35 protein-coding genes are annotated in these 45,699 nt (G+C 65.0%); 20 read left to right on the top strand and 15 right to left on the bottom strand.

Translation table 11 applies throughout. The annotated features are described in order from the left end of the window. Positions 1 to 397 precede the first annotated feature (397 nt). Both U873_RS0106760 and U873_RS0106755 read left to right on the top strand, forming a co-directional pair. A complete protein-coding gene (locus tag U873_RS0106760; protein ID WP_025127524.1) occupies positions 398 to 1,375 on the top strand; it encodes a LysR family transcriptional regulator in 978 nt (325 codons plus the stop codon). Positions 1,376 to 1,644: 269 nt separating this feature from the next. After that, the gene (locus U873_RS0106755; protein ID WP_025127523.1) at positions 1,645 to 2,163 is read left to right on the top strand and encodes a GNAT family N-acetyltransferase; all 519 of its coding nucleotides are present in this window, start codon (positions 1,645 to 1,647) and stop codon (positions 2,161 to 2,163) included. Positions 2,164 to 2,294: 131 nt separating this feature from the next. Here the strand turns inward: U873_RS0106755 and U873_RS0106750 are convergent, their stop codons facing one another. After that, positions 2,295 to 3,029: an aspartate/glutamate racemase family protein gene (locus U873_RS0106750; protein WP_025127522.1), complete on the bottom strand. Its 735-nt coding sequence runs from the start codon at positions 3,027 to 3,029 to the stop codon at positions 2,295 to 2,297. Positions 3,030 to 3,107: 78 nt separating this feature from the next. On the opposite strand from U873_RS0106750, the gene U873_RS0106745 reads away from it, so the two are divergent. Continuing rightward, the gene (locus U873_RS0106745; protein ID WP_025127521.1) at positions 3,108 to 3,896 is read left to right on the top strand and encodes a helix-turn-helix domain-containing protein; all 789 of its coding nucleotides are present in this window, start codon (positions 3,108 to 3,110) and stop codon (positions 3,894 to 3,896) included. A 183-nt stretch (positions 3,897 to 4,079) separates the two neighbouring features. Beyond that, positions 4,080 to 4,571, top strand: a complete 492-nt coding sequence (locus tag U873_RS0106740) for a hypothetical protein (protein ID WP_025127520.1) — start codon at positions 4,080 to 4,082, stop codon at positions 4,569 to 4,571. Between the two features lie 103 nt (positions 4,572 to 4,674). Here U873_RS0106740 and U873_RS0106735 read toward each other — a convergent pair whose 3' ends face one another. Then, positions 4,675 to 4,893 carry a hypothetical protein gene (locus U873_RS0106735; RefSeq protein ID WP_029978206.1) on the bottom strand — a complete coding sequence of 73 codons (219 nt, stop codon included), beginning with the start codon at positions 4,891 to 4,893 and terminating at the stop codon, positions 4,675 to 4,677. A gap of 59 nt (positions 4,894 to 4,952) precedes the next feature. Next, positions 4,953 to 6,380: a cytochrome-c oxidase, cbb3-type subunit I gene (gene ccoN / locus U873_RS0106730; RefSeq protein WP_025127518.1), complete on the bottom strand. Its 1,428-nt coding sequence runs from the start codon at positions 6,378 to 6,380 to the stop codon at positions 4,953 to 4,955. Positions 6,381 to 6,647: 267 nt separating this feature from the next. Here ccoN and U873_RS0106725 point away from each other — a divergent pair, with 267 nt between their 5' ends. The 3 genes from U873_RS0106725 to U873_RS0106715 all read left to right on the top strand — a co-directional run bounded on the left by U873_RS0106725 (position 6,648) and on the right by U873_RS0106715 (position 9,721). Beyond that, entirely contained in the window at positions 6,648 to 8,321 is a 1,674-nt protein-coding gene (locus U873_RS0106725; RefSeq protein ID WP_025127517.1) for a nitrite/sulfite reductase, read from the top strand. Then, positions 8,318 to 8,812 (top strand): DUF934 domain-containing protein, encoded by a 495-nt coding sequence (locus U873_RS0106720; protein WP_025127516.1) that lies wholly within the window; start codon positions 8,318 to 8,320, stop codon positions 8,810 to 8,812. The genes U873_RS0106725 and U873_RS0106720 overlap by 4 nt, the downstream gene beginning before the upstream one ends. Before the next feature lie 237 nt (positions 8,813 to 9,049). Then, entirely contained in the window at positions 9,050 to 9,721 is a 672-nt protein-coding gene (locus tag U873_RS0106715) for a DUF3313 domain-containing protein (RefSeq protein WP_025127515.1), read from the top strand. Positions 9,722 to 9,763: 42 nt separating this feature from the next. On the opposite strand, the gene U873_RS0106710 is transcribed toward U873_RS0106715, so the two are convergent. After that, positions 9,764 to 10,744 carry a DUF3829 domain-containing protein gene (locus U873_RS0106710; protein WP_025127514.1) on the bottom strand — a complete coding sequence of 327 codons (981 nt, stop codon included), beginning with the start codon at positions 10,742 to 10,744 and terminating at the stop codon, positions 9,764 to 9,766. Then, positions 10,741 to 12,357 carry a J domain-containing protein gene (locus tag U873_RS0106705; RefSeq protein WP_025127513.1) on the bottom strand — a complete coding sequence of 539 codons (1,617 nt, stop codon included), beginning with the start codon at positions 12,355 to 12,357 and terminating at the stop codon, positions 10,741 to 10,743. Before U873_RS0106705 ends, U873_RS0106710 begins: the two co-directional genes overlap by 4 nt. Positions 12,358 to 12,713: 356 nt before the next feature. Between U873_RS0106705 and U873_RS0106700 the strand changes: the two genes are divergently transcribed. From U873_RS0106700 to U873_RS0106660, 9 genes are all read left to right on the top strand, one after another. Next, positions 12,714 to 13,157 (top strand): SRPBCC family protein, encoded by a 444-nt coding sequence (locus U873_RS0106700; RefSeq protein WP_025127512.1) that lies wholly within the window; start codon positions 12,714 to 12,716, stop codon positions 13,155 to 13,157. A gap of 49 nt (positions 13,158 to 13,206) precedes the next feature. Further along, the gene (locus U873_RS0106695; protein ID WP_025127511.1) at positions 13,207 to 13,890 is read left to right on the top strand and encodes a type 1 glutamine amidotransferase domain-containing protein; all 684 of its coding nucleotides are present in this window, start codon (positions 13,207 to 13,209) and stop codon (positions 13,888 to 13,890) included. 456 nt (positions 13,891 to 14,346) lie between these two features. Beyond that, entirely contained in the window at positions 14,347 to 14,847 is a 501-nt protein-coding gene (tpx, locus tag U873_RS0106690; RefSeq protein ID WP_025127510.1) for a thiol peroxidase, read from the top strand. A 177-nt stretch (positions 14,848 to 15,024) separates the two neighbouring features. Next, on the top strand, positions 15,025 to 16,356 hold the full coding sequence (locus tag U873_RS0106685) for an MdtA/MuxA family multidrug efflux RND transporter periplasmic adaptor subunit (RefSeq protein ID WP_025127509.1): 1,332 nt from the start codon (positions 15,025 to 15,027) through the stop codon (positions 16,354 to 16,356). After that, entirely contained in the window at positions 16,353 to 19,445 is a 3,093-nt protein-coding gene (locus U873_RS0106680) for an MdtB/MuxB family multidrug efflux RND transporter permease subunit (protein ID WP_025127508.1), read from the top strand. The genes U873_RS0106685 and U873_RS0106680 overlap by 4 nt, the downstream gene beginning before the upstream one ends. Positions 19,446 to 19,566: 121 nt before the next feature. Beyond that, positions 19,567 to 22,674: an efflux RND transporter permease subunit gene (locus tag U873_RS0106675; RefSeq protein ID WP_025127507.1), complete on the top strand. Its 3,108-nt coding sequence runs from the start codon at positions 19,567 to 19,569 to the stop codon at positions 22,672 to 22,674. Continuing rightward, a complete protein-coding gene (locus U873_RS0106670; protein WP_025127506.1) occupies positions 22,671 to 24,164 on the top strand; it encodes an efflux transporter outer membrane subunit in 1,494 nt (497 codons plus the stop codon). The genes U873_RS0106675 and U873_RS0106670 overlap by 4 nt, the downstream gene beginning before the upstream one ends. 351 nt (positions 24,165 to 24,515) lie before the next feature. Further along, positions 24,516 to 26,591, top strand: coding sequence for a bifunctional diguanylate cyclase/phosphodiesterase (locus U873_RS0106665; RefSeq protein WP_025127505.1), 2,076 nt, complete (start codon positions 24,516 to 24,518; stop codon positions 26,589 to 26,591). A gap of 103 nt (positions 26,592 to 26,694) precedes the next feature. Further along, the gene (locus tag U873_RS0106660) at positions 26,695 to 27,441 is read left to right on the top strand and encodes an SDR family oxidoreductase (protein ID WP_025127504.1); all 747 of its coding nucleotides are present in this window, start codon (positions 26,695 to 26,697) and stop codon (positions 27,439 to 27,441) included. Between the two features lie 99 nt (positions 27,442 to 27,540). On the opposite strand, the gene U873_RS0106655 is transcribed toward U873_RS0106660, so the two are convergent. From U873_RS0106655 to U873_RS0106630, 6 genes are all read right to left on the bottom strand, one after another. Next, positions 27,541 to 28,107: a hypothetical protein gene (locus U873_RS0106655; RefSeq protein WP_025127503.1), complete on the bottom strand. Its 567-nt coding sequence runs from the start codon at positions 28,105 to 28,107 to the stop codon at positions 27,541 to 27,543. Positions 28,108 to 28,149: 42 nt separating this feature from the next. Beyond that, positions 28,150 to 28,947 carry a PoNe immunity protein domain-containing protein gene (locus U873_RS0106650; RefSeq protein ID WP_025127502.1) on the bottom strand — a complete coding sequence of 266 codons (798 nt, stop codon included), beginning with the start codon at positions 28,945 to 28,947 and terminating at the stop codon, positions 28,150 to 28,152. 14 nt (positions 28,948 to 28,961) lie between these two features. Continuing rightward, positions 28,962 to 30,017 (bottom strand): hypothetical protein, encoded by a 1,056-nt coding sequence (locus U873_RS0106645; protein WP_025127501.1) that lies wholly within the window; start codon positions 30,015 to 30,017, stop codon positions 28,962 to 28,964. Positions 30,018 to 30,618: 601 nt separating this feature from the next. Then, positions 30,619 to 32,028 (bottom strand): GntR family transcriptional regulator MpaR, encoded by a 1,410-nt coding sequence (mapR, locus tag U873_RS0106640; RefSeq protein WP_025127500.1) that lies wholly within the window; start codon positions 32,026 to 32,028, stop codon positions 30,619 to 30,621. A gap of 156 nt (positions 32,029 to 32,184) precedes the next feature. Next, positions 32,185 to 33,600, bottom strand: a complete 1,416-nt coding sequence (gene ccoG, locus U873_RS0106635; protein WP_025127499.1) for a cytochrome c oxidase accessory protein CcoG — start codon at positions 33,598 to 33,600, stop codon at positions 32,185 to 32,187. Positions 33,601 to 33,807: 207 nt separating this feature from the next. After that, positions 33,808 to 34,041: a DUF3203 family protein gene (locus U873_RS0106630; RefSeq protein ID WP_025127498.1), complete on the bottom strand. Its 234-nt coding sequence runs from the start codon at positions 34,039 to 34,041 to the stop codon at positions 33,808 to 33,810. A gap of 293 nt (positions 34,042 to 34,334) precedes the next feature. Between U873_RS0106630 and U873_RS0106625 the strand changes: the two genes are divergently transcribed. After that, positions 34,335 to 34,829: an MgtC/SapB family protein gene (locus U873_RS0106625; RefSeq protein ID WP_025127497.1), complete on the top strand. Its 495-nt coding sequence runs from the start codon at positions 34,335 to 34,337 to the stop codon at positions 34,827 to 34,829. 36 nt (positions 34,830 to 34,865) lie between these two features. Here the strand turns inward: U873_RS0106625 and U873_RS0106620 are convergent, their stop codons facing one another. Continuing rightward, complete coding sequence (locus tag U873_RS0106620; protein ID WP_025127496.1) at positions 34,866 to 35,048, bottom strand: hypothetical protein; 183 nt, start codon at positions 35,046 to 35,048, stop codon at positions 34,866 to 34,868. A 205-nt stretch (positions 35,049 to 35,253) separates the two neighbouring features. Here U873_RS0106620 and U873_RS0106615 point away from each other — a divergent pair, with 205 nt between their 5' ends. The 3 genes from U873_RS0106615 (at position 35,254) to glgB (ending at position 42,931) form a co-directional block, all read left to right on the top strand. Next, positions 35,254 to 37,242: an alpha-1,4-glucan--maltose-1-phosphate maltosyltransferase gene (locus U873_RS0106615; RefSeq protein WP_025127495.1), complete on the top strand. Its 1,989-nt coding sequence runs from the start codon at positions 35,254 to 35,256 to the stop codon at positions 37,240 to 37,242. Positions 37,243 to 37,358: 116 nt separating this feature from the next. Continuing rightward, on the top strand, positions 37,359 to 40,703 hold the full coding sequence (treS, locus tag U873_RS0106610) for a maltose alpha-D-glucosyltransferase (RefSeq protein WP_025127494.1): 3,345 nt from the start codon (positions 37,359 to 37,361) through the stop codon (positions 40,701 to 40,703). Then, positions 40,700 to 42,931, top strand: coding sequence for a 1,4-alpha-glucan branching protein GlgB (gene glgB, locus U873_RS0106605; protein WP_025127493.1), 2,232 nt, complete (start codon positions 40,700 to 40,702; stop codon positions 42,929 to 42,931). The genes treS and glgB overlap by 4 nt, the downstream gene beginning before the upstream one ends. 108 nt (positions 42,932 to 43,039) lie before the next feature. On the opposite strand, the gene U873_RS0106600 is transcribed toward glgB, so the two are convergent. From U873_RS0106600 to U873_RS0106590, 3 genes are all read right to left on the bottom strand, one after another. Continuing rightward, positions 43,040 to 43,729: an alpha/beta hydrolase gene (locus U873_RS0106600; protein WP_025127492.1), complete on the bottom strand. Its 690-nt coding sequence runs from the start codon at positions 43,727 to 43,729 to the stop codon at positions 43,040 to 43,042. Positions 43,730 to 43,835: 106 nt separating this feature from the next. Then, a complete protein-coding gene (locus tag U873_RS0106595; RefSeq protein ID WP_025127491.1) occupies positions 43,836 to 44,642 on the bottom strand; it encodes an endonuclease/exonuclease/phosphatase family protein in 807 nt (268 codons plus the stop codon). An 81-nt stretch (positions 44,643 to 44,723) separates the two neighbouring features. Next, the gene (locus U873_RS0106590; RefSeq protein ID WP_025127490.1) at positions 44,724 to 45,482 is read right to left on the bottom strand and encodes a PIG-L deacetylase family protein; all 759 of its coding nucleotides are present in this window, start codon (positions 45,480 to 45,482) and stop codon (positions 44,724 to 44,726) included. Positions 45,483 to 45,699 lie beyond the last annotated feature (217 nt).

The raw sequence follows: 45,699 nt of genomic DNA, 5'->3' as shown, positions 1-45,699 counted from the left end.
GCCGGCTCCTACGAGGGCAACACGCAGCACCGACAACCGTAGGAGCTGGCTTGCCAGCGAAGGCGATCTCACAGCCCCCTTCGCCGGCAAGCCGGCTCCCACGGGGGCAACACACAGCACCGACAACTGTAGGAGCTGGCTTGCCAGCGAAGGCGAACTCACAGCCCCCTTCGCCGGCAAGCCGGCTCCCACGAGGCAACACGCAGCACCGGCAACTGTAGGAGCTGGCTTGCCAGCGAAGGCGATCTCACAGCCCCCTTCGCCGGCAAGCCGGCTCCCACGAGGGCAACACGCAGCACCGACAACTGCAGGAGCTGGCTTGCCAGCGAAGGCGATCTCACGGTCCCCTTCGCCCGCCCGCCAAGGAAGCAACATTCAACAAGACAGGGAGTCAACGATGTCATTTCTAGAGCCTGTTCCACTCCAGGGGTTTGCGCCCTATATCGCCCCCAGCGAACCCCGGGAAGCCTGGCTGGCCCTGGCAGCGGGGATCGACCCGGAGGTGGCGCAGTATTTTCTGGTGAGCGCCCGCTGCGGCTGCTTCATGCAGGCGGCCCGCAGCCTGAATATCAAGGCCACGCTGTTGCGCAAGCAACTGGCGCTGCTGGAAGAGCATTTGCGCCGTTCACTGTTCTGTTATCAGGGGAATGCCTTGAGCCTGAGTCGCGAAGGCCTGCAGTTGCAGGCGCAGTTGATCGCCCTGGCCCACCAGCGGCGGCTGCCGGTGATCGAGCAGCCGCTGATCCGCGTGGCGGTGGCCGAAAGCATCCTTCATGACATTCTCGGGCGCGACCTGATCGCCTTGCTGCGGCGCAACGCCAGTGCGCGCCTGGAGATCATCGCCATCGACAGCGACTTGTCACTGCAGGCCCTGAGTGCCGACCTGGTGCTGTGGCTGGCAGCCGAGGATTCACCCTTGCCTGGCCCCAGCTTCGCCACCCGCGAACCCCAGCCCCTGGCCCGCATCGACTACCTGCCGCACATTGCCAAGCGCTATTCGCGGGTGGCGGTGCGCCCGGACAGCCTCGACGACCTGGCGGACTACATGCTGGTGCAGTGGCAGCACGATCGCCAGGTGGAGCATTTCCGGCCCTGGAACAGCCTGGTGGAGCAGCGCCTGGCCGGAGTGGTGCACGTGCATTCCTACGAACTGATGCTGGAGATGATCCGCTGCAGCGCCTGCATCGGCCTGCTGCCCAGCTATATCAGCAGCTACGATCGCGGCCTGATCGCCTTGCCCGGGCTGTTCAACGAAGGCATGCAGCGCCGGGCCTGGCTGGCGATCAATGCCCAGGTGCAGCACGAAACCCAAGTGCAGCAACTGGCGGACCTGATCCTCAACACCTTCAGCGAGCGCCAGGAGTGGTTTGCCTGAACTGGCTCGCCCGGACATTCACCCCAGCGCCCACGAGCGGGCAGCCACCGCGACTCCGTGTAGGAGCCGGCTTGCCGGCGAAAGGGCCCGCAAACCCTGCGCTGCCTTCGAAAACGCCTTCGCTGGCAAGCGGAGCGCCGCCCGGCCAGCTCCTGCGGGGAGGGCTGCGCGGTGATTCCTTGCCGGCGGACGAGCTCCATGCCCCTCGTCATCCAGAGGCGCATGCACGTACACTCGATGGCCACTTCGACTTCAAGGATGACCTCGCCATGCCCAACGCCCATCCCACCATCGTCATCGAGCGGTGCGCCGAAGCCCATATCGACGGCCTGACGGTGCTGTACAGCGAACCCAGCGTGGCGGCCCAGACCCTGCAAATGCCTTATCAGTCGCGCGAGCTGTGGCGCCAGCGCCTGGCCCAGCGGGCGGACAATGAGCGCCTGGTGTCCCTGGTGGCCGTGCACCAGGGCACGGTGATCGGCAGTTGCAGCCTTGAGCAGTTTTCCCGGGTGCGCCGGTCCCATTGCGCAGGCATCGGCATGGGCGTGGCGTCGGCCTGGCAGCGCCAGGGCATTGGCAGCCGCCTGCTGGCCGCGGTGCTGGAGGTGGCGGATAACTGGATGAACCTGCGCCGGGTCGAACTGACGGTCTATGCCGACAACCTGCCCGCCATCGGCCTGTACCAGAAGTTCGGTTTCGAAACCGAAGGCCAACTGCGCGATTACGCCATTCGCGATGGCCGTTACCTTGACGTACTGAGCATGGCGCGCCTGCGCACCATGCCCTGACGAGGCCGGCGTCGACTTTGCCGCTGAGTGGGGCGCCTTGCTGTTCCGGCAGCCGGTGGCGCTCGACCGCAGCGCCGCCTTGCCCCGGGACTCCGTGAGGCCCGGGCCCGGATGGGCAGTCGCTGGCGCTTTCAGGGGGCGGTCAATGGCTCGTCACGCCCGGGCTCTTTGGCTTCATCCGTGAGGGCGAAAGCCACTGCCGCCCGGGCGTGCAGCTCGGTGGTGTCGAGCAGGGGCAGGGGGCTGTGCTCGGGCTTGAGCAGCAGGCCGATCTCCGTGCAGCCGAGGATCACCGCCTGGGCGCCACGGGCCTGCAGGGACTCGATCACCCGCTGGTACACCTGGCGCGATTGCGCACTGATGATGCCCACGCACAGCTCTTCGTAGATGATCCGGTGCACCGCCTGGCGCTCCTGTTCATCGGGCACCAGCACCTGCAGGCCTTGCTGCTCCAGGCGTCCCTTGAGGAAATCCTGCTCCATGGTGAAGGCGGTGCCCAGCAGGCCCACACTCAGGGTGCCGGCCTCCAGCGCCGCTTGTGCGGTGGGATCGGCGATGTGCAGGAACGGCAGGCTGGTTGCGGCCTGAATCTGGCCGGCCAGCTTGTGCATGGTGTTGGTGCAGAGCACCAGGCAATCGGCGCCGCCGGCCGCCAGGCGCCGGGCGGCGTCTACCAGGATCGCTGCCGCCAGGTCCCAGCGTCCGGCATGCTGGGCCTGTTCGACAGGCCCGAAGTCGACGCTGTACATTAGCAACCGCGCCGAGCGCAGCGGCCCCAGTCGATCACGGACCTGCTGATTGATCAGGCGATAGTATTCGGCGCTGGATTCCCAGCTCATGCCGCCGATCAGGCCGATGGTACGCATGGGCAACTCCTCTGTGGTGCGGTTGGGTAAGCCTCAGTTTCACGCCGCCCCGGGTGGCGATCTATCAGGAAATTTCACATGCCCCAGGTGCTCGAACATCGCCTGCTGGACGGCCGCCTGCTGCTGCAACTGCTGCCGGCCGCGGCCTACAGCGCCCGCGATCCGGCCCAGTGGCAGACCCTGGGCGTGACCCTGGAACGTCAGCGCGGGGTGCATGCCATCGACTCCGACCGCCGCGAGGATTTCGACACCTGGCCCGGCACCCTGGCCCTGACGCCCGCAGGCATTGAAGTGTTTTCCGAATCCGCCATGGGTGGCGAGTACCTGCTGTTGCGCTGGCAGGGCGCGGCGCCGCTGGTTCCTGGCCAGCGCCGGATGCAGAGCCCGGGGCATGCCCGCGCCCTGGCCCTGGGGCGCGAAGCCCGGCGCCTGCTGCTGGCGCCCGAGGCCGATGAGCTGGCCCTGGAGCAATGCGCGCTGGCGTTTCTGGGGCTGGCCCAGCCCGGTCGGGCAACGCCGGCCCCGGCGCCGGATCTGGGGCAGGTGCTGCAACAGATGGCCGATGAATACGCCCGGCCCCTGTCACTGGCGCAACTGGCCCTGACCTACGGCCACAACGAACTGCGCCTGCTGCGCGACTTTCGTCGTGCTGTAGGCATCACGCCCCATGCCTGGATCACCGAGGTGCGTCTGCAAGCGGCCCGGCGTCTGCTGGAGCACACCGACCTGCCCCTGGCGGCGCTTGCCCAGGACTGTGGTTTTGCCCATCAGTCCCACCTGGGCAGCGCCTTGCGCCAGGCCACCGGCCTGACGCCGCGTCAGTACCGGCTGCAGTTTCAGCGCCGAGCGGCGGATACCGCGCCGTAGCTTTTGCCTGGTAATGCTCCGCCGCTGATCGCCGCCAGCGTCCCGCAGGATCATCATCGCTGGTCGCAGCTACAGGGATCGGCGAGCCGGCGGGCAAACAACTCAACGCCCGACACCGGCATCTGCCATGCTCAGGGCCGGCGACCTGCTGTTCTCAAAGGTCGAAGCCAGGGACACAGCGCAATGGACGATATCCAGCAACTGGGCGAGATGCTGCGCCACTACGCGGCCAGTGAAGCCCACAAGAAGCAGCTGTTCGACAGCCAGTCGGTGGTCTGGGCGCGTCGCATTCATCAATTGTTCGGGCAGATCGAAGACTGGCTGGCGCCGGTATTGCTGCCGGACCTGCTGGCGTTGCAGCGCGAGCCTTATGTGGCCTTCAGCCCCGCGGTGCCGCTGGAGGTCTCGACCTTCAAGAGCGAGAAGCTGACCATCCACATCGCCGGCAAACCGGTGGAGTTCGTGCCGGATGTGATGGGTCCCCAAGGGCAGATTTCCCTGGCGGTGATCGGCCTGACTGCGGCGCGCCTGGGCAGCGTGTCCCTGGTGGGCGAGGCTTCGGGCGACTGGCAATGGCGCAAGACCAACGGCCTGAAGGACCCTGACGTCTTTGCCTTTGACGGCAATTTCCTCGCCGCTCAGTTGCAGAGCCTGATCCCCCGCGAGCGCGCCTGACCGCCACCCACTGCAGGAGCTGGCTGGCCAGCGAAGGCGCTCGCCGGCCATGTGCAGGTCTTGCGGGCCTCTTCGCCGGCCAGCCGGCTCCTACGGGAGGGGGCTACATGTCGAGGTTGATCCAGCCCGGCTTGGCTTCCTCCGGGGCCACGGCGTTGATCTTCTTGCCGGTGGCCAGTTCGACCCGGCGCGCCACGTCCGGATCATCAGCGAAAGGAATCAGGCTGGCCTCGTCCAGGCTCTTGGCGCTCTGGTGGCGCAGGCAGTACTCGATGCAGAGGTAGAGGAACGCCACCCCCAGCAGGTTGAAGAGAATGTCCATCAGCATTTGGCTTCCTGAAATGCCGGCGCCGGTCGCGATGACCGGCGTGGCAAGAGTGGTCAGGCGATCTGGGCGTCGTTCAGGGCGAGTTTTTCATCGGCCACGCGGACGGTGCGCCAGGTGTTGTAGGCCATCAGCAGCATGCCGCTGAGGAAGAACACGCCACCGGCGAAGCGCACGATAAAGCCCGGATGACTGGCCACCAGCGCCTCGACAAAGGAGTAGGTGAGGGTGCCGTCCTCGTTGACCGCGCGCCACATCAGGCCCTGGGTGATGCCGTTGACCCACATCGAGGCGATGTACAGCACGGTGCCGATGGTCGCCAGCCAGAAGTGCAGGTTGATCAGCGGCACGCTGTACATCTGCTCGCGGCCGAAGACCTTGGGCACCATGTGGTAGATGGCGCCGAAGGTGATCATCGCCACCCAGCCCAGGGCCCCGGCATGCACGTGGCCGATGGTCCAGTCGGTGTAGTGGGACAGGGCGTTGACGGTCTTGATCGCCATCATCGGGCCTTCGAAGGTCGACATGCCGTAGAACGCCAGGGACAGCACCAGAAAGCGCAGGATCGGGTCGGTGCGCAGCTTATGCCAGGCGCCCGACAGGGTCATCATGCCGTTGATCATGCCGCCCCAGCTCGGGGCCAGGAGGATCAGCGACATGGCCATGCCCAGGGACTGGGCCCAGTCCGGCAGGGCGGTGTAGTGCAGGTGGTGGGGGCCGGCCCAGATGTACAGGGTGATCAGCGCCCAGAAGTGCACGATGGACAGGCGATAGGAGTACACCGGGCGCCCTACTTGCTTGGGCACGAAGTAATACATCATCCCCAGGAAACCGGTGGTCAGGAAGAAGCCCACGGCGTTGTGGCCGTACCACCACTGGACCATGGCGTCAGTGGCGCCGGAGTACACCGGGTAGGACTTGAACCAGTCCACCGGGATCGACAGGTGGTTGACCACGTGGAGCATGGCGATCACCAGGATGAAGGCGCCGAAGAACCAGTTGCCGACGTAGATGTGCTGACACTTGCGCCGCACCACGGTGGTGAAGAACACGATGGCGTAGGCCACCCAGACCACCGCCATCCACACCGCGCCGGCAAATTCGATCTCGGCGTATTCCTTGGTGGTGGTGTAGCCCAGGGGCAGGGTGACCAGCATGATCACGATCACCGATTGCCAGCCCCAGAAAGTGAAGGCGGCGAGGCTGTCGGAGTACAGCCGCACCTGGCAGGTGCGCTGTACCGCGTAGTAGCTGGCGGCGAACTGGGCGCTGCCGGCGAAGCCGAAGATCACCAGGCTGGTGTGCAGCGGCCGCAGGCGGCCGAAGCTGGTCCAGGGCAGGTCGAGGTTCATTTCCGGCCACACCAGTTGCGAGGCGATCCACACCCCCATGGCCATGCCGATCACGCCCCATACCACTGTTGCGACGACGAATTGGCGAACCACCTTGTAGTTGTAGGCCTGTCCGATTGTTGCTGAGTTCATGGTCAATGCTTCCACGGTTGCAAAGTCTTGCCAGGCCACCCGGTCTGGCACGGGGTGCACTGTAGGAATCAGCGGGGAAACAAAACAGGCTCAGAAAAACCACATTAATACGGATCAGATTTTCCTCATGTTCACGGTGTTGTGGCGCTGGCTGATATGGTTTTTTAGTTTTTACCTGAATCTGTAACGTTCTGCGCCGTACGCGCATAGTCGCCTCCTCACACCACGCGCCGTTTAGAGCACGATCAGCTTCGATGAGGTAGGGACATGTATCAGTACGACGACTATGACCGGGCCCTGGTCTTTGAGCGGGTGGCGCAGTTTCGCGACCAGGTCGAGCGCTTCATGGGCGGCCAACTGAGCGAGGAGGAGTTTCTGCCCCTGCGCCTGCAGAACGGCCTGTATATGCAGAAGCACGCCTACATGCTGCGGGTGGCGATTCCCTACGGCACCCTCAGCGCCCGGCAGATGCGCACCCTGGCCAGCATCGCCCGGGACTTCGACCGCGGCTACGGCCACTTCACCACCCGGCAGAACCTGCAGTTCAACTGGATCGAGCTGGCCCAGGTGCCGGACATCCTGCAGCGCCTGGCCGAAGTGGAGATGCACGCCATCCAGACTTCCGGCAACTGTGTGCGCAACATCACCACCGAAGCCTTTGCCGGCGTGGCCGGCGATGAATACCTGGACCCGCGCCCCCTGGCGGAGATCCTGCGCCAGTGGTCCACCATCAACCCGGAATTCCTGTTCCTGCCGCGCAAGTTCAAGATCGCCATCTGCTCGGCCAAGCAAGACCGCGCGGCGATCATGATGCACGACATCGGCCTCTATCTTTACCGCGCCCGCAGCGGCGAGATGCTCCTGCGGGTGATAGTCGGCGGCGGCCTGGGGCGCACGCCGATCCTCGGCCTGCAGATCCGCGACGGGCTGCCCTGGCAGCACTTGCTGTCCTATGTCGAAGCGGTGTTGCGGGTCTACAACCGCTACGGTCGGCGCGACAACAAGTACAAGGCGCGGATCAAGATCCTGGTCAAGGCCCTGGGCATCGAGGCCTTCGCCAGGGAAGTGGAGGAGGAGTGGCAGCACCTCAGGGACGGCCCGGCGCAGCTCACCGAGGACGAATACCAGCGGGTGGCCAGCGCCTTTGTGCCGCCGATCTACGAGCGCCTGGCGGACACCGACCTGGAGTACGGCAGCCACCTGGCCGAGTCCCCGGCCTTCGCCCGCTGGGTGGCGCGCAACGTGCACCCGCACAAGGTGCCGGGCTACACCTGCGTGGTGCTGTCGACCAAACCGGGCCCGGCTTCGCCACCGGGGGACGTCACCGGCCAGCAGATGGACGCGGTGGCCGAATGGTCCGAGGACTACGGCTTTGGCGAGATCCGCATTGCCCACGAACAGAACATCGTCCTGCCGGATGTACCCAAGTCGCGCCTGTTCGAGCTGTGGCAGCGGGCCTGCGAGCACGGCCTGGGCACCGCCAACGCCGGGTTGCTGACCGATATCATCGCCTGCCCGGGCGGTGACTTCTGCGCCTTGGCCAACGCCCGCTCGATCCCCATTACCCTGGCCATCCAGCAGCGCTTCGACGACCTGGACTACCTCCACGACCTGGGGGACATCAGCCTGAACATTTCCGGCTGCATGAACGCCTGTGGCCACCACCACATCGGCAATATCGGCATCCTCGGCGTCGACAAGAACGGCAGCGAGTGGTTCCAGGTCACCCTGGGCGGGGCCAAGGGCCGTGACAGCGCCCTGGGCAAGGTGATCGGCCCGTCCTTCAGCGCCGAGGAAATCCCCGAGGTGATCGAACGCATCATCGCCACCTTCGTACGCTACCGGGAAAGCGACGAACCCTTCGTCGAGACCCTGCAGCGCATCGGCCTGGAGCCGTTCAAGGAGCGGGTCTACCCCAAGGCCCTGGAGGCGCTGGCATGAACAACCTGCTGCGTTTGCACGAAGGCGAGGCCCAACTGGTGGAAGACGATGCCTGGAGCCTGGTGCGCGGGGTCGACGACGCCTTGCCAGGCGGGCCGCTGATTCTGCCCCTGGCCCTGTGGCTGATGCGCCGCATCGAGCATCACCCGGCCCGGGACGGGGTGTGGATCGGCCCGGACGACGAGGTGGAAAGCCTCAAGCCCTGGCTCAAGCTGATCCCGCTGATCGCCGTGGACTTCCCGAGCTTTCGCGATGGCCGTGGCTACAGCCAGGCCTACCTGCTGCGCACTCGCCTGGGCTGGATGGGCGAACTGCGAGCGATTGGCGATGTACTGCGTGACCAGTTGAGCCATATGCGCCAATGCGGTTTCGACAGTTTTGCCGTGCGTGAAGACAAGTGCGCGCTGGACGCACTCAAAGGGTTGGCAGGGATGAGCGTGCTGTATGGGCGCTCGGTGATCGAGCCGCGGCCGCTGTTCCGTCGGCGTTAAGCGCCGTCAGAGGTCCTGTTGGCGCTCGGGGCCATAGGCTCGCTGGCTGGCTCTCTCTGTGGCTGAGTAGGCTCCTGCCGGGGCTGCTCCGGTCCGAGATTTCGTTGTTCGGCGTTAGGCCCATGGGGAGTAAGGGCCGAAAACCCGGAATGACTCTGGCGCGCAAAATGGCGGCTGTTAGCTATACCTGTAACTCCCCTAGCCAGATTCTGGCTGCTGCACCCACAGGAGTTGTCCATGAAGCTTGCACTGACCCTCAGCGCGCTATGTCTCGCTACCTTCGGGATGGCGGGTTGCTCCAGTACCGTGACCCAACCAGACGAGTACTCGGGCTTTCTCCAGGATTACAGTCGACTCAAGCAGGCCAAGTCGCCTTCGGGGGCGGACGTGATGCGCTGGATCGATCCGAAGGTCAATGCCCGGGAGTATTCAAGCATCTATATAGAGCCGACGCAGTTTTACCCGCAGCCCCAGGCCACGGCGAAGATTCCCCAGAGCACCCTCAATGGCATCACCAGCTACTTTGACCAGGCGCTCAAGCGTGAAGCGGTCAAGAGCCTGCCCCTGGCCAACGGTCCTGGCCCGGGAGTGGTGGTGGTGCGCGCGGCAATCACCGCCGTCAGCAGCAAGACCGAAAGCCTGCATGCCTATGAAGTGATACCGGTGGCTCTGGTGGCCGCGGCGGTGAGTACCGCGACCGGGATTCGTGATCAGGAAACCACCCTGGGCACCGAGGCGGTGTTTCTCGACGGCAGCAGTGGCAAAGTGATTGCCCAAGTGGTGCGCAAGGGCATCGGCAAGCCGTTGGAAAATGACACTCAGGTGATGAAAGCCACTGACGTGAAGAATGTCATCGACGGTTGGGCGGCGGATTTCCATCAGTCGTTCGCCAAGCTGAAAGCTCGCTAGTCCCTCGCACGCTTGCGGTGGGCCCTCCAGCCCACTGCGCCTTCAATAGTCCATCCGGGCTTGCATGTTGTAGTAGCTGAGCAGCGAGTCATAGGCTCGGGTCACGGCGTGGTAGTCCTCGCTGAGGCGCTGCGGCGCGGCCTGTTGCAACCAGTCCTGGTGCAGTGTGCTCAGGGTTTCCTGATAGTGCTGCGCCGGTCTTTCAATCCGTCTCCAGAGCTCGCTTGCGGTCCGGCTGTGGCTGTCATGGGGACTGTCGCGCAGGGGGTGTCCTGCGTCCCAGGCCCGTTGCAGGTCGGCGCTGGTGGCGGCCAGCCGTTCGGGGCTCAGGGTTTTCTCCTGCATCTGTCGGCTGATCTGTTCGACGGTGTCCCGGGCCTGGATCATGTAGCCCAGCAAATGCCAGTGGATGTCCCGCCCCAGGCGGTTTTCCAGAAGACCTTGCTGTTGGCGGCGAGCGCCGATATCCGTGGCTTCCAGTGCCTGGCGCAGGGCGGTGGAGGCCTGCAGGTAGCGGTCGAAGTGGGGCTGGAGCCGGGCAACTTCGGTGGGCTCTTCGGTGGCCGGCATATAGGCGCCGGGAATCCTGTTCGACTGCGCCCGGCGTGCGGTATTGGCCTGGTGCAAGGCGTCAATATAGGTCTGGGCCACCTCAAGCAGCGGCGCATCCGGCTCCAGGTGACGCAGGCGATAGAGCATGCGCGGTTCACAGTCGCGGGTCGGCAGGGTGTCCATGTCGGTTCGGGCCCCGTCGGCGAAATCCTTGGCGTTGCTCAGCAACTCGGCGAAGGTGCTGCGCCAGACAGCGTGGGTGCCATAGGTGTAATAGCCCAGGCGCCATTGCACATCGTACTGGTTGGCGCATTCGATCAGTGGGGCCAGGGCTGCCGCCTGGGCGCTTTCGGCGCTGTCCAGGGCCGCCAGCCATAGCTGCGCCCGGGCGATCGGGCCGCTGGCGCCGACGAGGGCGAACAGGGCAAAAGTCAGCCCGCTACCGAAGATCAGCAGTTGGCGCTGGTTCATGGCTGCCTCCCCTTGGGGTACCACTGTGCTTCGGTGGCTGGGGCGCCGCACTGCGCGGCGTCGACCGGCATGCGGGCGCACAGGCGTTCGGTCCAGGGTTGCAGGCCCTGGTCACGGCCGGCGCTGTGCCGGCCATCTAGCCACTTGAGGGCGCCGAGCCCGGCACAGGTCAGAACCAGTGCAGCGCCTAACAGCAACCGTCGGGGCCAGGGGTTGATTCGTTGCCAGGCGTGTAGCGGGTCGATCTGGCGCTGGCGGGCCAGGGCCACTAGCCCTCGCACCCCGGCATAGGTGGCACCGGCCACCGGCCCGGCGATCCAGGCCAGCAGGGCGCCGAGCAGGGCTATCGGCAGCAGGTCGCGGAGCACTAGCCAGGAATGATAGGGCGTCTCGCGCCAGGGGGCGCCTTGGCTGAGGTGCTCATCCCAGGGCAGCAGGCGCTGGCTCAGCGGCCGCCAGAGTCGCTGCAGGCCTTCGCCGGCCGCCGAGAAACACAGGCTCCAGAACAGCGCCACGCCGATGATTTCCCATGGGCTGCTGCCGTCCTGTCCATAGCGCACCGTGGCGCCCGCCAGGCAAGCCAGGGCAACGCCCAAATGCAGGGGCCAAGTGTCGATTGCTTGCTGCCAATCACGCCAGAAGAACGGGTTGCCGGCAGGCATGTTCGCCGCGGCTTCGGGGTGATTCGCAGCAATGCTGGCGGCCAGCGTCTGGCACGCCGCCCAATCCCGAGAGGTCAGGTGCCGGGCCCAGGTACGCCGCTGGCTGTAACTCAGGGGCGCAAGCAGCAGGCGGGCGGCGCGATGCTCGGGCGAGATGGGTGCCTGGCCGGCCAATTGACGCTGTCGGGCCAGGAACAGCGGCGCCTGATGGCGTTTGAGCAGCCGCGGCCAGCAAGCGGGTGGGCAGCTATTGCTTGCTGTCGTGCTCCAGCCCTGGCCTGCACAAACGGCCTGGAATACTTCGACCGACCAGTACGGGCTGTTGATCAGCAATTGTGCCAGCCACTGGTTGAATTCTTCACGGTGTTGCAGATGTTGCAGCCAGGGATGTTCCGAGCGCCGGGCATAGGCCAGGGTGAAGGCCGATGCGTCTCGTGCCAAAAGGGCGTGCTCCAGCGGTTGGCGCAGTTGCTGATGCAACTGCTGTTGCAGGCCTTCCACGAGGTACTCGGGCAAGTCCAGGCGTTGCCAGGCACTCATCCAGCGCAGGTGTTCGAAGCACCAGTTCAGCACCGGGGTGGCGCTGGCAGGGTGTTCTACGCAGTGGCGCAGTAGCGCCAGTTCGAACTCGTAGGCGCAATCTTCGTCCTGGGCCTGCTGGTAGCGTTGATCGAGCAGATCGACGCGCAGGCCCTTGAGCAGGCTGGCCACCCGTTGCGCAGGGGGCTGTTCGAGCCGGGCGGGCTGGGCGCCAGGCCAGGCTGGGGCAAAGGCGGGCGGCTCTTGCTCCTGTTGCTTGGCATGCAGCGCCGCTTCATAAGCATCGCGCAGGCGCTGGAAACCCTCAGGGTCCTCATCCGGGCGGGTCTGTTTCAGCAGCCGGGCGTAATGGCGCTTGAGGGTGCGGATATCGGCCGAGGCCGGCAGGCCAAGCAAGGTCCAGCAACTCATTGGGCGTGACAACTCCATGGCAAGCGACAGCCGCTGTAAACCCGAATGGCAGCCTTGGGGGAAAGTGCGCACCCTAACTGTTTTCCCGCTAAAAGTCGTCGCTACACATGCGTCTATCAACGAGGCAGAGAAGTCGGTAAAAGGTTTTTTCAATGGCGGATGCGCACGAGCTGAAGGGGGGAGGCGGAGTCATGAGCGAGATGTCTGTTAATGTGAATTATCACTATAACCATAACAAAGGAGTGGTTATGGTGATTTTGAGTCTAGAATAAAAAAATGAATAAAAACAATAAATTAGAAATTAATATTAATGTTATTTATTGGTTTTAGGCTGTTGAGCAAGGAGCCATGCAGGCATGCCCGTGATTGAACGTACGACCTTTATTGCTGGCTGTAGCCCGGCTCAAGTGCTGGACTTCTGCCTTGAGGGCGCCAACTTCCCGAAGATCTTTCCCGAGCCTGTCACGCCCTTGGGGGGCGTCGACATCAACGATCTGCGCATCAGTGCCGGGCGCCAGTTCAGTTTTCTGCACTGGATGTTCGGTGTCATACCGGCGAAATGGACAGTGGTTATACGTGAGGTCAGTGATCGGCATTTTGTCGACGAGATGCTCAAGGGGCCGTTGCGTGCCTTTCGTCATGAACACCGGGTCGAGGCCGCCGAAGGGGGCACGCTGTACACCGACCGGGTGACCTATCGGGCCATCGGCGGTGCACCTTTTGAGTGGTTGATGGTCAACGCCTACATGGCGCGGATTTTCGACGCCCGGCACCGCAACATGTTGCGCCTGCTGAGTTGATGGGCGCCGCCGTGGTTTTTCCTCTTTTGCGACGACAAGGAGCATGCCCGTGAGCAAGAAGATATTGGTGGTCCTGACCAGCGTGGCCAAATACCCGAACCTGAACCGCGCCACCGGCCTGTGGCTGGGGGAGGCGGTGCATTTTGTGAAGAAGGTCGAAGCCGCCGGTTTCCAGGTCGACTACGTCAGCCCCAAGGGCGGCTATGTGCCGATTGATCCCCACAGCCTGGCCATGGCCGACGAAACCGATTGGCAGTGGTACCAGGACAGCGCCTTCATGAGCCGCCTGGGCGCGACCCTGAAGCCTGCGCAGGTCAAGGCTCGGGATTATGTAGCGATCTATTACGCCGGTGGCCACGGCGTGGTCTGGGATTTTCCCGATAACCCCGAGCTGCAGGCCCTGAGCCGCGAGATCTACGAGCAGGGCGGCTACGTCAGTTCGGTGTGCCACGGCGCCGTGGGCTTGCTGAACATCAAGCTGGGGGACGGTTCGCTGTTGATCGCCGGCAAACAGGTCACGGGGTTCTCCAATGAAGAAGAGAAACTCGCCGAACTGGACCAGTACGTGCCCTACCTGACGGAAACCGAGCTGGTCAAGCGTGGTGCCCTGTACCAGAAGGCCGCCGCGCCCTGGGCGCCGTTCGCAGTGGAAGACCAGCGGGTGATCACCGGGCAGAACCCGGCGTCCGGCGGCCCGGTGGCCGATCTGCTGCTGGCGCACCTCAACAAATAACCGTAGGAGCCGGCTTGCCGGCGAAGGCGGCCTTGAGGCTTGCGCAAGGTTTGAAAGCGCCTTCGCTGGCAAGCCAGCTCCTACAGCAGTCAGATAGACCGTGCGGCTCCCTGTAGGAGCCGGCTTGCCGGCGAAGAGGGCCTTAAGTCTTGTATCGCCTGGATGGACGCCTTCGCTGGCAAGCCAGCTCCTACAGCAGTCAGATAGACCGTGCGGCTCCCCGTAGGAGCCGGCTTGCCGGCGAAGAGGTCGTTAAGGCTTGCGCAAGGCTTGAAAGCGCTTTCGCTGGCAAGCCGGCTCCTACACCGAAACATCCAAGTTCGCCCCATGTAGGAGCGGGTTGTTGGACAATTTGCCCGTGGGCATAGGTGCCCGGGCCGTTTCATGCTTAACTTTCGCCTCTCAAGAATTTCTCATTGCTGTTCCATCATCACTGTTCAATAAAGGACTCCGTTCATGGCTCAAGTCACTCTCAAAGGCAACCCGGTCCAGGTCAACGGCCAACTGCCGCAAGTCGGCTCCAAGGCCCCTGCGTTCTCCCTGGTGGGCGCCGGTCTGGCCGATGTTTCCCTGAGCAGCCTTGCTGGCAAGCGCAAGGTGCTGAACATCTTCCCAAGCGTCGACACCCCGACCTGCGCCACGTCGGTGCGCAAGTTCAACGCCGAGGCCAATGGCCTGGCCAACACCGTGGTGCTGTGCATCTCCGCCGACCTGCCGTTCGCCCAGGCGCGCTTCTGCGGCGCCGAAGGCCTGGAAAACGTACAGAACCTGTCGACCCTGCGTGGCCGCGAGTTCATCGAGAACTACGGCGTGGCGATTGCCGACGGCCCTCTGGCTGGCCTGACTGCCCGCGCCGTGGTGGTGCTGGATGAAAACGACAAGGTGCTGCACAGCGAGCTGGTCAAGGAAATCGCTGAAGAGCCGAACTACGCCGCCGCCTTGGCCGTGCTCAAGTAACAGGTTTTACAATTATTCACGGCCTGGCACTGTCCAGGCCGTTTTTATTTGTGCTTCAGTGGCTTAGCGCCGCACCTTGAAACGTCAGGCAAAGGTAAATTGCCGGTAAAGGCGCTTTGCTAAAACAGCTCCAGTGCTTATCTTTCAGCCTTCTCAAAAGAAGCTCCCTCGCGCCCAATGGTTGATCACTCCATGCAATCCTCTGCTCCCCGCAACTCCCGTCGCTGGCTGTTCGGCCTGTTTGTCCTGCTGCTGGTTGGCGGCCTGTGCTGGAAGTTCTGGCCAGCCGGCAGCACTCACCAGGAGGCCGCAGGGCAAAAGGCCGCCACCGGGCATACCGGGCGCAGCGGCAGCATGCGCCCCGGTTTTGGCGGTGCCAGCGGGCCGATCCCGGTGCGCGTGGCGCCGGTGACCCAGGGGGATTTCGCCGTGTACTACAAGGCCCTGGGCACGGTGACGGCGCTGAACACCATCAATGTGCGCAGCCGGGTGGCGGGGGAACTGGTCAAGGTCAACTTCGAGGAAGGGCAGACGGTCAAGGCCGGTGACCTGCTGGCGCAGATCGACCCGCGTCCCTACCAGAACGCTTTGCTCCAGGCTGAAGGCACCTTGCTGCAGAACCAGGCCCAGTTGAAGAACGCCCAGGTCGACCTGGAGCGCTACCGCGGCCTGTACGCCCAGGACAGCATCGCCAAGCAGACCCTGGACACCGCCGCGGCGCTGGTGGGCCAGTACCAGGGCACGGTCAAGACCAACCAGGCGGCGGTCAACGACGCCAAGCTCAACCTCGAATTCACCCAGATCCGCGCGCCGATTGCCGGGCGCCTGGGCCTGCGCCAGCTGGACGTGGGCAACCTGGTGGCGGCCAACGACACCACGGCGCTGGTGATCATCACCCAGACCCAACCGATCAGCGTGGCCTTCACCTTGCCGGAAAACAGCCTGGAAACCGTGCTCGGCCGCTACCACAGCGGCGCCAAGCTGCCGGTGGAAGCCTGGGATCGTGGTGATGTGAAACTGCAGGCCAGCGGCGTGCTGCAGAGCCTGGACAACCAGATCGACACCACCACCGGCACCCTGAAGTTCAAGGCGCGCTTCGATAACCGCGACCAGAGCCTGTTCCCCAATCAGTTCGTCAACGTGCGGCTGCTGGCCGACACCCTGAAGAATGTAGTGATGGCGCCCTCGGCGGCGATTCAGTTCGGCACCAACGGCACCTTCGTCTACGCCCTGGACGGCGACAACAAGGTCAAGATCCGCACCCTGCAGGTCGGCGCCAGCAACGGCGACGCAACCGTGATCAAGGATGGCCTCAAGGCCGGCGACCGGGTGGTGATGGAAGGCACCGACCGCCTCAAGGACGGCAGCGAGGTCGAAGTGGTCAACGACAGCATCGACGTTCCCACCACCCCGACCGAGCACCTGCAGGGCCAGCCCGCCGGCTCGGCCGGTGCACCGGCAGCCAATGGCCAGCCGGCTGAAGGCAAGGCGCAAAAGGTCGGCGCATGAATTTCTCGCGGCTGTTCATCCTCCGTCCGGTAGCCACCACCCTGAGTATGCTGGCCATTGTCCTGGCCGGCCTGATCGCCTATCGGTTGCTGCCGGTCTCGGCCTTGCCCCAGGTCGACTACCCGACCATCCGGGTCATGACCCTGTACCCAGGCGCCAGCCCGGACGTGATGACCAGCGCGGTCACCGCGCCCCTGGAGCGCCAGTTCGGGCAGATGCCCGGCCTGACCCAGATGGCTTCCACCAGCTCCGGCGGCGCCTCGGTGCTGACCCTGCGCTTCAGCCTCGATATCAACATGGACGTGGCCGAGCAGCAGGTGCAGGCAGCGATCAACGCCGCTACCAACCTGTTGCCCAAGGACCTGCCGGCGCCACCGGTGTACAACAAGGTCAACCCGGCGGACACCCCGGTGCTGACCCTGGCGATCACTTCCAAGACCATGCTCCTGCCCAAGCTCAATGACCTGGTGGACACGCGCATGGCGCAGAAGATCGCCCAGATCAGCGGCGTGGGCATGGTCAGTATCGCCGGCGGCCAGCGCCAGGCGGTGCGGATCCGGGTCAACCCCGAGGCCCTGGCGGCCAACGGCCTGAACCTGGCGGATGTGCGCACCCTGATCGGCGCCTCCAACGTCAACCAGCCCAAGGGCAACTTCGACGGCCCGACCCGGGTCTCGATGCTCGATGCCAACGACCAGTTGACCTCGCCCAAGGACTACGCCGAGCTGATCCTGGCCTACAACAACGGCGCGCCTTTGCGCCTCAAGGACGTGGCGCAGATCGTCGACGGCGCCGAGAACGAGCGCCTGGCGGCCTGGGCCAATGAAAAACAGGCGGTGCTGCTGAACATCCAGCGCCAGCCCGGGGCCAACGTGATCGAGGTGGTGGACCGGATCAAGGCCCTGCTGCCGAGCATCACCGACAACCTGCCGGCGGGCCTCGACGTCACCGTGCTCACCGACCGCACCCAGACCATCCGCGCCTCGGTCACCGACGTGCAGCATGAATTGTTCATCGCCATTGCCCTGGTGGTGATGGTGACCTTCCTCTTTCTGCGCCGGGCCAGCGCCACCATCATTCCGTCGATTGCCGTGCCGCTGTCGCTGATCGGCACCTTCGGCGTGATGTACCTGGCCGGCTTCTCGGTGAACAACCTGACCCTGATGGCCCTGACCATCGCCACCGGCTTTGTGGTGGACGACGCCATCGTCATGCTGGAGAACATCTCGCGCTTCATCGAGGAGGGCGACAGCCCGATGCAGGCCGCGCTCAAGGGTGCCAAGCAGATCGGCTTCACCCTGATCTCCCTGACCCTGTCGCTGATCGCGGTGCTGATTCCGCTGCTGTTCATGGCCGACGTGGTGGGCCGGCTGTTTCGCGAGTTCGCCATCACCCTGGCGGTGGCGATCCTGATTTCCCTGGTGGTGTCCCTGACCCTGACCCCGATGATGTGTGCCCGGCTGCTCAAGCCCGAGCCCAAGCCGGAACAGCAGGGGCGCTTCTATCGTGCCAGCGGGGCCTGGATCGACTGGCTGATCGAAAGCTACGGGCGCAAGTTGCAGTGGGTGCTCAAGCACCAGTTCCTGACCCTGATGGTGGCCATCGGCACCCTGGGCCTGACCGTGTTCCTCTACATGGTGGTGCCCAAGGGCTTCTTCCCGGTGCAGGACACCGGGGTCATCCAGGGCATTTCCGAGGCGCCGCAGTCGGTGTCCTTCGCCGCCATGAGCCAGCGCCAGCAGGACCTGGCGAAGATCATCCTGCAGGACCCGGCGGTGCAGAGCCTGTCGTCCTATATCGGGGTCGACGGCGACAACGCCACCCTCAACAGCGGGCGCCTGCTGATCAACCTCAAGCCCCACCGCGAGCGCGACCTGAGCGCGGCCCAGGTGATCGCGCGGATCCAGCCCGAGGTGGACAAGCTGCTGGGCATCCGCCTGTTCATGCAGCCGGTGCAGGACCTGACCATCGAGGACCGGGTCAGCCGCACCCAGTACCAGTTCAGCCTGTCGTCGCCGGACGCCGAGTTGCTGAGCCTGTGGAGCAACCGCCTGGTGGAAGCCCTGGCCCAGCGCCCGGAACTCACCGATGTGGCCAGCGACCTGCAGGACAAGGGCCTGCAGGTGTACCTGGTGATCGACCGTGACGCGGCGTCGCGGATCGGCGTGTCGGTGTCGAACATCACCGACGCCCTGTACGACGCCTTCGGCCAGCGGCAGATCTCCACCATCTACACCCAGGCCAGCCAGTACCGGGTGGTGCTCCAGGCCCAGGCCGGGGAGCGCATCGGGCCCCAGGCCCTGGAGCAGATTCACGTCAAGACCACCGACGGCGGGCAAGTGCGGCTGTCGAGCCTGGCCCGGGTCGAAGAGCGCCAGGCGCAACTGGCGATTGCCCATATCGGCCAATTCCCGGCGGTGATGATGTCCTTCAACCTGGCGCCCGGCGTGGCCCTGGGCGAGGCGGTCAACGTCATCGAGCAGGTGCAGCAGGAAATCGGCATGCCCGTGGGGGTGCAGACCCGCTTCCAGGGCGCGGCCGAAGCCTTCCAGGCCTCGCTGTCGAGTACCTTGCTGCTGATCCTGGCGGCGGTGGTGACCATGTACATCGTGCTCGGGGTGCTCTACGAGAGCTACATCCACCCGATCACCATCCTCTCGACCTTGCCCTCGGCGGCGGTCGGGGCCTTGCTGGCGTTGATCCTCAGCGGCAACGACCTGGGCATGATCGCGATCATCGGCATCATCCTGCTGATCGGCATCGTCAAGAAGAACGCGATCATGATGATCGACTTCGCCCTCGACGCCGAACGCCACCAGGGCATGGCCCCGGAGCAGGCGATCTACCAGGCGGCGCTGTTGCGTTTCCGGCCGATCCTGATGACCACCCTGGCGGCGCTGTTCGGCGCCGTGCCGCTGATGCTGGCCACCGGCTCCGGCGCCGAACTGCGCCAGCCCCTGGGCCTGGTGATGGTGGGCGGCCTGCTGGTGAGCCAGGTCCTGACCCTGTTCACCACGCCCGTTATCTACTTGTACTTCGACCGCTTGGGCCGCCGGTTTGCCAAGCCCGCCGCAGGAGAAGTGGTGTGAGGGGCGTCAGCGGCAAGCTGCAAGCCGCAAGCTGCAAGCTCGATCAGAAGCAGAAGCAAGCGCGTGCACCGATCCCGCTTTTCTCTTGCCGCTTGCCGCTTGAAGCTTGGAGCGGTCGCCCATGAACCTGTCCGGTCCTTTCATCAAGCGCCCGGTGGCGACCATGCTGCTTTCACTGGCAATCATGCTGCTGGGCGGGGTCAGTTTCGGCCTGCTGCCGGTGGCGCCGCTGCCGCAGATGGACTTCCCGGTGATCGTGGTCCAGGCCAGCCTGCCCGGGGCCAGCCCCGAAGTCATGGCCTCTACCGTGGCCACGCCCCTGGAGCGTTCCTTCGGCGCCATCGCCGGGGTCAACACCATGAGCAGCCGTTCCAGCCAGGGCTCGACCCGGGTGATCCTGCAGTTCGACCTGGACCGCGACATCAACGGTGCCGCCAGGGAAGTGCAGGCGGCCATCAACGCCTCGCGCAACCTGTTGCCCAGCGGCATGCGCAGCATGCCCACCTACAAGAAGGTCAACCCGTCCCAGGCGCCGATCATGGTGCTGTCGCTGACCTCCGATGTGCTGGAGAAGGGCCAGCTCTACGACCTGGCCTCGACCATCCTGTCCCAGAGCCTGTCCCAGGTGCAGGGCGTGGGGGAGGTGCAGGTCGGCGGCAGTTCCTTGCCGGCGGTACGCATCGAGCTTGAGCCACAACTGCTCAATCAGTACGGCGTGGCCCTGGACGATGTGCGCAACACCATCGCCAACGCCAACCAGCGCCGGCCCAAGGGCTCGGTGGAGGATGACCAGCGGCTGTGGCAGATCCAGGCCAACGACCAGCTGGAAAAGGCCCGTGACTACGAGCCGCTGATCATTCGCTACCAGAACGGTTCGACCCTGCGCCTGAAGGATGTGGCCAAGGTCACCGATGGCGTCGAGGACCGCTACAACAGTGGTTTCTTCAACGATGACGCCGCGGTGCTGCTGGTGATCAACCGCCAGGCCGGGGCCAACATCATCGAGACGGTGAACGAGATCAAGGCCCAGTTGCCGGCGTTGCAGGCGGTATTGCCGGCCAGCGTCAAGCTCAACCTGGCCATGGACCGCTCGCCAGTGATCAAGGCCACCCTGCACGAGGCCGAGATGACCCTGCTGATCGCCGTGGCCCTGGTGATCCTGGTGGTGTACCTGTTCCTCGGCAATTTCCGCGCTTCGCTGATCCCGACCCTGGCGGTGCCGGTGTCGCTGGTGGGCACCTTCGCGGTGATGTACCTGTACGGCTTCTCCCTGAACAACCTGTCGCTGATGGCGCTGATCCTCGCCACCGGGCTGGTGGTGGACGATGCCATCGTGGTCCTGGAGAACATCTCCCGGCACATCGACGAAGGCATCGCACCGATGAAGGCGGCGTACCTGGGGGCCAAGGAGGTCGGTTTCACCCTGCTGTCGATGAACGTGTCGCTGGTGGCGGTGTTCCTGTCGATCCTGTTCATGGGCGGGATCATCCAGAGCCTGTTCCGCGAATTCTCCATCACCCTGGCGGCGGCCATCGTGGTGTCCCTGGTGGTGTCCCTGACCCTGACCCCGATGCTCTGTGCGCGCTGGCTCAAGCCCCACGTCCCGGGCCAGGAGAACGGCCTGCAACGCTGGAGCCGGCGCAGCAACGACTGGATGATGGGCAAATACGCCACCAGCCTGGACTGGGTGCTGCGCCACAAGCGCCTGACCCTGTTCAGCCTGCTGCTGACCATTGGCGTCAACATCGCCTTGTACGTGGTGGTGCCCAAGACCTTCCTGCCGCAGCAGGACACTGGCCAGTTGATCGGCTTTGTCCGCGGTGACGACGGGCTGTCGTTCACCGTGATGCAGCCGAAGATGGAAATCTTCCGCCGCGCGGTGCTCAAGGATGCGGCAGTGGAAAGCGTGGCGGGCTTTATCGGTGGCAACAACGGCACCAACAACGCCTTCATGCTGGTGCGCCTGAAACCGATCAAGGAGCGCAATATTTCGGCGCAGAAGGTCATCGAGCGCCTGCGCAAGGAAATGCCCAAGGTGGCCGGGGCCCAGCTGATGCTGATGGCCGACCAGGACCTGCAGTTTGGCGGCGGCCGCGAGCAGACCACTTCGCAGTACTCCTACATTCTGCAGAGCGGCGACCTGGGGGCCCTGCGCGAGTGGTACCCGAAAGTGGTCACGGCGCTGCGCGCCTTGCCCGAGCTGACGGCCATCGACGCCCGGGAAGGCCGCGGTGCCCAGCAAGTGACCCTGATGGTGGACCGCGACCAGGCCAAGCGCCTGGGGGTGGACATGGACATGGTCACCGCGGTGCTCAACAACGCCTACAGCCAGCGGCAGATATCGACCATCTACGACAGCCTCAACCAGTACCAGGTGGTGATGGAGGTCAATCCGAAATACGCCCAGGACCCGATCACCCTGAACCAGGTGCAGGTGATCACTGCGGACGGGGCACGGATCCCGCTGTCGGCCATCGCCCACTATGAAAACAGCCTGGAAGACGACCGGGTCAGCCATGAAGGGCAGTTCGCCTCGGAAAGCATTTCCTTCGACATGGCCGAAGGCGTGACCGTGGAGCAGGGCACCGCCGCCATCGAGCGGGCGATCGCCAAGCTCGGCATGCCCGAGGACGTGATCGTCAAGATGGCCGGTACCGCCGATGCCTTCGCCGCGACCCAGAAGAGCCAGCCGTTCATGATCCTCGGTGCCTTGCTGGCGGTGTACCTGGTGCTTGGGGTGCTCTATGAAAGCTACATTCACCCGCTGACCATTCTCTCGACCCTGCCATCGGCAGGAGTCGGCGCCTTGCTCTCGATCTATGTGCTGGGCAGCGAATTCAGCCTGATTTCCTTGCTGGGGCTGTTCCTGCTGATCGGCGTGGTGAAGAAGAACGCGATCCTGATGATCGACCTGGCGCTGCAACTGGAGCGCCACCACGGGATGGACCCGTTGCAATCGATCCGCAGCGCCTGCTTGCAGCGCCTGCGGCCGATCCTGATGACCACCCTGGCGGCGATCCTTGGCGCGCTGCCCTTGCTGCTGGGCGGCGCCGAAGGTTCGGAAATGCGCCAGCCCCTGGGCCTGACCATCATTGGCGGCCTGGTCTTCAGCCAGGTCCTGACCCTCTACACCACCCCGGTGGTCTACCTCTATCTCGATCGCCTGCGCCACAAGTTCAACCACTGGCGTGGGGTCCGTACCGATGCTGCTCTGGAAACGCCGCTATGACCGAACACTCGTCCCGTCCTGTTTTCCCGCTGTCCGCCCAGCGCCTGGCCCTGGCCCGGGGCTCGCGAGCCCTGGGCCTGAGCCTGTGCGTGCTGCTGCTCAGCGCCTGTGCCATCGGGCCCGACTACCAGCGGCCCGAGGTGGCCGAGCCGGTGCATTACAAGGAGGCCGAGGGCTGGCGCCAGGCCAACCCCAGCGACGCCCTGGCCCGTGGCGCCTGGTGGGAGCTGTATGGCGATGCCCAGCTCAATGGCCTGGTCGACAAGCTCAACAGCTCCAACCAGAGCGTGGCCCAGGCCGAGGCGCAATTCCGCCAGGCCCGGGCCCTGGTGCGCAGTTCCCGGGGTTCGTTCTTTCCCAGCGTCGACCTGAGCGCCGGCAAGACCCGCGCCAGCCAGGGCACCGGCAGCAGCAGCTCGGCCCTGAGCAGTTCCAGCAGCGGCATCCGCGACACCTACAACACCCAGTTGGGGGTGAGCTGGGAGGCAGACGTGTGGGGCAAGCTGCGGCGTGACCTGGAGGCCAACGAGGCCAGTGCCGAGGCCAGCTTTGCCGACCTGGCGGCGATGCGCCTGAGCCAGCAGTCGGAGCTGGTGCAGAACTACCTGCAACTGCGGGTGATCGACGAGCAGAAACGCCTGCTGGAAGCCACGGTGGCGGCCTACCAGCGCTCGCTGACCATGACCCAGAACCAGTACCAGGCTGGAGTCTCCGGCAAGGACGCGGTGGCCCAGGCCCAGACCCAGCTGAAAAGCACCCAGGCCGACCTGATCGACCTGATCTGGCAGCGGGCGCAGTTCGAGAACGCCATCGCCGTGCTGATCGGCGTGCCGCCGGCCGAGTTCAACCTGGCCGCGAGCAACAACATCCCGGTGCTGCCACAGGTGCCCCTGGGCGTGCCGTCGCAACTGCTGGAGCGCCGCCCGGACATCGCCTCGGCGGAGCGCTCGGTGATTGCCGCCAACGCCAAGATCGGTGTGGCCAAGGCCGCCTACTACCCCGACCTGACCCTGAGCCTGGCCGGTGGCTACAGCAGCAGCACCTACGCCGACTGGATCAGCCTGCCGAACCGTTTCTGGTCGGTGGGGCCGAAACTCGCCATGACCCTGTTCGACGGCGGCCAGCGCTCGGCGGAAGTCGATCGCACCGAGGCGGTGTACGACCAGACCGTGGCCAAGTACCGGCAGACCGTGCTCGACGGGTTTCGCGAAGTGGAGAACTACATGGTCCAGCTCAAGGTCCTGGAAGACGAGGCCGGAGTGCGCCAGCAAGCCCTGGATTCGGCCCGTGAAGCCCTGCGCCTGACCGAGAACCAGTACAAGGCCGGATTGATCGCCTACCTGGACGTGGTCACCAGCCAGACCACCGCCCTGAGCAACGAGCGCAGTGTGCTGACGCTATTGCAGAGCCGGCTGATTGCCAGCGTGCAACTGATCGCGGCCATGGGCGGCGGCTGGGATGGCCAGTTGCAGGCCAGCGAGAAACCATAGACGGGCCGGCCCGGCCGGATCCCGGGCGCCGCCGTTGCCGGCGGCGCAGAGCAACACCGTTGAAACCTGATTGCGCAATGCTTGAGGTTGAGGGGGGGCCGATGGCCGCCCCCCGCGCAGCCCTTGGCAGCGACTCGCGGGCTGTATCAGGCGGCGAGTCGCAGGGGCTGTCCAGGGCGAGCAAAGCCCATGTCCACAAGGCTTGTAGGGGCATGAAAGGCCCGAAACAGACGTTCCGTCAGACTAATGGCTTTTTGCCAATTTTGTAGATGCGTTCTTCTTCGCAATCAGTACAATCTGCGGTTTTGCCCGCCGAGCAGGGATGTCGGCACAACGGCCAAGAGATGCCTCATGCTCATCGGTAGTTACTCCCCCGCATTGGTCCTGATCTCCATTCTCGTGGCGATCCTGGCTTCCTATACCGCTCTGGATCTGACCGGACGCATCGCGACCGCCCAGGGCCGCGCGGCCTACCTGTGGATCGCTGGCGGGGCGCTGGCCATGGGGGTCGGGGTCTGGTCCATGCACTTTATCGGCATGTTGGCCTTCAGCTTGCCGGTGGAGCTTGGCTACGATTTCTCGCTCACGGCCTTGTCCTTGCTGATTTCGGTGCTGTCCTGCGGTTTTGCCCTGTGGCTGGTGAGCCAGCCCAAGCTGCCCCTGTTGCAGTTGCTGTACGGCGCCCTGGTGATGGGCGCGGGGATCAGCGGCATGCACTACACCGGCATGGCGGCAATGCAGATGCAGCCGGGCATCGACTACGACCCGAGCCTGTTCGGCGCCTCGCTGCTGATCGCCTTTGGTGCGTCCACCGCGGCGCTGTGGATTGCCTTCCACCTGCGGCGCAACACCCCTTATGTACGCCTGGCCCGCAGCGGCGCGGCGGTGGTCATGGGCTTTGCCATCGTCGGCATGCACTACACCGGCATGGCCGCGGCGCGCTTTCCCGATGGCAGCTTCTGCGGTGCCCTGGCAGGTGGGCTGAGCGGCAAGGGCCTGGACAACATGGTGCTGATCACCACCCTGGCGGTGCTGATCATCGCCTTGCTGACCTCGGTGCTGGATGCACGCCTGGAGGCCCGCACGGCGGTGCTGGCCCAGTCGTTGACCGAGGCCAACAAGGAACTCACTCAGTTGGCCCTGCACGACACCCTGACCGGCTTGCCCAACCGCATCCTGCTGGCGGACCGCATCGACCAGGCGATGCATCGGGTCACCGCTCACGGTGGCTGTTTTGCGCTGATGTTCATCGATCTGGACGGCTTCAAGCCGGTCAATGACGCCTTCGGCCACCACATGGGCGACCAGTTGCTGCGGGAAGTGGCCCAGCGCCTGCGCGAGGACCTGCGCAGCGAGGACACCCTGGCGCGGATCGGCGGCGATGAATTCGTGCTCCTGGTGCAGCTCGCCGAGGCCGACGATGCCCTGCGCCTGGCGGCACGCCAGGTGGGCCTGGTGTCCCGTTCGTTCCGGGTGGTCGAGCATGAGCTGCAGATTTCCGCCAGCATCGGCATCGCGGTGTACCCCGGCAACGGCTTGAGTGCCCAGGAGCTGCTGATGAACGCCGATGCGGCGATGTATCACGCCAAGGGCACCGGCAAGAACGGCTACAGCTTTTTCGACGCGTCGATGAACAGCAACGCCCGGCGCCAACTGCAACTGCTGCAGGACCTGCGCAATGCCCTGGAGCAGCACCAGTTCCGCCTGCATTACCAGCCCAAGTTCGACGCCGCCAACGGCCAACCCGTGGGAGCCGAGGCGCTGTTGCGCTGGGAACACCCGCAGCACGGCCTGCTATTGCCGGACAAGTTCATCGAACTGGCGGAGAAGTCCGGGCTGATCATCCCCATTGGCGACTGGGTGCTGCATGAAGCCTGCCGGCAGATGAGCGAGTGGTATGGGCAGGGCTATACCGGCTGGCGTATCGCGGTGAACCTCTCGGCCCTGCAGTTCTGTCACGTGGGGCTGGTCAAGAGTGTGGCCACGGCCCTGGAACGCTATCAGTTGCCGGCCAACAGCCTGACCCTGGAAATCACCGAGACCACGGCGATGAACGACGCCGACGTCAGCATGCTGGTGCTGCAGCAGCTGGCGGACATGGGAGTGGACCTGTCCATCGACGACTTCGGCACCGGTTATTCGAGCCTGATGTACCTCAAGCGCCTGCCGGCCAACGAACTGAAGATCGACCGCGGCTTTGTCCGTGACCTGGAGCATGACAGCGATGACGCGGCCATCGTCTCGGCGATTGTCGCCCTGGGCCAGGCCCTGGGCCTGCGGATCGTCGCCGAGGGCGTGGAGACCGGCGTGCAGCAGACCTTCCTCACCCAATTGGGCTGCGATTCCCTGCAGGGTTACTTCCTCGGGCTCCCGCTGCCCGCCGATGGCTTCATGCAGGGCATCCACCTGGCAGAGCACAAGGCCTGATTCCACACGGAATATATGGCTAAACGATATTGCCGCAGTTTTCATCGCCCTCTGCGCGGTGTTTAATGGCTCGCGTTGAACTGATCAGTGTGGGAGTGGCAGTATGGACAAAGTCATCGTCATCACCGGTGGCGGGCGGGGAATTGGCGCAGCCACGGCATTGCTGGCCGCGCAGCAGGGCTACAAGGTGTGCATCAACTATCAGGCCGACGAACAGGCGGCCCAGCAGGTGCTGGAGCAGGTGCGCGCCCTGGGCGCCCAGGCCATCGCGGTGCGGGCCGATGTCAGCATCGAGGATGAAGTGATCGGCCTGTTCCAGCGGGTCGACAGCGAACTGGGCCGGGTCACCGCCCTGGTCAACAATGCCGGGACCGTGGGCCACAAGTCGCGCCTCGACGAAATGTCCGAGTTCCGTATCCAGAAAATCATGAAGACCAATGTCATGGGGCCGATTCTCTGCGCCAAGCACGCGGTGCTGCGCATGTCGCCGCGCCATGGCGGGCAGGGCGGCAGTATCGTCAACGTGTCGTCGGTGGCGGCGCGCCTGGGTTCCCCGGGGGAATACGTCGACTACGCCGCCTCCAAGGGCGCCCTGGACACCTTCACCCTCGGCCTGTCCAAGGAAGTGGCGGGTGAGGGCATCCGCGTCAACGCGGTGCGTCCGGGCTACATCTACACCGACTTCCACGCCCTGAGCGGCGATGCCGACCGGGTCAGCAAGCTGGAAAGTGCGATCCCCATGGGCCGTGGCGGGCGCCCGGACGAAGTGGCCGAGGCGATTGTCTGGCTGCTCTCGGACAAGGCCTCCTACGCCACCGGCACCTTCGTCGACCTGGGCGGCGGTCGCTGACCCCGGCGCACCACCATCCCCGTAGGAGCCGGCTTGCCGGCGAAGAGGCCCTTGAGTCTTGCAGCGCCTGGGCCGACGCTTTCGCTGGCAAGCCAGCTCCTACCGTTTCCCTCGGTTGGTGCGGCGTCGGCCGGGGCCGATCAGCAAGGCCAGCGACAGCCCCAGTACGCTGGTGCCGAAGCTCATCGCCAAGGGCATTACGTACCCCAGTGTTTCCTCCGGGCGAGTACAGCTGTAGCCAAATCCGTAGCCTTGTTCATCCGCCCAGACGCCCGGTGTGGTGCTCACGTCCACTGGCGTCGAAGGCGCTGGTGGCTCATTCGAGAACCCCAGGTTCGAGTGGCTGGCGCTGCGCATTGCCAGCTGTTCGATGGCCTGCAGCTGGGCCTCGTTGCAGCGGCTCTGCGCCCAGCCATCGACCACCACCAGGGCAGACAACAACAGCAGCAGAGGCACTGGGTAATAACGCCGGGTGCTCAGCAGGGGCGCTACCAGCAGCCCGGCAAGGAAACCGGCCAGCAGCAGATTGGCCCAGTACCACCCAGCGCCTTCCCAGCTTGGCGGCATCAGGTGCATCAGCAGCGGGGGCAGCACAACGCGGGCGAACAGCAGGCACAAGGCGGCCGCGAGCAGGGTGATCAGCAGGGTCTTGATCCAGGACTTCATGAAGTTTGCATCGCCTGTATGGGTCAGGGCGCAGGGCGCCTATCAGTCCTGGGGGGCCAGCTCGGGAATCGGCGGCGGGGTGAAGCGCCGGGCGTATTCGAGCATCTCCCGAGGGAAGATCATGTGCCGCACGGCGCTGTCGTCGAGACCGTACAGGTAGGCAATCGCCGCGGCTTCAAAGGCCCAGTAGCCAAAGTAGCAACCATCGTCGGCATCCAGGTGGCTGTCGTGCCAGGAGGCGTGCTCGAAGGCCATGTACCACTGGTTGCAGTATTCCACGAGCAGTTCCCGGGCCTCGTTCGGGTCCTCGGTGTAGATGGCTCTGATCAGCGGCGTGTAGACGGGGTGGTACCACTCGTCAATGTCCTCGCGATCAGGCAGGTAGGCCTTGAGCAGGTCTTCGACCAGGGTGTCGTCGGCGTGATAGCCGGCGCGGTCCTGCAACAGCGCCAGGCGCGGCAGCAGGTCACTGCGCTGCAGCAGGATGCACAGGCTGATCACCTGTACGTACTCTTCGTAGTCGTGGGGGTAATGGTCGATGGTTATGGGGGCGATACCTGGCCGCTCCTCGTACAGCTCCAGCTTGCGCTGGTAGTCCTCGTAGCTTTCGATCACGCCGTCCAGAGCTTGGGCCAGTTCTTCCATGGGGGCGCCGCCGGTGTAGCTCAGGATCAGGTGGTGCAGGCGTGCCTGCTGCACTTGCCAGGCCTTGAGGGAGGCTTCCTGCAAAGGGCTGTCGGCCATCATCGAGTGGGTTTGCCAATGGGCTTCTTCGCCAGCCAGGCTTTCGAGGTACTGGTGGTAATGCTTATGGCTGAGAAACACTTGTCTGCGGTTCATGTCGGCGCCTTGTCTCAGTAAACGGGAATCAGGGTGAAGGGCGCCTTGCGGTGCGAGGCTTCCAGCAGCAGGGTCGGTAGGTCGACCTCGGCCGGTTCCAGCTCCAGCTCTTGCAGCTCTTGTTCCAGTTGCTGCGGATCGGCGGCCAGGGCCTGGATCGGCAGGCGCAGGTAAGGCCGCGGGTCTTCGCCGTAATAAATCTTCACCGGTCCTTCAGGAATGCCTTCCAGGCGGGCAAAACCCTCTTGGTCGAGGTTGCCCTCGGCTTGCGAGCCGTCGCTGAAGACGGCTCGGTAGGCGGCGCCGGATACCGGTTCGAGGTTGGGGTAGTGCAGGTTCAGTTCCAGCCAGTGGCCGTCGCCGGTGAGGTGCTCCAGGCCCTGGTTGATGTCCTGGGCGATGCTTGCGGCATCCCGGGATGCCGATTGTGGCGCCAGGCTGATGGTCGTTGGCCGCGGCTCCAGGGAGGACTGCGGCTTGGGCGCCAGGGCCGGGCCGCGGCTGTGGGCGGCGGCGGAGTTGTTGCGTTGCTCGGCGATCCAGGGGGCGATGCGTTCTTGCACCGACACCATGAGGAACTCGGTGTGTTCCTGGGCTTCGTTGAGGTTGTGAAGCACCAGTTGTCGCTGCTGGGGCGTGAGCTTGTCGAAGGTGGAAGAGGCGCGCACGCCGCTGATGATCTGCGGCAGTTCTTCGGCCAGGCGCTGTGGGTCCAGGCACTTTTCCAGCAACTGTTCGGGGCTGGTTTTCAAGCGGCAGGCCAGCAGGGTATGGCGGATCAGGTCGAAGAGGCTTTCGGCGTGGCGCTGGGGCGCGCGGTTGATCAGGCGCAGGAGGGTCTTGAGGCCCTGGCCGGGGCCGGGGATCCAGCCGATCAGGGCCAGGGCCAGATCGAAGAAGGCGTCTTCTTCGTCCTTGGGGTTGTTGATGGCGTCCAGCTCGAAGATCGCCTGGATGCAGTCGTAGGCGTTGAGTTCCTGGGTCAGCAGTGGCAAGCGGCCGCGTTCGATGGCCTGGAGCAGTTCGGCCTTGGCCTCTGGGTAGTCGTCGTAATACAGGTCTTCGACCATGACGTGTTCCTTTCCCTGGAAAAATGGAGCGCGGATGCTGAATGAATTGAGGGGGTGGAGCAAGGGGATTGTTTGGCGGCCCCGGGTGCGCAGGAGCCGGCTTGCCGGCGAAGAGGCCCGCAAGTCATGCAGCGCCTGGGTCGACGCTTTCGCTGGCAAGCCAGCTCCTACAGCAGTCAGATAGATCGTGCAATTTCCCGTAGGAGCCGGCTTGCCGGCGAAGGGGCCTGCAAGTCATGCAGCGCCTGGGCCGACGCTTTCGCTGGCAAGCCAGCTCCTACAGCAGTCAGATAGACCGGGCAGTTCCCTGTATGAGCCGGCTTGCCGGCGAAGGGGCCCGCAAGTCATGCAGCGCCTGGGCCGACGCTTTCGCTGGCAAGCCAGCTCCTACAGCAGTCAGATAGACCGTGCAATTTCCCGTAGGAGCCGGCTTGCCGGCGAAGGGGCCCTTGAGTCTTGCATCGCCTGGGCCGACGCTTTCGCTGGCAAGCCAGCTCCTACAGCAGTCAGATAGACCGTGCAATTTCCTGTAGGAGCCGGCTTGCCGGCGAAGAGGCCCTGGAGTCTTGCGGGGGCTTTCGCGGGCAAGCCCGCTCCGACATCAGAAGGAGCGGATGATGCGGCCCAGGGTTTCCATGGCCTGTTCCGCGGCTTCGTTCCAGGGGCTGCCGTAGTTCAGGCGGATGCAGTTGCGAAAGCGCTGGGTCGGGGAAAAGATCGGCCCCGGGGCGATGCTGATGCCCTGGGCCAGGGCCATTTGGAACAGTTTCAGCGAGTCCATCTGCGGCGGCAGTTCCAGCCACAGGAAGTAGCCCCCGGCCGGCTGGCTGACCCGGGTCTGGGCCGGGAAGTAGCGGGCAATCGCCGCCAGCATGGCGCTCTGCTGCTCTTCCAGGGCGTAGCGCAACTTGCGCAGGTGGCGGTCGTAGCCGCCATGCTGCAGGTAGTCGGCAATCGCCGCCTGGGCCGGCATCGAGGCGCACAGCGAAGTCATCAGCTTCAGCCGTTCGATCTTCTGCGCATAGCGCCCGGCCGCGACCCAGCCGACCCGGTAGCCCGGGGCCAGGCTCTTGGCGAAGGAGCCGCAATGCATCACCAGGCCCTCGGTGTCGAAAGCCTTGGCCGGCTTCGGTGCCTGCTGGCCGTAGTACAGCTCGGCGTAGACGTCGTCCTCGATCAGCGGCACCTGGTGCTGACGCAACAGCTCCACCAGTTCCTGCTTCTTGGCCTCGGGCATGCTCGCGCCCATGGGGTTCTGGAAGCTGGTCATGCACCAGCAGGCCTTGATCGGGTGACGCTCCAGGGTCTGGGCCAGGACCCCGAGGTCGATGCCGTCCCGGGGGTGCACCGGAATCTCCACCGCCTTGAGCTTGAGGCGTTCCAGCACTTGCAGGCTGGCGTAGAAGGCCGGGGCCTCGATGGCCACCAGGTCGCCGGGCTCGGTCACCGCCTGCAGGCACAGGTTCAGCGCTTCCAGGGCGCCATTGGTGATCAGCAGCTCTTCCATGGGCAGCATCAGCCCGGCCACCATGTAGCGCAGGGCGATCTGCCGGCGCAGTTGCGGGTTGCCCGGGGACATGTCGGTGACCACCACCCGCGGGTCCATCTCGCGGCTGGCGCTGGCCAGGGAGCGCGACAGGCGCTGCAGGGGGAACAGGGTCGGGCTGGGGAAGGCCGAGCCGAAGGGCACGGTGCTCGGGTCCTTGATCGAATCGAGTACCGAGAACACCAGCTCGCTGACATCGACCTCGGTGGATTCATTGACCTCGCTGCTGATCACCGGCTCGGAGAACGGGCTCGGTGCATGGGCGTTGACGAAGTAGCCGGAGCGCGGGCGGGCGCGGATCAGGCCGCGACGCTCCAGCAGGTAATAGGCCTGGAACACCGTCGACGGGCTGACTCCATAGGTCTGGCTGGCGTAGCGCACTGAAGGCACGCGCTGGCCCGGGCCGAGGACCCCTGAGCGGATCAGTTCGGCGATGTCATCGGCGAATTTTTCGTAGCGTTTCATCTGCGGTTGAAGATCCAGTCTGGTCATTGAGTCAAGGTACATACGGTGGCGAGGGAGTGGTCTGGCAGCCGTGCCATGGACTTGGCCATGGCACGGGGCGTTGCGGCTTGCCAGTGGCTACGGGAGCGGGCTCCCTCGCCACGGCATTCTAGAGGCTCAGCGGTTCATCGGCGCGACAAAACGAGTTTTGGCCACGGCGTAGACGCTTGGATCATCACTGTCGGCGACCTTGAAGCTGATGGCCTGGGAACTGCTCTGCGGACGTTCCTGGGTCATCGCCACCGACACTGGCACGTCGATGATTTCACCCGGGGCCAGGCTCAATTGGGTCTTGCCCTGCAACTCGAAGCCGTCCCCGTTTACCAGGGCCACGCGGTATTCCTGGCGCTCCTGGGTCTTGTTGATGATCTTCAGGCTGTAGATGTTCTCGATCTGCCCCAGGGCGTTCTCGCGGAACAGGCCACGGTCCTTGCTGACGTCCAGGGACACCATCGGCCGTTGCACCAGGGCCAGGGCCAGGGCGCCGATCATCACCAGCAGCACCAGGCTGTAGCCCACCAGCCGTGGCCGCAGCAGGTGCGTCTTGCCGCCTTGCAGCTCATGTTCCGAGGTGTAGGCGATCAGGCCCCGGGCATAGCCCATCTTGTCCATGATCGAGTCGCAGGCGTCGATGCAGGCGGCGCAGCCGATGCATTCCATCTGCAGGCCGTCGCGGATGTCGATGCCGGTAGGGCAGACCTGCACGCACAGATGGCAGTCGATGCAGTCGCCCAGGCCAACGTCGGCAGGTTTCACATCGCGCTTGCGCGGGCCGCGGCTTTCACCGCGAACCGGGTTGTAGGAGATGGTCAGGGTGTCCTTGTCGAACATCACGCTCTGGAAGCGCGCATAAGGGCACATGTGCATGCACACCGCCTCGCGCAGCCAGCCGGCGTTGATGTAGGTGGCCGCCGCGAAGAACAGCACCCAGAACAGGCTCAAGCCGCCGATCTGCAGGGTCAGCAGTTCCTGGGCCAGGGGCCGGATCGGGGTGAAGTAGCCGACGAAGGTCAGGCCGGTGAGCAGGCTGATGGCCAGCCACAGGGTGTGCTTCATCGCCCGCCGGGCCAGCTTGTTCAGGCCCCAGGGCGCGGCCTGCAGCTTGATCCGCTGGTTGCGCTCGCCTTCGGTGACCTTTTCGCACCACATGAACAGCCAGGTCCACGAACTTTGCGGGCAGGTGTAGCCGCACCACACGCGGCCGGCGAACACCGTGATGGCGAACAGGCCGAAGGCGCAGATGATCAGCAGGGCCGAGAGGAGGATGAAGTCCTGGGGCCAGAAGGTTGCGCCGAAAATGTGGAACTTGCTTTCGGCCAGGTCCCAGAGCACGGCCTGGCGGCCACCCCAGTTGAGCCACACGGTGCCGAAGAACAGCAGGAACAGGAAACCCGCGCCGCTCATGCGCAGGGTCCGGAACAAACCAGTGAAACTACGGGTGAAGACTTGCTTGTCGGTGGTCTTCGACTTCATCTGTTTAGGGTGTGAAGGTTCGAAGGTCTCTACTAATCGGACGGGAATTCTTTCGCTCATGGTCGTTCGCTCATCAGCCTCCATCAGGCCCGGCAACTATGACCACGGATCTGTTTGCATAACAGACTCAGGTATTTGATAAAAAACCGGATCAGATGGCCTTTTCCAGGCCCCTGCGACAACTTGCTGCACCCCTCGAAGTGCCCCCAGGGATGGCCGCGGTGCCTGTAGACACAGGCCTGCGCGGCGTACCCTGATCCAGATCAGTCAAATCACCGAATCACCGTCGCTGGCCTTCAGATGGCGGCGGCCGTCGGTGGCACCTGCTACGGTCAATGCGTCGGCTTCTGCTTCGGTGATGTAGATGCGCTCGCCGCCCAGGTCCACCGCCGACATCGACTTGGCGCCGTCGGTGATGATGGTCACGGCGCTGGCGGGCAGGCGCTGGTGCAGGGTGTCGGTGTCGAAATAGCAGGTCTGGTCTTCGATGCGCAGGCTCATGACGGTTACCTCAAGGCAATGGCTATACAGGTTAGGGCGCAGGGGCCGGCCAGGGTTCGCCAGCGGCGATCAACGGTGTGGGCAGACGCTGGCGGGAATGGGCACGGGCTCTTACAGGAGCTGGCTTGAGCAACTGGCTTACCAGCGAAGGCGCCTGTGAGGTGGGCAGCCGGCCCAGGGGCCTGTTCGCCGGCAAGCCGGCTGCTACGGTGACGACGGTGGTCGGGCGGCACCTTTTGCTGGCGGCCGCGGTCCATCGCTCAAGAGCCCGCGGTGGGACGAGGAGCGATGGCATGAACACCTGGTGGCATGAAGTCTGGCTGACCCTGCAAGCCGAGTTCGCCGATATCGGCGATGCCCGGCAGGTCACCCAGATCACTCTGCGTTTGCTGGTGGCGGCGCTGCTGGGCGGCATCCTGGGTTTCGAGCGCGAACACCAGGGCAAGGCCGCCGGGGTGCGGACCCACATGCTGGTGGCCATGGGCGCGGCGCTGTTTGTGTTGGTGCCGAGCCTGTCCGGGGCCCAGGCCGACGCCATGAGCCGGGTGGTGCAGGGGGTGATCGCCGGGATCGGCTTCCTGGGGGCGGGCACCATCCTCAAGGGGCACGAGGAAGACCGCGGGCAGCACGTCAAGGGCCTGACCACCGCCGCCGGCTTGTGGATGACCGCGGCCATCGGCGTCGCTGCGGGCCTGGGCCGGGAAGCCACGGCGGTGCTCAGTACCTTGCTGGCGCTGATGGTGTTCAGCCTCATGCCGCTGATTGTCCGGCGCCTGGAAAAACCCTGAGCGACCACGATCTTTCGGAGATCGCCCAGGGGCTGTCTATGCTTGCTGGCTCGACACTGGCTGGACCACCACCGGGGGCGTGGTGCTGGGCGGGTCGCCCTTGGGCGGTGGAGTGCTTTGCGGCGGTTCCTGCTTCGGAACCGGCTCCGGCTCGCTGGGGGGCAGGGTCGGTTGGTCGATGTTGGGATCAGGGGTTTCTGCCGGGATCGGGATGTTCATGGCGATGGCCTCCTTTGTGCTTGCAGATGCACAGGCTCATGGGGTGGACCGCGCCAGCGCGAGTTTGATTCCCGTCGATTTGCCGCGCAATCGCGATGAACTTTCATCCGGGCCCGTGGCTCGGAACCTAAGTGCATTGATTCACCGGGGCGCTGCCAGCCCCGCAACCAGAGCGTCGACGACGTGGGAAAGGGGGTGAGGCTCGATGACTGCAGACAAACCGACCGAACAGCAATACCAGGCGCAGCTGCCTTTGTCCCAGGCCTTGCTGCTGCCGCGCATTGCCATCGAGAACACCCGTCCGGTGCTCGACGGCGGGCAGTTCGCGGTCAAGGCGGTGGCCGGCCAGGACATTGAAGTGACGTGCAAGGTGTTCGCCGACGGCCACGACCAGCTGGCGGTGCGTGTGCGCTGGCGCAACGAGCAGCAGGAGCACTGGGACAGCCAGCCCCTGGAAGACCAGGGCAACGACGGCTGGCTGGGGCGTTTCCCGGTACCGGCAGTGGGCCGCTACCGTTTCTGTATCGAGGCCTGGCTCGATCAGTTCGCCAGCTTTTGCTACGAGCTGGAGAAAAAACACCTGGCCGGGGTGCCGGTGAGCCTGGAGCTGCAGGAAGGCCGGACCCAGGTCCAGCAGGCCGCTGAACGCAGCGAAGGGGCGTTGCGCGAGCAGTTGCTGGTGCTGCTGCAGCAACTGGCCGGGTTGCTCGAGACCGAACAGGTGGCGCTGTTCCTGGATCCGCACAGCGCCCGCCTGATGGCCGCGGCCGACCAGCGGCCGTACCGCAGTTTGAGCCCCGAATACCCGATTGATGTGGAGCGCGTGCGCGCGCAGTTCGCCAGCTGGTACGAGCTGTTTCCCCGTTCGATCACCGACGATCCTGCTCGCCACGGCAGCTTCGATGACGTGCACGCGCGCCTGGCGATGATTCACGACATGGGCTTCGACGTGCTGTATTTCCCGCCCATCCACCCCATTGGCCGCAGCCACCGCAAGGGCCGCAACAATGCGCTCACGGCCGGCCCGGACGACCCCGGCAGCCCTTATGCCATCGGCAGTGAAGAGGGCGGCCATGAGGCGATCCATCCGCAGCTGGGTAGCCGAGAGGATTTTCGCCGGCTGGTGGCCGCCGCCGCCGAGCATGGCCTGGAGATCGCCCTGGATTTCGCCATCCAGTGTTCCCAGGACCACCCCTGGCTCAAGCAGCACCCGGGCTGGTTCAACTGGCGCCCGGACGGCAGCATCAAATACGCCGAGAACCCGCCGAAGAAATACCAGGACATCGTCAATGTCGATTTCTATGCCGCCGATGCCATTCCCAGCCTGTGGCTGGAGCTGCGGGACATAGTCCTGGGCTGGGTCGCGGAGGGGGTCAAGACCTTTCGCGTGGATAACCCGCACACCAAGCCGCTGCCGTTCTGGCAATGGCTGATCGGCGACGTGCGCGGCCGGCACCCGGAGGTGATCTTCCTCGCCGAAGCCTTCACCACCCCGGCGATGATGGCCCGGCTGGGCAAGGTCGGGTATTCCCAGAGCTACACCTACTTCACCTGGCGCAATACCAAGAGCGAGCTGTCGAGCTATTTCAGCGAGCTCAACCAGGCGCCGTGGCGCGAATGCTTCCGGCCGCACTTCTTCGTCAACACCCCGGACATCAACCCCAGCTTTGTGCATGACTCGGGACGCCCGGGATTTCTCATTCGCGCAGTGCTGGCCACCATGGGTTCGGGCCTGTGGGGCATGTACTCCGGGTTCGAGTTGTGCGAATCGGCGGCGCTGCCGGGCAAGGAGGAATACCTGGATTCGGAGAAGTACCAGATCCGCCCGAGGGACTTCAGCGCGCCGGGCAACATCATTGCCGAGATCGCCCAGCTCAATCGCATCCGCCGGCAGAACCCGGCCCTGCACAGCCACCTGGGGCTCAAGCTGTACAACGCCTGGAACGACCGGATCCTGTACTTCGGCAAGCGCAGCGCTGGCAACTTCGTGCTGGTGGCGGTCAGCCTCGATCCCTTCAATCCCCAGGAGGCGCACTTCGAGCTGCCGTTGTGGGAGCTGGGGCTGGCCGATGACGCCCAGACCCAGGGCGAGGACCTGATGAACGGCCACCGCTGGACCTGGTACGGCAAGACTCAGTTCATGCGCATCGAACCAGCGCAGCCTTTCGGCATCTGGCGCATCAGCGCTGCGTAGGCGCCGGCAAGCCGGCGCGCCTTGTGCAGGCCCGGCCGCCGCCTTCGCTGGCAAGCCAGCTGCCATGGGGGCGTGGTTTGTGGCGGCTGCGAATTCACTTTTTTCAGGAGTCCGACATGGCCAAGAAGCCTCGCCCCACGACCTTTATCAAGGACCCGCTCTGGTACAAGGACGCGGTGATCTACCAGGTGCATGTGAAGTCCTATTTCGATTCCAACAACGACGGGATCGGCGACTTTCCGGGGCTGATCGCCAAGCTTGACTACATCAAGGACCTGGGGGTCAACACCCTCTGGCTGCTGCCGTTCTACCCCTCGCCACGGCGCGACGATGGCTACGACATTGCCGAGTACCGAGGGGTCAGTCCCGACTACGGGACCCTGGCGGATGCCCGGCGCTTTATCGCCGAGGCCCACAAGCGCGGCCTGCGGGTGATCACCGAGCTGGTGATCAACCACACCTCCGACCAGCACCCCTGGTTCCAGCGGGCACGCAAGGCCCGGCCGGGCTCGGCGGCGCGCAACTTCTATGTGTGGTCCGATGACGACCAGAAGTACGCCGGTACGCGGATCATCTTTCTCGACACGGAAAAGTCCAACTGGACCTGGGATCCGGTGGCCGGCCAGTACTTCTGGCACCGCTTCTACTCCCACCAGCCGGACCTCAACTTCGACAATCCCCAGGTGCTCAAGGCGGTGCTGTCAGTGATGCGCTACTGGCTGGACATGGGCATCGACGGCCTGCGCCTGGACGCCATTCCCTACCTGATCGAGCGTGATGGCAGCAACAACGAGAACCTGCCCGAGACCCACGAGGTGCTCAAGGCGATCCGCGCCGAGATCGACGCCAACTACCCGGACCGCATGCTCCTGGCCGAGGCCAACCAGTGGCCGGAGGACACCCAGCTGTATTTCGGCGACGCCAAGGGCGACGACGGCGACGAATGCCACATGGCCTTCCACTTTCCGCTGATGCCGCGGATGTACATGGCCCTGGCCCAGGAAGACCGCTTTCCCATCACCGATATCCTGCGCCAGACCCCGGAGATCCCGGCCCACTGCCAGTGGGCAATCTTCCTGCGCAACCACGATGAGCTGACCCTGGAGATGGTCACCGACAAGGAACGCGACTACCTGTGGAACTACTACGCCGCCGACCGCCGTGCGCGGATCAACCTGGGGATTCGCCGCCGCCTGGCGCCGTTGATGGAGCGTGACCGGCGGCGCATCGAACTGCTCAACAGCCTGCTGCTGTCGATGCCCGGCACCCCGACCCTCTACTACGGCGACGAGATCGGCATGGGCGACAACATCTACCTGGGAGACCGCGACGGCGTGCGCACGCCGATGCAATGGTCGATCGACCGCAATGGCGGCTTCTCCCGGGCCGATCCGGCGAGCCTGGTGCTGCCGCCGATCATGGATCCGCTGTACGGTTTCCAGTCGGTCAACGTCGAGACCCAGTCCGCCGACCCCCATTCGCTGCTCAACTGGACCCGGCGCATGCTGGCGCTGCGCAAGCAGTCCAAGGCCTTTGGCCGCGGCAGCCTGAAGATGCTGTCGCCGAGCAACCGGCGGATCCTGGCCTACACCCGGGAATACACCGGGCCCGATGGCAAGCCGGAAATCATCCTCTGCGTGGCCAACGTCTCGCGCAGCGCCCAGGCGGCGGAGCTGGACCTCTCGGCATTCGCCGGCATGGTGCCGGTGGAGATGCTCGGCGGGAACGCCTTTCCGCCCATCGGCCAATTGAATTTCCTCCTGACCCTGGCGCCCTATGGCTTCTACTGGTTTGCCCTGGCTGCGGAAAACCAGATGCCCAGCTGGCACGTGGAACCGGCCCAGAGCCTGCCCGACTTCACCACCCTGGTGCTGAAGAAACGCCTCGAAGAATTGCTCGAGGCACCCTCGCGCACCACCCTGGAGCACGAAGTGCTGCCCAACTGGCTGCCCAAGCGTCGCTGGTTCGCCGGCAAGGATGCCGCCATCGGGCAGGTGCGGATCGCCTACGGCGTGCGTTTTGGCGACCCGCAGCACCCGGTGCTGCTCAGCGAGATCGAGGTCGGCAGCCCGGGCCAGGCGCAGCGTTATCAGTTGCCCTTCGGCCTGCTGGCAGAAGAGCAGATCAGCAGTGCCTTGCCCCAGCAACTGGCCATGGCCCGGGTACGCCGTGGCCGGCAGGTGGGGCTGATCACCGACGCTTTCGCCCTCGACAGTTTCGTGCGCAGCGTGCTCCTGGCGCTGCAGGCACAGACCCGGCTGGACAGCAGCGCCGGGCAGATCCGCTTCCAGGCCACCACGCAGCTGGCCGGGCTGGGCCTGGGGGCCGAGTCCGAGGTGCGCTACCTGTCGGCGGAGCAGTCCAACAGTTCGGTGGTGGTGGGCACCAGCCTGGTGTTGAAGCTGATACGCAAGGTGGCAGCGGGCGTGCATCCGGAACTGGAAATGGGCGCCTTCCTCACCGCGGCAGGGTTTGCCCACATCTCGCCCTTGCTCGGTTCGGTGGTGCGCCGCGACGAGCAGGGCGAGGATCACTTGCTGATGATCGCCCAGGGCTACCTGAGCAATCAGGGCGACGCCTGGGAGTGGACCCAGAACAACCTGGAGCGGGCGATGCGCGACGAACTGGCCGAGGCCATTTCCGAGCAGGAGCAGCACTACAACGCCCTGGGCGAGCTCAAGGACTTCGCCGGCCTGCTGGGGTTGCGCCTGGGGCAGATGCACGGGCTGCTGGCCACCCCCGGCGACAACCCGGACTTTGCCCCGCAAGTCAGTACCGGCAAGGATGTCGAGGCCTGGGAGCGCCAGGTCGCCGGGCAGTTGGAACGCGGGTTGCAATTGCTCACCCAGCACCAGGCGGGGTTGAGTGCGGCTGACCAGCAGCGGGTGGATCGCTTGGTGCAGCACCAGGCGCAGATCCTGGGGCATGTCCGGCACCTGGCGAAACAGTTGGTGGGGGGCTTGCGCATCCGCGTCCACGGCGACCTGCACCTGGGCCAGGTGCTGGTGATCAAGGGCGACGCCTACTTCATCGACTTCGAGGGCGAGCCGGCGCGGCCCCTGGCCGAGCGCCGAGGCAAGCACAGCCCCTACAAGGATGTCAGCGGGGTGTTGCGCTCCTTCGATTACGCTGCGGCCATGGCCCTTGAGGCCCCGGCCATGGACGGGGCACAGGCCCGGAGCGGGCGGGAAAAAGTGCTGCAGCACTACCTGAAGGAGTCGCGCCAGGCCTTTGTCGAGGCGTATCGGCTGGCGACGGCTAATCTTGGCCATGGCTGGCAGGAACCCGACGCCGCAGAGGCCGCCCTGGCGCTGTTCAGCCTGGAGAAGGCCGCCTATGAGCTGGCCTATGAAGCAGAAAACCGTCCCGCCTGGCTGCACGTACCGTTGCGTGGCCTGGTGGGGTTGTTGAGTGAACTGAAACCCTTTTCCGATATTGAGAGTGGTGGAGAGCAGTCATGAGTTTCTCGAACAAGGAACAGGGAAAGAACCCATCGGCATCGCAACCTTCAGCCAAGGCCATCGATGCCCTGGTACGGGCCGAACAGAACGATCCGTTCGCCATCCTCGGCCCCCATGGCGATGGCGCCGGCGGACAATTCATCCGCGCCTTCCTGCCCGGTGCCCTGAGCGTGCAGGTGCTGGACCCTGAGCATCAGGAGGTGCTCGGCAGCCTCCAGGTCGGCGAGGTAGCGGGGCTGTTCACCGGGCATTTGCCCCAGGAGCGGGCTTACCTGCTGCGGATCCAATGGGCCGGTGGTGAACAGGTCACCGAGGACCCCTACAGCTTTGGCCCGCTGCTGGGGGAGATGGACCTGTACCTGTTTGCCGAAGGCAATCACCGGGACCTGAGTGCCTGCCTGGGGGCGCAGCTGGTGACGGTCGATGGCATCGCCGGTGTGCGCTTCGCGGTCTGGGCACCGAATGCCCGGCGGGTCTCGGTGGTGGGGGACTTCAACATCTGGGACGGGCGCCGCCATCCGATGCGCCTGCGCCATCCCTCCGGGGTCTGGGAGTTGTTCATTCCGCGCCTGCAGGCCGGTGAGGCCTACAAGTACGAGATTCTCGGCCCCGACGGGATCCTGCCGCTCAAGGCCGACCCCATGGCACTGGCCACCCAACTGCCGCCGGACACCGCCTCCAAGGTTGCCGCGCCCCTGCAGGTCGACTGGCAGGACCAGGCGTGGATGCAGGCCCGGGGCGAGCGCCAGCGGGTGGACGCGCCGCTGTCGATCTATGAACTGCATGCCGGTTCCTGGCAATGCGAGGTGGACGACCTGGGGGAAGTGGCACGCCAGTACAACTGGGCCGAACTGGCCGAGCGGCTGATCCCCTACGTCAAGGACCTGGGGTTCACCCATATCGAGCTGATGCCGATCATGGAGCACCCGTTTGGCGGCTCCTGGGGCTATCAGCCGCTGTCGCAGTTCGCCCCCAGCGCCCGCTATGGCACGCCGAGCGACTTCGCGGCCTTCGTCAACGCCTGCCACCAGGAGCAGATCGGGGTGATCCTCGACTGGGTGCCGGCGCATTTCCCTACCGATGCCCACGGCCTGGCCCAGTTCGACGGCACCGCGCTGTATGAGTACGGCAACCCCCTGGAAGGCTTTCACCAGGATTGGGACACCCTGATCTACAACCTCGGGCGCACCGAGGTCCATGGCTTCATGCTGGCCTCGGCCCTGCACTGGCTCAAGCATTTCCATGTCGACGGGCTGCGGGTGGACGCCGTGGCCTCGATGCTCTATCGCGACTATTCGCGCAAGGCCGGGGAGTGGGTGCCCAACCGCCACGGCGGCCGGGAGAACCTGGAGGCCATCGATTTCCTGCGCCACCTCAACGATGTGGTGGCCCTGGAAGCCCCGGGCGCGCTGGTGATCGCCGAGGAGTCCACGGCCTGGCCCGGGGTCAGCCAGGGCACGGCCCAGGGCGGGCTGGGGTTCGCCTATAAATGGAACATGGGCTGGATGCACGACTCGCTGCACTACATCCAGCAGGACCCGGTGTACCGCGCCCACCATCACAACGAGTTGAGCTTCGGCCTGGTGTACGCCTGGTCCGAGCGTTTCATCCTGCCGATCTCCCACGATGAAGTGGTGCACGGCAAGCATTCGCTGATCGACAAGATGCCCGGCGACCGCTGGCAGAAGTTCGCCAACCTGCGGGCCTACCTGAGCTTCATGTGGGCCCACCCGGGCAAGAAGCTGCTGTTCATGGGGTGCGAGTTCGGCCAGTGGCGCGAGTGGAATCACGACCAGCAACTGGACTGGTACCTGCTGCAATACCCCGAGCATCGCGGGGTGCAGCGCCTGGTAAGCGACCTCAACCAGCTGTACCGCGAGTATCCGGCGTTGCACGATCAGGACGATGCGCCTCAGGGCTTCCAGTGGCTGATCGGCGACGACGCGATCAACAGCGTGTATGCCTGGCTGCGCTGGAGCCGGCAGGGCGAGCCGTTGCTGGTGGTGGCCAACTTCACCCCGGTGCCGCGCCAGGCCTACCGCGTTGGGGTGCCGGTGGCGGGGCGCTGGAGCGAGTTGCTCAACAGTGACTCGCAGTTGTACGCCGGTTCCAACTACGGCAACGGCGGCGAAGCATTCAGTGAGGAACTGGCGAGCCATGGCCAGGCCCTGTCCCTGGCGCTCAACCTGCCGCCCCTGGCAGTGCTGATCCTGCGGCCAGATCGCTGATCCCGGCGCCGGTCACAGGCCAGTGACGGATCCGGGCCCCTGGGTAAGTGCGCGACCATCCGGCGAGCAAGGCCTGGCGGGCCTTGTCGCCGCGATCGGAAGGGTGGACTAGAGGGCTTGCGCGGCTTCGGCGATCAGCGTCGCCACGGCAGCGGGCTGGGAGGCCAGAGAGGCGTGGCTGGCGTCCAGGTGGATCACCTTGCGCGCGTTCAGGCGCGCGGCCATGCGCTCCTGGTTCTTGGGGGCGATCATCCGGTCGGCACTGGACACCTGGTACCACGACGGCTTGTTGCGCCAGGCCGGGGCGCCGAGGGTGTCACCGAAGGTGCTGGCCAGGGGCGCCTTCTGGGTCAGGCCCAGGACCAGGCCTTCCCGGGGGCTCAGGTCCTGGCAGAAGCTTTGCTGGAAGCGCTCCGGGCGCACCCAGAGGTAGCCGTCGCTGTCCGGCTCCAGGTTGGCCGCCGCTTCAGGAGGGAACTCCTGGGTCAGGCCGCCGGGGCTTTCACCCTGGTCGGGGGCGAAGGCGGCAATGTACACCAGGCCTGCAACATTGGCTTCGTGGCCGGCCTCGGTGATCACCGCGCCGCCGTAGGAATGCCCCACGAGCAACACCGGCCCGGTTTGCTGGGCCACCATCTTGCGGGTGCGGGCAACGTCCTCGGCCAGGGAGGTCAGGGGCAGTTCCACCGCGCGGATCTTCTCGTAGCCCCGGTCCAGCAGTTCAGCTATGACCCGGTTCCAGTGGGCGGCACCGCCCCAGAATCCATGGACCAGGACGATCGTGGGTTTATCGCTCATCGCTTGACTCCTTCTGCTCGGATCCGGCCAGCCCCGGAGCGGATGCGCCGAGGATCAGGTCGGGGAAAAAGCATGGACGATTCTGCCCGTGCCGCCGGTCTTTTGCTCAGGGATTCTGATGTGCGGCCCCGAGCGGCAGGTGCACGTCCACCGCCAGGGGCAGGTGGTCGGAGAGGTGGGTCCAGGGTTTGTTGCCGAGGATCTGCGGGCGCTGGCTGCTGGCGTTGCGCAGGTAGATGCGGTCCAGGCGCAGCAGCGGCCAGCGCGCCGGGTAGGTCTTGGCCGGGCGCCCGTGATGGCGCTCGAAGGCCTCATGCAGGTCGTTGCGCCGGCCCAGGGTGGTGTTGCCGCGCAGCTGCCAGTCGTTGAAATCGCCGGCGATGATCACCGGAGCCTGGTCGGGCAGGGATTCGAGCAACTGGCAGAGCAGGGCCAACTGCAGCTGCCGGTGACTCTCCAGCAGGCTCAGGTGCACGCAGATGGCGTGCACTTCGGCGTGCCCGGGCACATCGAGGACGCAGTGCAGCAACCCCCGGCGCTCGGGGCCGGTGATGGAAACGTCGAGGTTGCGGTACTGGCGAATCGGAAACTTCGACAGCAGGGCGTTGCCATGATGACCGTCGGGGTATACCGCGTTGCGCCCGTAGGCGTAGTCGCTCCACATGCTGTCGGCGAGAAACTCGTATTGCGACTGCTGTGGCCAGTTGTCCAGGCGCGAGGCATGGCGCTCATGCTCGCCCAGCACTTCCTGGAGAAACACCAGGTCGGAACCGGTGCTGCGCACTGCCTCGCGCAGCTCCGGGAGAATGAAACGCCGGTTCAGGGCGGTGAAGCCCTTATGGGTGTTGACGGTCAGCACGCGCAGGCGGCGGGTCGCGTCGGGGGCTGGCTGGCGGGGGGAATCACTGCTCACGCTGGCTCCTCTGAATCAGTGGCCGATACCACTGGGACTGATGACCGGCGCCGGCGTTCCAGTGGATTTTGACCGGGCCGGCTACATCAGGATGATTTCGTAGGGCAGGCGCAGGCGCTCCAGCAGCACCGGCGACAGCGACGCTTCCAGGCCGATGGCGGGTTCGCCCTGCAACTGGCTGGCGTAGGCATGGGCGGCGTGGCGCTTGCGGGCCACGGTCCAGGTGTCCAGGCGCAGCTTGCGGGCCCGATGCCAGGGGATCTGGTGCTCCTCCCGGGGCGACCAGTGCCAGGCCCACACGGGGATTTCATGAAAGCGCGCACCCACCAGCGCTGCGGCCTTGGCGGTGGCCCGGCCCACGGCTTCGTGATCCAGGTTGCCGTCGGCGCGCCAGGTACTGAACACCACATCGCTGGCGCGCAGGTAGCGGCTGATGAAGGGCACCAGCTGTTGTTCCCGTTCGCTCAGGGCTCGGTCGGTAAAACCGCCGCGAATCCATTTCAGGCTGTGCAGCGGCAACCCCAGGCGACGCAGGGCCTCGGCGCTCTCCTGGGGGCGAAAGACACTTAAGCGGCGCTTGGGCCACAGTTCCGAGCCCGGGTGGCTGGCGCTGCCGTCGCTGATGGAGATCAGCTGCAAGGGGTGGCCGTGATGGGCGAGGACTTGCAGCAGGCCGCCGCTGGCGACCACTTCGTCACCGGGGTGGGGGGCGACGATCACCGCGCGGGAGCCGGCGGGCACCAGGTTGGCGAGGTTGATGGCCGGGACATCGGCCAGGCTGCGGGCAGAGTTCCAGATCTGGCTGGGCCAGATGCTGTCTATAGCGGGTATGGCTTTCATGAGGTGTCACATCCCTGTTCCTGTGCGGCACACGCGGGTCAGTGGTTCGACGTTCGCAGGTGTCCTGGGGTTCGTACCCCACGCTGTGTATCCGGCATCGGCCGCAGCGTGGCATACCGGCGTTCCCTACCTTGGGTTGCCGTGAATCAGGGGGCCAATCATACACGGCTCGTTGGCCCCTTGAGGTGTCGTTTATCAGGGTAGACGGCAATTGCCT

This window comes from Pseudomonas sp. PH1b, assembly GCF_000633395.1.
Lineage (GTDB): Bacteria > Pseudomonadota > Gammaproteobacteria > Pseudomonadales > Pseudomonadaceae > Aquipseudomonas.
Note: the sequence above shows the minus strand (reverse complement) of the source record. Positions and strands in the feature narration are given on the sequence as shown.

Coding starts and splice junctions, on each gene's coding strand:
- U873_RS0106760 (WP_025127524.1), top strand. CDS start 398: ATGTCATTTCTAGAGCCTGTTCCACTCCAGGGGTTTGCGCCCTATATC.
- U873_RS0106755 (WP_025127523.1), top strand. CDS start 1,645: ATGCCCAACGCCCATCCCACCATCGTCATCGAGCGGTGCGCCGAAGCC.
- U873_RS0106750 (WP_025127522.1), bottom strand. CDS start 3,029: ATGCGTACCATCGGCCTGATCGGCGGCATGAGCTGGGAATCCAGCGCC.
- U873_RS0106745 (WP_025127521.1), top strand. CDS start 3,108: ATGCCCCAGGTGCTCGAACATCGCCTGCTGGACGGCCGCCTGCTGCTG.
- U873_RS0106740 (WP_025127520.1), top strand. CDS start 4,080: ATGGACGATATCCAGCAACTGGGCGAGATGCTGCGCCACTACGCGGCC.
- U873_RS0106735 (WP_029978206.1), bottom strand. CDS start 4,893: ATGGACATTCTCTTCAACCTGCTGGGGGTGGCGTTCCTCTACCTCTGC.
- ccoN (WP_025127518.1), bottom strand. CDS start 6,380: ATGAACTCAGCAACAATCGGACAGGCCTACAACTACAAGGTGGTTCGC.
- U873_RS0106725 (WP_025127517.1), top strand. CDS start 6,648: ATGTATCAGTACGACGACTATGACCGGGCCCTGGTCTTTGAGCGGGTG.
- U873_RS0106720 (WP_025127516.1), top strand. CDS start 8,318: ATGAACAACCTGCTGCGTTTGCACGAAGGCGAGGCCCAACTGGTGGAA.
- U873_RS0106715 (WP_025127515.1), top strand. CDS start 9,050: ATGAAGCTTGCACTGACCCTCAGCGCGCTATGTCTCGCTACCTTCGGG.
- U873_RS0106710 (WP_025127514.1), bottom strand. CDS start 10,744: ATGAACCAGCGCCAACTGCTGATCTTCGGTAGCGGGCTGACTTTTGCC.
- U873_RS0106705 (WP_025127513.1), bottom strand. CDS start 12,357: ATGAGTTGCTGGACCTTGCTTGGCCTGCCGGCCTCGGCCGATATCCGC.
- U873_RS0106700 (WP_025127512.1), top strand. CDS start 12,714: ATGCCCGTGATTGAACGTACGACCTTTATTGCTGGCTGTAGCCCGGCT.
- tpx (WP_025127510.1), top strand. CDS start 14,347: ATGGCTCAAGTCACTCTCAAAGGCAACCCGGTCCAGGTCAACGGCCAA.
- U873_RS0106685 (WP_025127509.1), top strand. CDS start 15,025: ATGGTTGATCACTCCATGCAATCCTCTGCTCCCCGCAACTCCCGTCGC.
- U873_RS0106680 (WP_025127508.1), top strand. CDS start 16,353: ATGAATTTCTCGCGGCTGTTCATCCTCCGTCCGGTAGCCACCACCCTG.
- U873_RS0106675 (WP_025127507.1), top strand. CDS start 19,567: ATGAACCTGTCCGGTCCTTTCATCAAGCGCCCGGTGGCGACCATGCTG.
- U873_RS0106670 (WP_025127506.1), top strand. CDS start 22,671: ATGACCGAACACTCGTCCCGTCCTGTTTTCCCGCTGTCCGCCCAGCGC.
- U873_RS0106665 (WP_025127505.1), top strand. CDS start 24,516: ATGCTCATCGGTAGTTACTCCCCCGCATTGGTCCTGATCTCCATTCTC.
- U873_RS0106660 (WP_025127504.1), top strand. CDS start 26,695: ATGGACAAAGTCATCGTCATCACCGGTGGCGGGCGGGGAATTGGCGCA.
- U873_RS0106655 (WP_025127503.1), bottom strand. CDS start 28,107: ATGAAGTCCTGGATCAAGACCCTGCTGATCACCCTGCTCGCGGCCGCC.
- U873_RS0106650 (WP_025127502.1), bottom strand. CDS start 28,947: ATGAACCGCAGACAAGTGTTTCTCAGCCATAAGCATTACCACCAGTAC.
- U873_RS0106645 (WP_025127501.1), bottom strand. CDS start 30,017: ATGGTCGAAGACCTGTATTACGACGACTACCCAGAGGCCAAGGCCGAA.
- mapR (WP_025127500.1), bottom strand. CDS start 32,028: ATGAAACGCTACGAAAAATTCGCCGATGACATCGCCGAACTGATCCGC.
- ccoG (WP_025127499.1), bottom strand. CDS start 33,600: ATGAGCGAAAGAATTCCCGTCCGATTAGTAGAGACCTTCGAACCTTCA.
- U873_RS0106630 (WP_025127498.1), bottom strand. CDS start 34,041: ATGAGCCTGCGCATCGAAGACCAGACCTGCTATTTCGACACCGACACC.
- U873_RS0106625 (WP_025127497.1), top strand. CDS start 34,335: ATGAACACCTGGTGGCATGAAGTCTGGCTGACCCTGCAAGCCGAGTTC.
- U873_RS0106620 (WP_025127496.1), bottom strand. CDS start 35,048: ATGAACATCCCGATCCCGGCAGAAACCCCTGATCCCAACATCGACCAA.
- U873_RS0106615 (WP_025127495.1), top strand. CDS start 35,254: ATGACTGCAGACAAACCGACCGAACAGCAATACCAGGCGCAGCTGCCT.
- treS (WP_025127494.1), top strand. CDS start 37,359: ATGGCCAAGAAGCCTCGCCCCACGACCTTTATCAAGGACCCGCTCTGG.
- glgB (WP_025127493.1), top strand. CDS start 40,700: ATGAGTTTCTCGAACAAGGAACAGGGAAAGAACCCATCGGCATCGCAA.
- U873_RS0106600 (WP_025127492.1), bottom strand. CDS start 43,729: ATGAGCGATAAACCCACGATCGTCCTGGTCCATGGATTCTGGGGCGGT.
- U873_RS0106590 (WP_025127490.1), bottom strand. CDS start 45,482: ATGAAAGCCATACCCGCTATAGACAGCATCTGGCCCAGCCAGATCTGG.